This window comes from Streptomyces sp. NPDC058335 (assembly GCF_042723915.1).
GTDB lineage: Bacteria > Actinomycetota > Actinomycetes > Streptomycetales > Streptomycetaceae > Streptomyces.
Genome location: NZ_JBHXHX010000012.1, coordinates 250459 through 294350, shown reverse-complemented (window position 1 = coordinate 294350; position 43892 = coordinate 250459). Strand labels below are relative to the sequence as shown.

General features: G+C 70.3%; 42 protein-coding genes, 1 tRNA gene and 3 pseudogenes (1 of these 46 running past the window's edge). 29 read left to right on the top strand and 17 right to left on the bottom strand.

Annotated features, from left to right (window positions below; translation table 11 throughout):
- From ACFWJX_RS24870 to ACFWJX_RS24855, 4 genes and pseudogenes are all read left to right on the top strand, one after another.
- Positions 1-110, top strand: a pseudogene (locus tag ACFWJX_RS24870) (MerR family transcriptional regulator); the annotation flags it as partial.
- 63 nt (positions 111-173) lie between these two features.
- Complete coding sequence (locus tag ACFWJX_RS24865; protein ID WP_383247081.1) at positions 174-938, top strand: hemolysin III family protein; 765 nt, start codon at positions 174-176, stop codon at positions 936-938.
- A 23-nt stretch (positions 939-961) separates the two neighbouring features.
- On the top strand, positions 962-1246 hold the full coding sequence (locus tag ACFWJX_RS24860; RefSeq protein WP_383247078.1) for a hypothetical protein: 285 nt from the start codon (positions 962-964) through the stop codon (positions 1244-1246).
- A gap of 41 nt (positions 1247-1287) precedes the next feature.
- Positions 1288-1650 (top strand): DUF952 domain-containing protein, encoded by a 363-nt coding sequence (locus ACFWJX_RS24855; RefSeq protein WP_383247075.1) that lies wholly within the window; start codon positions 1288-1290, stop codon positions 1648-1650.
- Positions 1651-1832: 182 nt separating this feature from the next.
- Here the strand turns inward: ACFWJX_RS24855 and ACFWJX_RS24850 are convergent, their stop codons facing one another.
- Complete coding sequence (locus tag ACFWJX_RS24850; RefSeq protein WP_383247071.1) at positions 1833-2234, bottom strand: luciferase family protein; 402 nt, start codon at positions 2232-2234, stop codon at positions 1833-1835.
- 485 nt (positions 2235-2719) lie between these two features.
- Between ACFWJX_RS24850 and ACFWJX_RS24845 the strand changes: the two genes are divergently transcribed.
- Positions 2720-3532 carry a HEAT repeat domain-containing protein gene (locus ACFWJX_RS24845; RefSeq protein WP_383247068.1) on the top strand — a complete coding sequence of 271 codons (813 nt, stop codon included), beginning with the start codon at positions 2720-2722 and terminating at the stop codon, positions 3530-3532.
- A gap of 33 nt (positions 3533-3565) precedes the next feature.
- Here ACFWJX_RS24845 and ACFWJX_RS24840 read toward each other — a convergent pair whose 3' ends face one another.
- On the bottom strand, positions 3566-3946 hold the full coding sequence (locus ACFWJX_RS24840) for a hypothetical protein (protein WP_383247066.1): 381 nt from the start codon (positions 3944-3946) through the stop codon (positions 3566-3568).
- Positions 3947-3957: 11 nt separating this feature from the next.
- A complete protein-coding gene (locus tag ACFWJX_RS24835) occupies positions 3958-4311 on the bottom strand; it encodes an antibiotic biosynthesis monooxygenase family protein (protein WP_383247063.1) in 354 nt (117 codons plus the stop codon).
- Between the two features lie 156 nt (positions 4312-4467).
- Between ACFWJX_RS24835 and ACFWJX_RS24830 the strand changes: the two genes are divergently transcribed.
- From ACFWJX_RS24830 to ACFWJX_RS24820, 3 genes are all read left to right on the top strand, one after another.
- Positions 4468-6045 carry an alpha/beta hydrolase gene (locus tag ACFWJX_RS24830; RefSeq protein ID WP_383247060.1) on the top strand — a complete coding sequence of 526 codons (1578 nt, stop codon included), beginning with the start codon at positions 4468-4470 and terminating at the stop codon, positions 6043-6045.
- A 62-nt stretch (positions 6046-6107) separates the two neighbouring features.
- Complete coding sequence (locus ACFWJX_RS24825; protein ID WP_383247058.1) at positions 6108-6902, top strand: leucine-rich repeat domain-containing protein; 795 nt, start codon at positions 6108-6110, stop codon at positions 6900-6902.
- Positions 6899-7708: a ferritin-like domain-containing protein gene (locus ACFWJX_RS24820; RefSeq protein ID WP_383247055.1), complete on the top strand. Its 810-nt coding sequence runs from the start codon at positions 6899-6901 to the stop codon at positions 7706-7708. The genes ACFWJX_RS24825 and ACFWJX_RS24820 overlap by 4 nt, the downstream gene beginning before the upstream one ends.
- Here the strand turns inward: ACFWJX_RS24820 and ACFWJX_RS24815 are convergent.
- The 3 genes from ACFWJX_RS24815 to ACFWJX_RS24805 form a co-directional block, all read right to left on the bottom strand.
- On the bottom strand, positions 7611-7994 hold the full coding sequence (locus tag ACFWJX_RS24815; RefSeq protein WP_383247052.1) for a MerR family transcriptional regulator: 384 nt from the start codon (positions 7992-7994) through the stop codon (positions 7611-7613). The two genes, ACFWJX_RS24820 and ACFWJX_RS24815, sit on opposite strands and share 98 nt — an antisense overlap.
- Before the next feature lie 270 nt (positions 7995-8264).
- Positions 8265-9818, bottom strand: a complete 1554-nt coding sequence (locus ACFWJX_RS24810) for a DEAD/DEAH box helicase (RefSeq protein WP_383247049.1) — start codon at positions 9816-9818, stop codon at positions 8265-8267.
- Positions 9819-10050: 232 nt separating this feature from the next.
- Complete coding sequence (locus tag ACFWJX_RS24805) at positions 10051-10254, bottom strand: cold-shock protein (protein WP_073493870.1); 204 nt, start codon at positions 10252-10254, stop codon at positions 10051-10053.
- Positions 10255-10790: 536 nt separating this feature from the next.
- On the opposite strand from ACFWJX_RS24805, the gene ACFWJX_RS24800 reads away from it, so the two are divergent.
- Complete coding sequence (locus ACFWJX_RS24800; protein WP_383247046.1) at positions 10791-13031, top strand: MMPL family transporter; 2241 nt, start codon at positions 10791-10793, stop codon at positions 13029-13031.
- A gap of 133 nt (positions 13032-13164) precedes the next feature.
- Entirely contained in the window at positions 13165-14400 is a 1236-nt protein-coding gene (locus tag ACFWJX_RS24795; protein ID WP_383247043.1) for a sensor histidine kinase, read from the top strand.
- A gap of 15 nt (positions 14401-14415) precedes the next feature.
- Here the strand turns inward: ACFWJX_RS24795 and ACFWJX_RS24790 are convergent, their stop codons facing one another.
- From ACFWJX_RS24790 to ACFWJX_RS24780, 3 genes are all read right to left on the bottom strand, one after another.
- Positions 14416-14964 (bottom strand): tellurite resistance TerB family protein, encoded by a 549-nt coding sequence (locus ACFWJX_RS24790; protein ID WP_383247040.1) that lies wholly within the window; start codon positions 14962-14964, stop codon positions 14416-14418.
- Between the two features lie 214 nt (positions 14965-15178).
- Positions 15179-15502 (bottom strand): SCO5918 family protein, encoded by a 324-nt coding sequence (locus tag ACFWJX_RS24785; protein ID WP_383247037.1) that lies wholly within the window; start codon positions 15500-15502, stop codon positions 15179-15181.
- 263 nt (positions 15503-15765) lie between these two features.
- A complete protein-coding gene (locus ACFWJX_RS24780; RefSeq protein ID WP_383247035.1) occupies positions 15766-16305 on the bottom strand; it encodes a DUF5994 family protein in 540 nt (179 codons plus the stop codon).
- 291 nt (positions 16306-16596) lie between these two features.
- On the opposite strand from ACFWJX_RS24780, the gene ACFWJX_RS24775 reads away from it, so the two are divergent.
- Positions 16597-17292, top strand: coding sequence for a hypothetical protein (locus tag ACFWJX_RS24775; protein ID WP_383247033.1), 696 nt, complete (start codon positions 16597-16599; stop codon positions 17290-17292).
- An 11-nt stretch (positions 17293-17303) separates the two neighbouring features.
- On the opposite strand, the gene ACFWJX_RS24770 is transcribed toward ACFWJX_RS24775, so the two are convergent.
- Together ACFWJX_RS24770 and ACFWJX_RS24765 are read right to left on the bottom strand one after the other, a co-directional pair.
- A complete protein-coding gene (locus tag ACFWJX_RS24770) occupies positions 17304-17564 on the bottom strand; it encodes a hypothetical protein (protein ID WP_383247031.1) in 261 nt (86 codons plus the stop codon).
- Between the two features lie 89 nt (positions 17565-17653).
- Positions 17654-18625: an AraC family transcriptional regulator gene (locus tag ACFWJX_RS24765; protein WP_383247028.1), complete on the bottom strand. Its 972-nt coding sequence runs from the start codon at positions 18623-18625 to the stop codon at positions 17654-17656.
- Between the two features lie 82 nt (positions 18626-18707).
- Between ACFWJX_RS24765 and ACFWJX_RS24760 the strand changes: the two genes are divergently transcribed.
- The 7 genes from ACFWJX_RS24760 to ACFWJX_RS24730 all read left to right on the top strand — a co-directional run bounded on the left by ACFWJX_RS24760 (position 18708) and on the right by ACFWJX_RS24730 (position 26148).
- The gene (locus ACFWJX_RS24760; protein WP_383247025.1) at positions 18708-19547 is read left to right on the top strand and encodes an NAD(P)H-binding protein; all 840 of its coding nucleotides are present in this window, start codon (positions 18708-18710) and stop codon (positions 19545-19547) included.
- Positions 19535-20143, top strand: coding sequence for a DUF3105 domain-containing protein (locus tag ACFWJX_RS24755; protein WP_383247022.1), 609 nt, complete (start codon positions 19535-19537; stop codon positions 20141-20143). The genes ACFWJX_RS24760 and ACFWJX_RS24755 overlap by 13 nt, the downstream gene beginning before the upstream one ends.
- A 194-nt stretch (positions 20144-20337) precedes the next feature.
- Positions 20338-21282: an RNA polymerase sigma factor SigJ gene (gene sigJ / locus ACFWJX_RS24750; protein WP_383247019.1), complete on the top strand. Its 945-nt coding sequence runs from the start codon at positions 20338-20340 to the stop codon at positions 21280-21282.
- Positions 21283-21375: 93 nt separating this feature from the next.
- A complete protein-coding gene (locus ACFWJX_RS24745) occupies positions 21376-22590 on the top strand; it encodes an NAD(P)/FAD-dependent oxidoreductase (RefSeq protein WP_383247016.1) in 1215 nt (404 codons plus the stop codon).
- A 96-nt stretch (positions 22591-22686) separates the two neighbouring features.
- Positions 22687-24354, top strand: a complete 1668-nt coding sequence (locus ACFWJX_RS24740; RefSeq protein WP_383247014.1) for a PucR family transcriptional regulator — start codon at positions 22687-22689, stop codon at positions 24352-24354.
- A gap of 213 nt (positions 24355-24567) precedes the next feature.
- The gene (locus ACFWJX_RS24735) at positions 24568-25884 is read left to right on the top strand and encodes a diaminopimelate decarboxylase (RefSeq protein ID WP_383247011.1); all 1317 of its coding nucleotides are present in this window, start codon (positions 24568-24570) and stop codon (positions 25882-25884) included.
- 135 nt (positions 25885-26019) lie between these two features.
- The gene (locus ACFWJX_RS24730) at positions 26020-26148 is read left to right on the top strand and encodes a hypothetical protein (protein ID WP_383247008.1); all 129 of its coding nucleotides are present in this window, start codon (positions 26020-26022) and stop codon (positions 26146-26148) included.
- A gap of 28 nt (positions 26149-26176) precedes the next feature.
- Here the strand turns inward: ACFWJX_RS24730 and ACFWJX_RS24725 are convergent, their stop codons facing one another.
- A complete protein-coding gene (locus tag ACFWJX_RS24725) occupies positions 26177-27712 on the bottom strand; it encodes a PH domain-containing protein (RefSeq protein WP_383247005.1) in 1536 nt (511 codons plus the stop codon).
- 141 nt (positions 27713-27853) lie between these two features.
- Positions 27854-28711, bottom strand: coding sequence for an alpha/beta fold hydrolase (locus ACFWJX_RS24720; RefSeq protein ID WP_383247003.1), 858 nt, complete (start codon positions 28709-28711; stop codon positions 27854-27856).
- A 348-nt stretch (positions 28712-29059) separates the two neighbouring features.
- Here ACFWJX_RS24720 and ACFWJX_RS24715 point away from each other — a divergent pair, with 348 nt between their 5' ends.
- On the top strand, positions 29060-32161 hold the full coding sequence (locus tag ACFWJX_RS24715) for a fibronectin type III domain-containing protein (RefSeq protein WP_383247000.1): 3102 nt from the start codon (positions 29060-29062) through the stop codon (positions 32159-32161).
- Between the two features lie 473 nt (positions 32162-32634).
- Here the strand turns inward: ACFWJX_RS24715 and ACFWJX_RS24710 are convergent.
- Positions 32635-32716, bottom strand: a tRNA-Gly gene (locus ACFWJX_RS24710).
- A gap of 502 nt (positions 32717-33218) precedes the next feature.
- Between ACFWJX_RS24710 and ACFWJX_RS24705 the strand changes: the two genes are divergently transcribed.
- From ACFWJX_RS24705 to ACFWJX_RS24685, 5 genes are all read left to right on the top strand, one after another.
- Positions 33219-33986 (top strand): hypothetical protein, encoded by a 768-nt coding sequence (locus ACFWJX_RS24705; protein WP_383246998.1) that lies wholly within the window; start codon positions 33219-33221, stop codon positions 33984-33986.
- A gap of 649 nt (positions 33987-34635) precedes the next feature.
- A complete protein-coding gene (locus ACFWJX_RS24700) occupies positions 34636-35202 on the top strand; it encodes an HNH endonuclease (RefSeq protein WP_383246995.1) in 567 nt (188 codons plus the stop codon).
- Positions 35203-35216: 14 nt separating this feature from the next.
- Positions 35217-35852 carry a hypothetical protein gene (locus tag ACFWJX_RS24695; protein ID WP_383246992.1) on the top strand — a complete coding sequence of 212 codons (636 nt, stop codon included), beginning with the start codon at positions 35217-35219 and terminating at the stop codon, positions 35850-35852.
- A complete protein-coding gene (locus ACFWJX_RS24690; RefSeq protein WP_383246989.1) occupies positions 35843-36130 on the top strand; it encodes a nucleotidyltransferase domain-containing protein in 288 nt (95 codons plus the stop codon). Before ACFWJX_RS24695 ends, ACFWJX_RS24690 begins: the two co-directional genes overlap by 10 nt.
- A 547-nt stretch (positions 36131-36677) precedes the next feature.
- Positions 36678-38378, top strand: a complete 1701-nt coding sequence (locus ACFWJX_RS24685) for a hypothetical protein (protein ID WP_383246986.1) — start codon at positions 36678-36680, stop codon at positions 38376-38378.
- A 440-nt stretch (positions 38379-38818) separates the two neighbouring features.
- Here ACFWJX_RS24685 and ACFWJX_RS24680 read toward each other — a convergent pair whose 3' ends face one another.
- Complete coding sequence (locus ACFWJX_RS24680) at positions 38819-39916, bottom strand: DUF1152 domain-containing protein (protein ID WP_383246983.1); 1098 nt, start codon at positions 39914-39916, stop codon at positions 38819-38821.
- Between the two features lie 80 nt (positions 39917-39996).
- Here ACFWJX_RS24680 and ACFWJX_RS24675 point away from each other — a divergent pair, with 80 nt between their 5' ends.
- From ACFWJX_RS24675 to ACFWJX_RS24665, 3 genes and pseudogenes are all read left to right on the top strand, one after another.
- Positions 39997-40737: a GntR family transcriptional regulator gene (locus ACFWJX_RS24675; protein WP_383246980.1), complete on the top strand. Its 741-nt coding sequence runs from the start codon at positions 39997-39999 to the stop codon at positions 40735-40737.
- Positions 40738-41013: 276 nt separating this feature from the next.
- Entirely contained in the window at positions 41014-41451 is a 438-nt protein-coding gene (locus tag ACFWJX_RS24670; RefSeq protein ID WP_383246977.1) for an ATP-binding protein, read from the top strand.
- Positions 41452-41546: 95 nt separating this feature from the next.
- Positions 41547-42275, top strand: a pseudogene (locus ACFWJX_RS24665) (GntR family transcriptional regulator).
- Positions 42276-42288: 13 nt separating this feature from the next.
- Here the strand turns inward: ACFWJX_RS24665 and ACFWJX_RS24660 are convergent.
- On the bottom strand, positions 42289-42615 hold the full coding sequence (locus tag ACFWJX_RS24660; protein ID WP_383246974.1) for a hypothetical protein: 327 nt from the start codon (positions 42613-42615) through the stop codon (positions 42289-42291).
- A gap of 163 nt (positions 42616-42778) precedes the next feature.
- Here ACFWJX_RS24660 and ACFWJX_RS24655 point away from each other — a divergent pair, with 163 nt between their 5' ends.
- A complete protein-coding gene (locus tag ACFWJX_RS24655) occupies positions 42779-43129 on the top strand; it encodes a hypothetical protein (protein ID WP_093799046.1) in 351 nt (116 codons plus the stop codon).
- A 67-nt stretch (positions 43130-43196) separates the two neighbouring features.
- Here the strand turns inward: ACFWJX_RS24655 and ACFWJX_RS24650 are convergent, their stop codons facing one another.
- Positions 43197-43349 (bottom strand): hypothetical protein, encoded by a 153-nt coding sequence (locus tag ACFWJX_RS24650; protein ID WP_383246972.1) that lies wholly within the window; start codon positions 43347-43349, stop codon positions 43197-43199.
- Positions 43350-43392: 43 nt separating this feature from the next.
- Between ACFWJX_RS24650 and ACFWJX_RS24645 the strand changes: the two are divergent.
- Positions 43393-43892, top strand: a pseudogene (locus ACFWJX_RS24645) (FtsK/SpoIIIE domain-containing protein); it runs 608 nt beyond the window's last position.

Below are 43892 nucleotides of genomic sequence, written 5' to 3'. Positions count from 1 at the left end.
CCGTCGAGGCCGCCTGCCGCATCATCATCCTCGAGGACCAGCTCGAAGAAGCCCAGCGTCTCAACGCCGAGTACCGCCGCACCGCATCCCGGCACACGGCCGGCATCTGACCCGCCATCGGGGCGGTGACGCACAGGGCCCGCACTCTCCCACCGATTCCAGAATACGAGCGCATGACCGCCGAAGATCCTCAGCCGCCGTCACAGGGACGGGAGTCCCAGTCCCGCCCCGGCACCACAACCGACCCCCTCCGCCCGCCGGCGGCCGATGCGCCCGCCGGCCTGGAGGCCGGGATGGAGCGCGCGGCGGCTGCGCTGAAGCCGAGGCTGCGCGGCTGGCTCCACGCCGGTGTGTTCCCCCTCGCGCTGGTCGGGGGCATCGTCCTGGTCGCCGTCTCACGCTCGACCGCGGCAGTGGTGGCCTGCGCGGTGTACGCCGTGTCGGCCTGTCTCCTGTTCGGCACCAGCGCGGTCTACCACCGCGGAACGTGGGGTCCGCGCGGGGAGGCGGTCCTGCGGCGGCTGGACCACGCGAACATCTTCCTGATCATCGCCGGCACCTACACCCCGCTGGCGGTGCTGCTGCTGCCCGCGGACCGACAACTGGTGCTGTTGGCCCTGGTATGGGCGGGCGCCCTGGTCGGCATCGCCTTCCGCGTCCTGTGGATCGGGGCTCCCCGCTGGCTGTACACCCCGAGCTACATCGCACTCGGCTGGGTGGCCGTCTTCTACCTGCCCGACTTCGCGCGCAGCGGCGGAACCGCGGTCGCCGCACTCGTCATCGCGGGCGGTCTGCTCTACACCGCGGGCGCCGTCGTCTACGGACTCAAGCGCCCCGACCCGTCACCGGCCTGGTTCGGCTTCCACGAGGTCTTCCACGCCCTGACCATCGCCGCCTTCACCGCGCATTACACGGCCATCCTCCTGGCCGCCACCTGACCGCGTTCGGGGTGGTGCCTCAGGTGACGACGGCGGCCCTCGTCGCGTGCGCCCGCTGGTACGCCGAGTACGGTCACTGCGAGTACGAGGACCTGGGCCGCCCCGACCTGGACCAGTGCACGTACGACCAGATCGAGAGCAGCGGCTTCGCACTGTTCGGCCTGATCACGTCGGCCCTGGTCGTGGTGAGCCTGGTCGTGCTGTTCGACGTGGTGAAGCCCCTGAGAGCCGGCCACCCGCTCAGCTACCGCCTTCTGACCCTCCCCGCGGCCCTGCTGCCGTACGTCTACTTCATGACGGCCGCATGACCGGGCGGGCCACCCGACCGGCCGCCGGGTATAACCGAACAGTGATCTACCACCTCGTCCCCAAGGCAGAGTGGGACGCCCGTCCCGACCGCCCCTACGCGCCCGCCTCCCTCGGCGAGGACGGCTTCGTGCACTGTTCGCCCGACGAGGAGACGACGTTGGCCGTCGCCGACGCCTTCTACCGCACGGCCCCGAGACCCCTCCTGGCGGTGCTCCTCGACGAGAACCGCCTGACCGCCCGCTGCGCATGGGAGGCGCCGGCCCCCGCCCCACCCCCCGGTGTCCCCGACTCCGCCCTGTTCCCGCACGTCTTCGGCCCCCTCGACCGCAGCGCGGTCACGCGCGTTCTGGAGGTCCACTGGGACGAGGAGGGCCGGGCGACGGGACTGACGGAGGCCGGCTGACGACCGAGCCCGGGTCCGGCGTCTCGACGCCGAAGTACGCGGTCGTGCCGCCGACCGGCTTCGTGAAGCAGTCGGGCACCAGCATGACTGCCAGTTCCCCCACCCCGATTCCCTTCATGGGGCGGCAAGTTGACCCACCGTCGACAAGGTCACCGCGTCTCCCGCGCCCCCCCGCCCCCGCATCAGCGGTCGTACGGATCGTCCCGCGGCACCAGCGTGACCCGGTGCAGGTTGCACGTGTAGGGGGACGGCGCGGCGGTGCTGACCGGGCCCTGGGACAGGTGGGCCTTGAGGGCGACACTGACCAGGCTCATCAGCAGGTCGACGTCCGTGTCGCAGTCGAGGTGGACGGTGACCCAGCGCGAGCCGGGCACCACCCGCACCGCCGTCGAATCCATCAGGTCGGAGTGGATCCGGCGGATGGCCGGGGCCGTCAGGTGCAGGTCCACGTCCCGGTCGGAGTGGAAGTGGAGGATCTCGCTGTGGGCGGAGCGCAACGCCCGTCCTGCGCCACAACTGGCCTGTCCCGTACTGAGGTCGGGCCAGACTTCCAGTCGCTTCATGGCACGCTCGGCCAGAGTCATGGGGCCATGGTCGCTCGCACACCGCCCGGCTACCAGGGGTTGAGGGAAATGTAACCGGGGCGTGAGGTCGTGATCGCGCACCGTACGTCACCTGTCACGTCTCCGTCATCCCCCGCGCTTTGCTCGACATGCGCACCAGATTCGGACCAACGAACGAACGATCCATATTGCCGCCGTTCCTCCGCCCGCCGTCTCGCCCTCTTCCTGGCCCTCGCCACCGTCCCCGTCCTCGCCGTCCCCACGGCCGCCCGCGCCGAGGGCACGGCCGACGCGGCCGACCCGACCGCCCTCACGCTGCCCGCCCCGGCCAGGTACGTCCCCGTCCAGGACACCGCTACGCCGCCGGGGACACCGGCTACCTCCACCGCCGCGAGAGGACCGACGGCTCCGCCGCGACGTACGGCACAGCGGACCGGTGGGCCTTCGCCGTTCGCCGGGAACGCCGGCGCGCCCGGTGAAGGCCCACAGGCCTACGATCCCCACCCATGGCCATGTTCGTACACCTGACCTCCGCGGCCCACGCCCCCCGCATCCGTCGCTCCGGCATCCGTGCGGCGAGCGAGGGGCAGGGCGGCGCCCGAGGAGTGTTCTGCTTCCCGGTGCTCGCGTCGCACACGCTCACCCACCAGTGGCTGCGGGAGCTGGCTCGTTTCGGCAGCCGGGGCGGGCTGGTGGCCGTGCACGTCCGGCTGGACGACACCCAGGAGGTCCTGGTCGGGCGGTATCCGGACCGGCGGCGGGGCAGGCAGGAGAGCGTCGGCGCCGCGGAGGCCGTACGGCGGATCGCGGCGCTCGACGACCCGCGCGGCTGGGAGGTCTTCGTGCCGCGCGCGATCCGCCCCCGCGAGGTGCACCGGATCCGCAGCGCACCCCAGGTGGCGGGCTGGCGGTACGTCCCCGACGCGCACGGCACCCGCCCCTGCACCTGCCACGGCTGCCGGGTACGCGGCGGATACGGCGCCCGGCGCCTGCGCGAGCGGCTGCCGCACCCCCTGGACGGGCCGCCGCCCCCGGTGCGGACCCTGCTCGCCAGGATCACGCAGGCCGGTGACCCCGGCGACCCGGCCGCCCTGCGCGAGACCCTGCACTGGTTCGGCATGCGCCGCCGCGGCCCGCTGCCCCGGCTGACCCCGCTGGCCGCCCACCCCGACCCCTCCGTGCGGGAGGCGCTGGTGTGGGCGGTCGCGGGCTGGCGTACGCCGGGGGTCGCCGACCTCCTGGACACCCTCGCGGACGATCCGGACGAGGACGTACGGGAGGCGGTGGCGGCGATCCGGGAGGACGGCCCGGAGAACTAGGACACGGCTGCCGGAAGGCGTGTCACCGCACCCTCACTGATCCGAATACCCGATGTCCCCGATCGTCCACGCGCTCACGTCCTCCAGGGCGACCCGGTACATGCCGCCGGTGTCGGGGATGCCGAAGTTGCCCTGAAGGATCCGTGCGACGTGGAAGTGCAGGTGGGTGGGTCCGCCCGCCCGCGGCTCGGGGGGCTTGCCGGTGCCGTCCGGCCGGGTGAACACGGTGGAGAACGCCGCGAGTTGATCGGAGGCTTCGAGGACCTCCGCCACCCGCTGCTTCCACAGCGTCTCCGGTGCCAGCCGGCCTGTGATCACGGCTCCGGGGATCACCACGGTGAGGGACATCCGACTGTTGTGCTCCGACTCGACCCTTGCGGCGATGTCGACGAGCAGGTCATCAGCGTGCGCCATGAGTGAGGAGCCTACTCGGTGGTGGGTCCGCTCTGCCTGGGCGCGGCCTGTTGGACCACATCGAAGGACCACAGCGTGGCGCCCGAAGCGGCCGGTTTCGGCCGTTCGGCGCCCTCGGTACCGCCGCCGCCCCCGCCGCGGTGGGCCGCCTGCCCCTGCCCGGACATCCAGTTCTGGAAGTCCTCCTCGCTGCGCCAGCGCGTGTAGACGAGGTACGTGTCGGTGCCCTCCACCGGGCGCAGCAGCTCGAACCACTCGAACCCGTCCGAGTTCTCGACGGCACCAGCCCGCGCGGCGAACCGCTTCTCCAGCGTCTCGCGCTGTTCCTCGGGAACGGTCAGCACATTGATCTTGACGATGCTCATGCGCCCATTGTCCGCCGTCCGCGGGGACGGCGCTCACCGGCCATGGTCCGGGCTGATCGGCCAAATATCTGATTCATCATCATTTTCCTTGTCACACAACCGAGTTCGAACCAAGCTGTGATCCGTCTGTGCACCCTGATCCCGGAGGGACCGTCCGTGCCGCTGCACCCCCCATTCGCGAGACTGGCCGTCACCGCGCTCGCCGCCGCCGCCCTGTTCGGCCAGTTACTCGCCGGAACGGCGACCGCCGCACCACAGGCCCCGGCCCCGCCCCCTGGACGTACGGTCTGGGAACCCTGTGCGTCCCCGTCCGGCGAGGGCACCTTCGAGTGCGCGACGGTCCAGGTCCCGGTGGACTGGCAGCGCCCCCGCGGCGCCACCCTCGACCTGGCCCTCGCCCGCCACCGCGCCACCGACCCCGCCCGCCGGATCGGCTCGCTGCTGATCAATCCGGGCGGTCCTGGAGGCTCCGGCGTCGGCTTCGCCTTCAGCGCCCCCGACGCCTTCTCGCCGGAGCTGCTGGAACGGTTCGACATCGTCGGCTTCGACCCGCGCGGTGTCGGCCTCAGCAACCCGGTGACGTGCGACAGCGACCGGGTGGCCGACCAGGGCGCCCTCCTCCACCCCGACAGCGCCGCCTCCTTCGCCGCCCTGCGGGCCGCCAACCGCGCCCTCGGCGAGAACTGCCGCGAGCTGACCGGCCCGCTCGTCGACCACATGGACACCACGAGCGTCGTCCGCGACATGGACGCCATCCGCGCCGCCCTCGGCGAGCGCCGGATCAGCTACTACGGCGTCTCCTACGGCACCGGCATCGGCCAGCAGTACGCCGAGCGCTACCCGCACCGCGTCCGCGCCATGACCCTCGACTCCAACATGGACCACAGCCTGGACCGCTGGACCTACCAGAAGACCGAGACGGTCGCGATGGAGGAGTCGTACGGCCAGTTCGCCGACTGGTGCGCCCGTACGCCGTCCTGCGCGCTGCACGGCCGGGACGCCCGCGCCCTGTTCGGCTCACTGCTGGACCGCGCCGCGGCCGGCGAACTGGTCCTGCCGGGCGACCCGCCGTACACGGTCACCCCGCAGGACGTCCAGGGCCTGGCCTTCGGCAACCTGTACGACCCGGCCGGCTGGTTCGTCTTCGCGGAGGACCTGGCCGCCCTGGACGCCTCCGAGCCCGCGGCGGCCCGTTCACTGCGCGAGCACGGCGAGCCGACCGAGTTCGCGTACCTGCCGGTGATGTGCCAGGACTACGACTTCGACGTGCCCTCGTACGCCACCCTCGACCGCTACGAGCGCACCCTCGCCCGTCTCGCTCCCGTCACCCGTCTCAGCTCCCTCGCCTGGACCGACCTGACCGGCTGCCAGAACTGGCCGACGAAGGTCACCAACCCGCCGCACCGGCTCGACGTCGACGGCACCCCGCCGATCCTCGTCACGAACAGCCGCTACGACGTGGCCACCCCGCACTCGTGGGGCTCCAACGCCGCCCGCCAGATCGGCCGCGAGGCCGCGTTCCTCACCTACGACGGTGTCGGCCACGGGGACTACTGGCTGAGCCCCTGCGCCCGAGACGCGATCGACACCTACCTCCTGACGCTCAAGACCCCCCGCAAGGGCGCCCACTGCCCCGCGGTCTGGCCGACCGGCCCCACCGCCCAGCGCCAGCCCTCGTCCGGCGACCTGGTGAACCCGCTCCCGACCCTCATCGGCACCGGCCGACACCGCTGACCACCACCCGGCCGCCCGCGAAATCAGCACATCTGTACGAGCGCTGCCGTTAGGTTGACCCCATGGAACAGGGTGGGGAACCGCGACTCTTCTCGAACCGGTGGGCTGCCGCGGGCGGCCGCGGCGACACCCCCGTGCCGCCGCGCGACACCTGCGCGTGCCTCGGACAGCGCCCCGGCGACCCGCCCGCCGACGTCCGCTTCCACGCGGACCGCCAGGACACCTCCGCGCCCGGCTGGCTGCACCTCCTCGAACTCGTCGACGAGGCCGCCGCCGACGGCCGCGAGGTCTTCTCGCCGCTGACCGAACTCCCCCCGGAGGAACGCCGGCAGATCGTCACCCTCCCCCCGTCCATCGCCCGACTCCGGGCGGTCCGGCACCTGGTGCTCTACGGCAGCAACCTCGTCCGGCTCCCGCCGGAGATCGGCGCCATGGAGAGCCTGGAGGAGTTCGACCCGTACACCTCGTACCGACTGCACTGGGTCCCGTACGAGGTGACCCGCTGCCCGGCCCTGACCCGCAGCACGGTCAGCACCCGCGCGCTGTACGGCAACTTCAAGCACCGGCCGCCGTTCCCCCGGCTCGCGCCGCCGCCGGAGGGCCGTCCGGGCGACCTCCACCCGGGCGCCTGGGGCGCCCAGGCCATCACCGCGTGCAGCGTCTGCGCCGGGCCGGTGGACCTGCCCCGGCTCCACCAGGTGTGGATCTCCCTGCGCGTCGCCACCGACGTCCTCCCCCTCCTTGTCAACGCCTGCTCGCGGAGTTGCGTCGACGCCCTGCCCACCCCGCCCGACGGCTACGTCGCCACCCCGCACCGCGGCGGCCCGGAGGTCGTCCAGCCGGCGGAACGCTGGTGACCGGGCCCGACCGCCACGGTTTCGCGCGGTGGACACGGCGGTTCGAGGACGAGCGCGAGCGCCGGAACGCCCAGGGCGACCCGGACTGGGAGCGCGGCGCGACCCTGCACCCGGCGGTGTGGTCCGGCATCCAGCGCTTCCAGGTCGGCGAGGACGGCGACGGCGCCAGCCTCGTCGCCAAGGCCGACCGGGCCGGAGACCCCGGCTACGCGCACGCGGTCCGCCTGTTCGTCGCCGAGGAGCAGAACCACGCCCGCCTCCTCGCCCGCCTGCTGGCCGCGGGCGGCGTGCCGACCCTGACCGGCCACTGGTCCGACACCGTCTTCGTACGGCTGCGGCGGCTCATGGGGCTGCGCCTGGAGCTGCTCGTGCTGATGATCGCGGAGGTCGTGGCACTGCGGTACTACCGCGCCCTGCGCGACGGCACCGACGACCCGCTGACCTCGGACGTCGCCGGCCGGATCCTCGCCGACGAACAGCGCCACGTCCCCTTCCACTGCGAGCGCCTGCACGCCTCCCTCGCGGAGCTGCCCCGCCCGGTCAGGCGCCCCGTGATGGCGTCGTGGCGTCTGCTCCTGCTCGCGGCGTCGCTGGTCGTCGCCGCCGACCACGGCCCGGGACTGCGCCGGCTCGGCCCAGGACGCCGGCGCTTCGTCGCCGACGTCATGGCCTCCTCCGGCGAGGTGGTCTCCGCGGTGCTCGCGCCGCTCAGCCGGAACCCCGACCCGAACCGGAACTCGAATGAGCACTCGAATACGAAGGCGGAGTCGGCTCGTCGCTCGCCGCACGGCGGTACTCGGCGTTGATCCGCCGGGCCTCCTCGAGCTGGTCCTCCAGGATGACGATGCGGCACGCCGCCTCGATCGGGGTGCCCTTGTCGACCAGCTCGCGGGCGCGGGCGGCGATCCTCAGCTGGTAGCGCGAGTACCGGCGGTGGCCGCCCTCCGACCGGAGCGGGCTGATCAGGCGTGCCTCCCCGATGGCCCGGAGGAAGCCGGGGGTGGTGCCGAGCATCTCGGCCGCCCGGCCCATCGAGTACGCCGGGTAGTCGTCGTCGTCCAGACGACCGCTGAGCGGGTTGTCTGCTGTCATGTCACCTCGTTGATCGCCGCGTAGAAGGGACCCTGCCGCCGTCCGGCACCTGGGCCCCTGAGGAGATTCAACACCGTCCACCGGTAGTGCCGCCGTACCGGTCCGCCGTTACGGGTACCCAGCCCGCCGGACTCCCGCCCCCGAACACCCCTCGCAGGGCATACGGAAGGGCCCCGCCGACAGTTGCCGACGGAGCCCTTCTTCGCAGGTGGGGGGCGGTTTCCCGGCCCTGCCCGCACACGCCCTGGGGCGTGGTGTTTCCGGTTTTTGCTAGGCCGCCGAACCGAAAGCGGACCGACGCTGGGTACGGCCACGCGAGGACGACGCGTCGCCGGTGGACCGGCCGCGCTCGCCACCGCGCTCGCCCCGCTCGCCACCGCCACCGCCGCCACCGCGACCGCGGCGGCCACGGGAGGACGAGCCACCCGAGGACGCGGAGCGCCGCGGGCGCTCGACGACCGGCGCGGTGATCACGACGGGAATTCCGGACGGGGCCTGAGCACCGGTGATACGGGTCAGCTCCTCCTCGCCCGAGCGGACCGAGGTCACCTGCGCGGTGACACCGGCCATGGCCGTCAGACGGCTCATGGCGCGGCGCTGGTCCGGGGTGACGAGGGTGACGACACTGCCGGACTCGCCCGCACGGGCCGTACGGCCGCCGCGGTGCAGGTAGTCCTTGGGGTCAGTCGGCGGATCCACGTTGACGACCAGGTCGAGGCTGTCGACGTGGATGCCGCGCGCGGCCACGTTCGTCGCGACGAGCACGGTCACGTGGCCCGTCTTGAACTGGTCCAGCGTCCGGGTGCGCTGCGGCTGGGACTTGCCACCGTGCAGAGCCGCGGCGCGCACGCCGTTGTTCAGCAGGTGCTTGGTCAGCCGGTCCACCGCGTGCTTGGTGTCCAGGAACATGATCACGCGGCCTTCGCGCGCCGCGATCTCGGTGGTCGTGCGCTGCTTGTCCGTGTCGTGGACGTGCAGGACGTGGTGCTCCATCGTGGTGACCGCGCCGGCCGACGGGTCGACGGAGTGGACGACCGGGTCGGAGAGGTAGCGGCGGACCAGCCGGTCGACGTTGCGGTCCAGGGTGGCCGAGAACAGCATCCGCTGCCCGTCGGGCTTCACCTGGTCGAGCAGCGCGGTGACCTGCGGCATGAAGCCCATGTCGGCCATCTGGTCGGCCTCGTCGAGGACGGTGATGGCGACGTCGTCGAGGCGGCAGTCGCCCCGGTCGATGAGGTCCTTCAGGCGTCCCGGCGTGGCGACGACGACCTCGGCGCCGCCCCGCAGGGCGCTCGCCTGGCGGCCGATCGACATACCGCCGACGACGGTGGCCAGACGCAGCCGCACGGAGCGGGCGTACGGCGTCAGCGCGTCGGTGACCTGCTGGGCCAGCTCGCGGGTCGGTACGAGGACGAGCGCGAGCGGCTGACGCGGCTCGGCGCGCAGGCCCGCCGTACGGGCCAGGACCGCGAGGCCGAACGCGAGGGTCTTGCCGGAGCCGGTGCGGCCACGGCCCAGGACGTCACGGCCGGCCAGGGAGTTCGGCAGCGTCGCGCCCTGGATGGGGAACGGGACGGTCATGCCCTCGCTGGCCAGCGCGGCCGACAGCGGCGCGGGCAGGCCCAGGTCGCCGAACGACTCGACGGCGGGCAGCGGCGGCGTGATCGTCTCCGGCAGCGCGAACTCGCCCTGCTGCGCCATCGGCCGGCGGCCGGAGCCGCCCTGCGAACGACGGGGCGCGGAGGAGCGGCCGGCGGAGGAGCGCTGCGGGGCGCCGCCTCCGGAGCGGCCGTAGGAGCGGGCGCTGGAACGTGCACGATTCATGCAGGGAACCTTCCTTGATGCGGGCGCGTATCAAGGAATTCCCGGAGCACATGAAAGGCGCGGAGAATTGCGAGAACGAGCCGGAGTGGGTGGGGCCGAAACAGGTGGACGGGAAACATGACACCGTCCTGCGGGAAATCAGGTCATCCCGCGCGGCGCCCGGAAAAGCGGCGAGCCGGGGCCCGCACCCCACGGTGCGGGCCCCGGCTGCGACGTTACGCGTCAGGCAGGGTCAGGCGGGAACGATGTTCTCCGCCGTCGGGCCCTTCTGGCCCTGAGCGATGTCGAACGACACCTTCTGGCCTTCCTGGAGCTCACGGAAGCCCTGGGTCGCGATGTTCGAGTAGTGAGCGAAGACGTCGGGACCGCCGCCGTCCTGCTCAATGAAGCCGAAACCCTTTTCGGCGTTGAACCACTTCACGGTGCCACTGGCCATTTTATTCTCCTTCGAGGGACGGTTCGGAGTCACCCTGTGTGCCTCCGGTCGCCGTGATGATCACCCCGACGGAAAAACCTTCTGGCAACCACAACTGCAACTGATGACGACAGTAGCACGGTGCGTTCGGCCGAGTGCGCTCGACTATTTCGCCTGGTGAGCCGCGTGCGGGAATATTCACCGGGTGCTGCGGCAATTTCTCACCTGGCGACCACAGATATTGCTCCACAGGCACTCCCGCATTCCTGCGGGCAGCGTTGACCACAACCCCGTGACCTCCTGCGACGGCTGCCTCGGTCGCCTCCGGGAACGTCCCCGGCGAATGCCCGAATCGCCTCCCACTGCGACGAAGGACACATCGACGGTGGACATGCGTCCGATCTGCGGGCCGTCCCGTAGTCCCACCGGTGGAGTCCGCACCCCTTACGTACTGCGTTCTCCGTAGGCGGGATTGTCGGCAGGCGCACGACGACAGGCAGGAGGCCGGGCGGCGAGTCTGGGCCGACAGTCGGCATCAGATGCGGAGACCTCCTGTCGTGGCAACTTTCCTCTATCGCGTGGGCCGCCTGGCCTTCCGGCGGCGCTGGTACGTCGCCCTGGTCTGGGCGGCGGTCCTCGCCGCCGTCGGGCTGGGCGCCGTCAAGGCCCCCGGCGCCTCCGACGAGCAGTTCTCGATGCCGGGCATCGAGTCCCAGAAGGCGTTCGACCTGATGGAGCAGCGCTTCCCCGGGGCCTCGGCCGACGGCGCCACCGCGCGGGTCGTGTTCGTCGCGCCGGGCGGCCAGAAGGTGACCGCGGCCGAGAACAGGCGGGCCGTCGAGGACGCCGTGGCCGAACTGGCCGACGGACCCCAGGTCGCGAGCGCCGCCGACCCGTTCACGGCACAGGCGGTGAGCGAGGACGGTACGACGGCGTACGCGACCGTCACCTACAAGGTCACCGCGAACGAACTGACCGACGACAGCACGGCCCGCCTGGACCGGGCCCTCCACGACGCCCGCGCCGCCGGGCTGACCGTCGAGGCCGGCGGGGACGCGCTCGAGGAGGCCGGCGGGCCGGGCGGAGTCGCCGAGATCATCGGCGTCTCGATCGCCGCGGTCGTCCTGCTCGTCACCTTCGGTTCGCTGGCCGCGGCCGGGCTGCCCCTGCTGACCGCGCTCATCGGCGTCGGCGTCAGCATGGCCACGATCATGGCGCTCTCCGACGCCCTCGGCCTGTCCACGACGACCGGCACCCTGGCGATGATGCTCGGCCTGGCGGTCGGCATCGACTACGCCCTGTTCGTCGTCTCCCGCTACCGCGAGGAACGTGCGCGCGGCCGTACGCCGGAGGAGGCGACCGGTCTCGCGGTCGGCACGGCCGGGTCCGCCGTCGTCTTCGCGGGCCTCACCGTCGTCATCGCCCTGGCCGGACTCGCCGTCGTCGGCATCCCGATGCTCACCAAGATGGGCCTCGCCGCGGCCGGCGCGGTCGTCGTCGCCGTACTGATCGCGTTGACGCTGGTGCCGGCGTTCCTCGGCTTCTGGCCGAACGCCGTGCTGGCGCGCAAGGCCCGCAGGAGCGGCCGTATCGACGACGGCACCGCGGACAACGGCGGCACCCGCTGGGCCCGGTTCGTGCTGCGCCGCCCGCTGCCCGTGCTGCTGCTCGGCGTGGTGGGCCTGGGCGCCCTCGCGCTGCCGGTGGCGGATCTGCAACTGGGCATGCCGGGCGACGAGGCGAAGGCCACCTCCACCACCCAGCGCCGGGCCTACGACGCGCTCGCCGACGGCTTCGGACCGGGCTTCAACGGGCCTCTGACCGTCGTCGTCGACGGGAAGGGCGACGCCGACCCGAAGGCGGCCACGCAGACCGTCGCCGACCGGATCGGCGCCACCGAAGGCGTCGTGTCCGTCTCCCCGGCCCGCTTCAACGAGGCCGGCGACACCGCCGTCTTCTCGGTCGTGCCGTCCACCGCGCCGACCGACGAGCGGACCAAGGACCTGGTGAATACCATCCGGGGCGAGCGTCCCGGCGTGGAGACCGAGACCGGCGCGACCTTCGAGGTCACCGGCAGCACCGCGCTGAACATCGACATCTCCGACAAGGTCCAGGCCGCGCTGGTCCCGTACCTGATCGTCGTGGTCGGTCTGGCGATCCTGCTGCTGATGGTGGTGTTCCGGTCCCTGCTCGTCCCGCTGAAGGCGGCCTTCGGCTTCCTGCTGTCGGTGCTGGCCTCCCTCGGGGCGGTCGTCGTGGTCTTCCAGCAGGGCCACGGCGCCGGCCTCCTCGGCGTGGAGCAGACCGGCCCGATCATGAGCCTGATGCCGATCTTCCTGGTGGGCATCGTGTTCGGCCTGGCCATGGACTACGAGGTCTTCCTCGTCTCCCGGATGCGCGAGGCCTACGTCCACGGCGAGCGGCCCGCCCAGGCGGTCACGTCCGGCTTCCGGCACAGCGCCCGGGTGGTCGTGGCCGCCGCGCTGATCATGATCGCGGTCTTCGCGGGGTTCATCGGGGAGAAGGACTCCATGATCAAGATGATCGGATTCGGGCTGGCCGGGGCCGTTCTCTTCGACGCCTTCGTCGTCCGGATGGCGATCGTGCCCGCCGTACTCGCCCTGCTCGGTGCCAAGGCCTGGTGGCTGCCGAAGTGGCTGGACCGGATCCTGCCCCGCGTCGACGTGGAGGGCGAGGCGCTCACCCGGCGGTCCGAGCCCGGCGGCCGGGGCCTGGACGGCGGCGGGGACCCGGCCGACGAGTCGGACCCGGCCGGTCTGGAGCCGGCGCGCACCTGAGCGCGGCCTCTCCCGTGCCGGCAGGGACCGTCCGTGGCCGTCCGTGGTGAACGCCACGGGCGGTCCCGTCGCCCGTCGACGGCGGCGGGGGCCACGATGGACCCAGCACCACCGACCGGAGAGCCGATGCCCGATGAGCAGCAGCCTTGAGCGCTACCAGGACCGCCTGGAGAGGTACTCGGACCGCGTCGAGAGCTACGCGGACCGGCACCCCCGCCTCGTCGACCTGGCGGTGCTCCTGGCGCTGATGGGCTGCGCGTTCTTCGGCAGTTCCCTCACCCTGCCCGGCGTCGCCCCGCCCGACCACGGGGAGACCGGCACCGTCCTCCTGGGCGTCTCCTGCCTCGCCCTGCTGAGGTACCGCAGCCATCCGCGCACCGCGGTCGTCGTCTCCGCGGTCTGCACGGTGATCGTGGTCGTGCTCGGCTATCTGCTCACGCCGCTGCTGCTGGCCCCGGTCATGGCGGCGCTCTACTGGCTGGCCACGATCACCGACCCCAGGACGACGCGCGTGTTCGGCGTCACCACGACGGTGGCGGTGATGGCGGCGGCCGTCCTGTCCGACAGCATGCGTGAATTCTCGCTGCTGATCAGGACGATCGGCCCGTTCTTCTGGCTGATGCTGCCGCTCGCCGCCGGCAACATGACCCGGCTGCGGCGCGCCTACCTCCAGGCGGTGCAGGCCCGCGCCGAGCACGCCGAGCGCACGAGGGAGGAGGAGGCCCGGCTGCGCGTCACGGAGGAGCGCATGCGCATCGCCCGCGAGCTGCACGACGTCGTCGCCCACCATCTGGCGCTGGCCAACGCCCAGGCCGGCACCGCCGCCCACCTGGTGCTCACCCGCCCGGAGCAGACCAAGAAGATCCTCACCGACCTGACCGGCACCACGTCCTCCGCGCTGCGCGAGCTGAAGGCCACGCTGGGACTGCTGCGCCAGAACGACGACCCGGCCGCCGATCCGCTGGAACCGGCCCCGGGCCTGGCCCGGCTGCCCGAGCTGGTCGCGTCGTGCGAGTCGGCGGGGCTCACCGTCACGGTCACCACCGAGGGGGAGCCCCGGCCGCTGTCACCCGGGGCGGATCTGACCGCGTTCCGGATCGTGCAGGAGGCGCTCACCAACGTGACCAAGCACGCGGGCAGTCAGTCCGCGCGCGTGCGGCTGGTGTACTCCGGGTCCCGGCTGGTGATCACGGTCAGCGACGACGGCCCGGCCACCGCCCCGCCGTCCGCGACCCCGCCGGGCCGCGGCTTCGGCGTCCTGGGGATGCGCGAACGCGCCCACTCCATCGGCGGCGAACTCCGCCTGGGCCCCCGCCCGGAGGGCGGCTTCGAGGTCACGACGGCCCTGCCGCTGATCCCCGAAGCCTGACCGTGCGTCCGGTCCCTACAGGCCGAACTCGTGTGCCGACAGGCCGAGGACCGAGCAGGCCTCGCGCAGGACCTGCTCCTCGGCCGGCGAGACGTATCCGTCCGCACCCGCGATGACGAACCCGGTCTGGATGACGGCTCTGGCCTCCGTCGGCTTCTTCGCGGCCTTGGCGATCTCCTGGAGAACCTCGGCCTTGCCCTGGGGGAAGTCGAACGCCAGCCGGTCGACGTGCTTGTTGAAGCGCTGGCGCAGCTGCTCGGACGGGAAGTTCTGGAGGACGTCGTTGTTCAGGATGAGCGACTCCACGTGCTGTCGCTCGGTCGGGTCGACGTTCCCGTCGGCGGCGGCGACCAGCGCGCACATGGCCATGCTGGCGTCGCGGTAGGCGCCGCTCTTCAACTCCGTCTTGAGGGAGGTGAGCTGGGTCTTGAGCGTGCCCACCAGCTGGGCGCGCGAGGCGCCCGACCCTCCCGAGGCCGACCGCCCCTGCCCGCCGGTGCCTCGCGCTCCCTGTGCCTGCTGGAGCCCTTTGGCCTGGTCCTTGATCCGATCCCACATCGCCACGCGCGCCATCCTCGGCTTCAGCCCTGTCGTTCCGGTCGGACGCGCGCGGAGCACGCGTCATCCTGCCAACGGCCGCCGGACCGGCGAAGTTCCACGGTGGCCGGGCCGACACGTGGTGCTGTGCTCAGGAGTCGGGGCGCAGGGGTCGCGGCCAGGGCTCAGGATGCCGGCGCGGCCGTGGGGCACGACGCCGGCATGGTGATGCCGTCCGCTGCTACGCGTCCCGCGGGTCGGGGCCGCCGAGCATCTCCGACGCGGACTGCATGGGGCTGAGGGAGCTGGCGCTCACGGGCGCGGCCTCCTCGGGCAGGCCGTGGCAGGTGAAGCCGAGGCGGCGCATGGCCCGGACGACCTCGCCGCTGCTGAAGTCACGGCGGTCCTGCCGGGTGACGACCTCGCCGACCTGCTTGACCGGGTAGCGGCGGCGGCCGATGGTGACGGACTCACCGGTGATCAGCTCGGGCGTGACGCCCGCCATCGAGGCCAGGACCCCGCTCTTGGTCAGGTCGAACGGGTACCGGGCGATGACACAGCGCATGTTGCCTCACAGAGCGAAGAGAAGGGACTGACCCGGGGAGACGGGAAGCAGGGGGACCAGGGAGAACAGGGGGAGGGACGAGCGGTGGGGGAGTGGTGGGTACGTGCCGCGCCCCCGGAAACACCGGAATACAGCGAACTGGGACCCACACCCCAAGGTGCGGGCCCCAGTTGCGAAAGTGCGGGTCGGTGCCGGTACCGGGCGGTGACGGCAACTGAAATCGACAGTAGCACGGGCCGATCGGGCCCGGCCGGTCAAAGATTTCACTCACTCGGACGGTCGCCCGGACCTCGGACGAGACCGCCGGCCCATGCGGACATGAGCGGCCCGGCCGCTTCCTCCGTGGTGTCGGGCGGTACGACCTGGAGATCCCGGCGGCCTTGGCCGGGGGCCATCAGGACGACGGTGTCCGGCGCGTGCGCCGCCGTGGACCTCCGCAGTCGTACCACCTGGTTGCACACGAGCATGCGGCCCGGCGCCCCGGCCCACGTCGTGCCGTTGACCATGACGCTGACGATGTCTCCCCACGCGCGCGGCAGTCCGGCGAGCAGCTCGGGAAGCTCGGCGAGGAGGTCGTTGGAGCGTGGCCACCAGATCCCGTCGACGCGGAGCGGCACGGGGCTGTCGGGCGCGAGGCGCAGCCTGAGGAGGCGGCCGGACGCCTGCGGGCGCAGGGCGGACCGGACCCGCGCGGAACGAAGCGGAGGGGAGGAGGGAAGAGAGGAGGAAAGGAGAGGAGAAGGAAGCGGGGGAGCGGGGAGGAGCCGATCCGCAGGAAGGGTGTGGTCGGTGGGCGCGTTCATGTCGCGTTCCCTGTCCTCGGTCCGCCGAGCGGTGGTCCGATGCAGTGGTGCACCGGGAACGACACCGGCGCGGAGGCGGCGTACGGAGAACTCCCGATACCCCACGGTACGCCACCAGGGGCGCCCGGAGCCGGAGAATCGAACGCAGGTTCGGTAAGCGGGCGGCGGATGCGGGCTGGAGTACCGTGAAAGAGCCGGGAGTATCTCGCGCACCGGCCGCCCGCCGCTGCCGTTCCCGGTGACCGACGACGCCGGACCGGATCCGTCCGTGCCCGGAGCAGGGCTCGCCCCATGACCGTGAACGTGCCCGGCCGGCCGACGACCCCGGAGCCCGCGCGGCCCGGTGTCCACCGGTGGCCCCCCGACCCCCTACCCGACCGCAGGCCGGGCCCGACACGGCGGGACCAGGACCCGTCCCCCTGGGATGCCGACCGCGTCCGCGCGCTGAGCCGCAGTCAGGTCGAGGACCGGCTACGGGAGCTGGGCGATCTCTACGCGGACACCTCCGGCGGCAAGCCGTGGGCGAGGGAGCGGGACCGGGACGCGTTCCTGCGAGGGCTCGCCGGCGACGTACGACGGCCGGGGTTCGCGCTGCTGATCGCCGAGACCACCGTGCTCACCGCCTGCGCCTACGGCTTTCCGGTGGACGACCACGGGGCCTGGTGGCGGGGCCTGAGCCCGCACGGGCAGGTGCCGGCGGACCTGCGCCGCCTCGCCGCCTCCGGGCGCCTCTTCGCCATCTCCCGGATCGTCGTCCAGCCCGCCGTGCGCACGCGCCACCAGGGCCGCGAGTGGAATCTCGCCCGGCGGCTCCAGCGGCGGCTGCTCGGCGACCACGACGCGAGCGCCGGGGTCACGCTGGTGAGCCGTACCGACGCCGAGACGCTGAAGGCGATGCTGGCCTGGGGATGGCGGTACGTCGAGGGCGACGCCGGTCACGAGCCGCTGCCCGCCGCGCCCTGGCACGTGCTGATCCTCGAACCCTGAGGAGAGGCGCCTCACACCTCGTCCGTGTGCGCCGGGCCCTCCGGGGAGGATTCGCTCGCCGACAGCCAGGACCGGGCGGGCCCGGCGGCCTGCGCGGTGTCGATGGTGAGATGCAGCCGGGTGCCGCCCTCGGCACCGGCCGGATAACTGCGCTGCTCGGCCGAGGCGAAGCAGCGGCGCAGCACCTCGGCGACACGGCGCGCGGTGTCCGGCGTCGCCGCGACGACACGGACCTCGGCGAACCCCTCCGACGGCAACGGCTCCTGATCCACCCGGACCTCCCGTACGTGTGTGCCGGCGCGCTTGACGACGTACGGCCCGCTCCGCGAAGCCTATGCCGCGGCGCGCCCTCCTCGCCGCCTCACGCACCGTCGCGCGTACGGGTCTCCCGCAAGCGGAACTCGCTGGGGCTGATGCCGTGTTCCCGCTTGAACGCGGCGCTGAGGGCGAAGGCACCCGCGAAGCCGACCCGGTCCGCCACCACCGCGAGGGTCGGTTCGGGGTCCCGCAGCAGTTCGGCGGCGAGCGCGAGGCGGCGTTCACGCAGGTAGGTCATCGGCGGCTGCCCGACGAGGGCGGTGAAGCGCCGGGCCAGGTTCGCCCGGGACACGCCGGTCCTCGCCGCCAGGGCCGGGAGCGTCCACGGGTGGCCGGGTTCGGCGTGCAGCAGGCGCAGGGCCGCGCCGACCACGGGGTCGCCGAGCGCCCGGTACCAGGCGGGGACCTGCGCGCCGGGGCGCGTGAACCAGGCGCGCAGGGCGGTGATGAGCATCAGGTCCATCGTCCGGTCCAGCAGGATCTGCTGCCCCGGCTCCTCGCGGGTGATCTCCTGGAAGGTCGCACGGCTGACCGGGCAGGTGCCGACGCCCGCCTCGACGACCGCCAGCGGCGGCAGCGTGGCGAGCAACCGGCCGGGCGTGCCGCTGTCCAGGGTGTACAGGCAGCTGACCATGAGGGTGCCGTCGGCGTCTTCGGCGTCCCAGGAGCCGTCCATGCTCGGGGCGGCCAGTTCCTCGCCCGCCACGGTCGTGCAGTGGCCTCCGGCCCGGATCACCACATCGGGTTCGGTGCCGGGGTCGTCCCCCGTCACGTACGGCGCTCCGCCGGACAGCACCGCGACGTCGCCGGGCCCGATCCGGACCGGACGGCCGCCCTCGGGGGTGACCCAGGCCGAGCCGCGCAGCAGGGCCGAGAGGGCCAGCGGCGAGCCGTGCTCGAAGCGGGCCGCCCAGGCGCCGGTCAGGTCGGCCCGGTGGAGGACCGCGCCGCTGGTCCGGACCCCCGTCAGGAGGTCCGTCAGCGGATCCGTGCTGGTCAGGCCCGTGGGGTCCATGCCGGTCAGCGTAGACGAACGGGTATGGAGACGAGTCGGCACAGCATGGGCGGGGCGGTCCGCGGATGGTTCCGTTGAGTCCATGAACGACGAGATGATCCTGGTGACAGGCGCTACGGGCAAGACCGGCCGCCGCGTGACGCGGCTGCTTCGGGAGCGGGGTGTGGCGGTCCGCGCGGCCTCCCGTTCCGGTACGCCTTCCTTCGACTGGGGCGACCGCGGCACCTGGGAGGCCGCGCTGCGCGGTGTGACGCGGATGTACCTGGTGGTCCCCGACCTCGGCAGCGCGCGGGCCGCCGAGGATGTCGCCGCGTTCGCCCGGCAGGCCGCGGCCGCCGGGGCGCGGCACGCGGTGCTGCTGTCCACGCCCTCCGACGCCTGGGGACCCGCCCAGGAGCATGTCCTGGCCGCCGAGCGGGCGTTGGAGCACGCGGGCCTGGAGTGGACCGTGCTGCGGGTGCGGTGGTTCTTCCAGAACTTCAGCGAGGACTTCCTGTACGACCCGGTGATGAGCGGTGAGGTACGGCTGCCGGCCGGCGACGGCAAGGAGGCGTTCGTCGACGCCGAGGACATCGCCGAGGTGGCCGTGGCCGCCCTCACCGAGGCGGGGCACGCCGGTTGGCACTACGAGGTGAGCGGCCCCAGGCTGATGACGTTCGGCGACACGGTCGCGGAGATCGCCCGCGCCACCGGCCGCGACCTCCGCTACGTCCCGCTGACCCCGGAGGCGTACGCGCAGGAGCAGCGCGCGATGGGCGTGCCCGAGGAGTGGGTGCAGATGCTGACCGGCCTGTACGGCCACGTCCGCTCGGGCGGCCTGGCCTCGCTGGGCGACGGCGTCCGGCGGGCACTGGGCCGGGAGCCGCGGGACTTCGCCGGGTACGCCGACGCGACGGCCGCTGAGGGCGTGTGGAAGGCCTGAACGCCCTTGCCCGGGACCCCGCGACCGGGGAGCGCCGACGTCGCCTCTTCCTCCTGACCCTCGGCGCGATCGTCGTGGCCTGGCTCGTCGGACAGTGGGCGTACGGCGCCCACCAGGAACGTGCGCGGGAGGCCGCGGGGGCCGCAAAGCACGTGTCCGGTGAAAGGGTCTGGGAGGCCGGCGCACTCTCCTACGGCCACGTCGGGAAAGGCGTCGTCTATCCCGTGACCCCGCCCGTCGGCGGCGACCACGACAAGGCGTGGATGACCTGCGACGGCACCGTCTACACGGAGCCGGTCCGCGACGAGAACGCCGTGCACTCCCTGGAACACGGCGCCGTCTGGATCACGTACAACACCACGGCCACGCCCGCCGACATCAAGGCACTCGCCGCCAGGGTGGCCCGGACCCCCTACACCCTGATGAGCCCCGTCCCCCGGCAGCCCGGCACGGTCACGCTGACCGCGTGGGGCCACCAACTCGCCGTCGGCACGGCCGCCGACGCGCGCGTCGAGCAGTTCATCACCGCCTACGTGCAGGGCCCGCAGACCCCGGAACCGGGCGCGCCCTGCACGGGCGGCCGCGCGGCGCCGTGAGACCAATCCCGCGCTTCCGGGCCCGAATGCGAAATCGCAGTTCTGTCCCCTGGTTCCCCGCCCTGGGGACAGAACTCCTCGTACGCCGCCCACCTGATGCCCGCGATGCGGGCCCTGGAGACCAAGGACTTCCCGCTGCTGGTCCACATGGGCTGACGGCCACCTCGTGGTCCGGGAGAGTTAGGATCCGGGCCATGGCCCTGACCGTGAACGACGTGGAACGGTTCGAGGCCTCCAGGCGCCGCCTGGAGGTCATCGCCTATCGGCTCCTCGGCTCGGCGAGCGAGGCCGAGGACGCCGTACAGGAGACGTTCCTGCGCTGGCAGGCCGCCGACGTCGACCGTATCGAGGTCCCCGAGGCCTGGCTGACGAAGGTCCTCACCAACCTGTGTCTCAACCAGCTGACCTCGGCCCGCGCCCGGCGCGAGACCTACGTCGGTCAGTGGCTCCCCGAGCCGCTGCTCGACGGGGACCCGATGCTCGGCCCCGCCGACACCGTCGAACAGCGCGAATCGGTGTCGTACGCGGTCCTCACGCTGCTGGAGCGGCTCTCCCCCAACGAGCGGGCGGTGTACGTGCTGAAGGAGGCCTTCGGCTACCCGCACCGGGAGATCGCCGAGATCCTCGACCTCACCGAGGCCGCCAGCCAGCAGTTGTTCCACCGGGCCAAGAAGCACGTCGCGGAGGGCAAGGCCCGCACCGAGATCGACGAGGCCGCCGCCCGGCGGATCGTCGACGAGTTCCTCGCCGCCGCGACCAGCGGCCGGACCGAGCCGCTCGTGCGGCTGCTCACCCAGGACGCCGTCGCGATCGGCGACGGCGGCGGGAAGGTCCCGGCCCGCGCCAAGGCGTTCGAGGGCGCGCTCGCGGTCGCGAAGCTCATGCGCGGCTTGTTCAAACCCGGCAAGGCCAAGCGCGACCTGGTCGGCGGCTCGCCCGGGATGTACGTCACGGCCGCCAACGGCGAACCCGCCCTCGTGGCCGTCCTCGACGGCCGCGTCATCGGCGTCATGTGCCTGGAGATCACCCCCGAGGGCATCGCCGCGTTCCGCAACCAGGTCAACCCCGACAAGCTCGAACGCGCGACGCGGCTCTGGGCGGCCACCGACCACGGCGAGCCGCTCCTCACCCCGTTTTGATCGCGATGTGAGCTGCTTCACATCGCGTTCCTGTCAGGAAACGCGGGGCCGCCCGGTTCAAGTGGCGAACCCGCCCAAGACAGGAGCATGGAGATGCAGCAGCGCATCATCGTCCTCGGAGCCGGATACGCCGGAGCCATCGCCGCCGGGCGCCTCGCCAAGCGGCTGCACCGCGAAGACGTCACCATCACCCTCGTCAACGCCGAGCCCGACTTCGTCGAGCGCGTGCGGATGCACCAGCTCGCGGTCGGCCAGGACCTCAGGCCCCGTCCCCTCGGCGAGATGTTCGCGGGCACCGGCGTACGGCTGAAGCTCGCGAAGGTCACCGCCGTGGACGTCGACCGCAGGACGGTGTCCGTCACCGGCACCGACGCCGGCCCCAACGGCGTGGAGGAACTGGAGTACGACACCCTCGTGTACGCCCTCGGCAGCGGCTGGAACCCCCAGGGCGTCCCCGGCACCGCCGAGCACGCCCACGAGATCGCCGGCCGACCCGGAGCACTCCGGCTGCGCGAACGCCTGGCCCGCCTGGCCGCCGGACAGCCCGTGGTCGTGGTCGGCGGCGGCCTCACCGGCCTGGAGGCCGCGACCGAGATCGCCGAGGCCCGCCCCGACCTCGACGTGGCCCTCGCCGCCCGCGGCGCCCTCGGCGACTGGCTGTCGCCCAAGGGCCGCCGGCACCTGCGGAAGGTCGTCGACGGCCTCGGCATCAGCGTGCACGAGCACACCGCCGTCACCGGCGTCGCCGCCGACCACGTCACCACCGCCGACGGCGGCACCGTCCCGGCCGCGGTCACCGTGTGGACCACCGGCTTCGCCGTCCACCCGATCGCGCGGGCCACCACCCTGGAGGTCACCGACACCGGCCAGATTGTCGTCGACCGGACCATGCGCTCGGTCTCCCACCCGGACGTGTACGCCATCGGTGACGCGGCCAGGGTGACGGGCCCCGCCGACAAGCCCCTGCGCATGTCCTGCGCCTCGGGCGTCCCCACCGCCTGGCAGGCCGCCGACGCCATCGCGGCCCGCCTGACCGGCGGCAAGATCCCGGAGGTGCCGCTGCGCTACTTCAACCAGTGCATCTCCCTGGGCCGCAGGCAGGGCCTGATCCAGTACGTCACCGCCGACGACCGAGCCGTCCGGGCGGCCCTGACCGGACGCACCGCCGCCCTCTACAAGGAACTCGTCTGCAAGGGCGCGGCCTGGGGAGTGGCCAACCCCACCATGCTCCTGCCGACCCGCCGCCGCCGCGTCGTACCCGAGCGGCCCGAGGCGTCGGCGGCGACCACGGCGGAGGCGGCGGCCTGAACCGTGCGTCCCGCGAGCCCGTTCCCCTGACCCGCTCCCGTGACTGCTCCTACACTCACCGTCACACGCCGTGCCGACGGGAAGAGGGGGGGCCGGATGGCGCTGAACGTCATGGCCGGGCCGGGGGACGACGCCGTACCGGGGCCGACGCTGGAGAGACTGCTGTCGGTCATGGGTGCCGGTGCGCTGGAGCTGTGCGTGGCTCCGGGCGGCCTTGCGGTCGTGGTCGAGGGGATCACGGTCCTGGACCCCCTGGAGCCGGCGCTGTCGCGGGGGCAGCTGCTGCTGGCGGTGGGCGTCGACCCGCAGTCGGCCGCCGCCCTCGACGTCGTACGCGATGCCGCCCGAGCGGGCGCGGCCGCCGTGGTCCTGGGGCAGGGCAGGTCCGGGCGGCCCCCGGACGCGCTGCGGACGGCCGCCGAGGCCGCCGGTACCGCGCTGCTGTTCCGTACGGCATGGTTCGGCTGGACCGAGCTGGTCGGCGCGCTGCGGGCGGGCCTGGTCCTGGCCGGGGCCCCCGCGGATCCGGCCGCGTCCGCCGTGCCGCTGGGCGACCTGAACGGCCTGGCCGACGCGGTCGCGGTCCTGGTCGGCGGCGCGGTGACGATCGAGGATCTGGAGTCCCGGGTCCTGGCGTACTCGTCCACGAAGGAGGACGTGGACGAGCTGCGCCGCCTGACGATCCTCGGCCGCCGGGTGCCGGAGTGGCGGGTCTCCGCCATGCGCGAGGCAGGCTTCTTCCGCGCCTTGTGGGGTTCCGGGGACGTCATCCACCGGCCGGCCCACGGGGACAATCCCGAACGCCTCGTGGTGGCCGTCCGCGCGGGCGGCGAGGTCCTGGGATCGATCTGGGTGGCGGCCGCGGGCACCGACCTCCCGCCGCACGCCTCCGACACCCTGCGGTCGGCGGCACGGGTGGCCGCCGCGCACCTGCTGCACCACCGGTCCCACCGCACGGACGCCCGGCTGACCGAGGACGCGGCCCGCGCGCTCCTCGACGGACGGGGCTCCGCCGCCGTACTGACCGAACGCACCGGGATACCTGCCCACGGGCACTGCGCCGTCCTGGCGGTACGCCCCGGAGCCGCCCGCAGGGGGGACTCCGGAGCGGGGGAAACGGCCGGCAAGCTGTGCGCCCTGCTGGCGGTGTGCTGCGGCGCGTACGACGTCACACCGGTCGTCCTGCCGGTCGACCGGGGTGCCCTGATCCTGCTGGGCGCGCTGCACGAGGACCCGCGGCGGGCCGTCGAACAGGTCTCCCAGCTCGGTACGTCACTGGTCCGGCAGGTCGCCGACACGTTCGGGCCGGACGCGAGGATCGGCCTGGGAACGGTGGTCGACACCCTGACCGACCTGCCCGAGTCCCGCCGGTCGGCGGACCTGGCACTGAGGGCCCTCCTCTCGCCGGGAGAGCACCGTGCCGTCGCCTTCGCGAGCGAGGTGGCCGAGACGATCGCCCTGAACGAGGTGCTGGACACACTGACGGGGACGGAGCCGGCACCGGACACGCCCGTGGCGCGGCTCGTGGCGTACGACGCCGGGCACGGCGGGGGCACGATGGTGGAGACCCTGCGCGCGTACCTCGACCACTTCGGTCATGTGCCGGACACCGCACGGGCGTTGGGCGTGCACGCGAACAGCCTGCGGCACCGGATCAGCCGGCTCACCGAGGTCTCCGGGCTCGACCTGCGCAGCCCCGACGCCCGACTCCTCGCCCAGCTCCAACTGCGCCTGCTGGAGCGCGGCGGCGGCCGGGAGGCGTGATCCTTCGGGTGCCGCCACGATGAAGGGGCGGTTCCTTCGTGCCCGCGCACGACGACGACCGCCCCACCCCGCGGTTTCGCTCCACGGCGAGAACCGCGGGCCGGAACACCGGAACTCCCGACGAAGACACCCGCCCCGCCCCGGAGGGAGTCTGGTGGTCCGCCGCACGGCAACCGTGCGCGGTCGAGACCCAAGGCTCCGGGAAGGTGCGCGATGAGTTTTTCCACGCAGGCCGAGGACAAGGCCGACCGGCGTGAACGGATACTGCGAGCAGCCGTGCGGCAGGGACTCCTGGACCCGGAGTCGGCGCTGCTGGCCGGGTTCGTCGACCTCGACGGCGTCGACGAGACCATCACCTCCCTGCGGACCGCGTTCCCCGGCTCCCTCCAGGTCCTGCACGCCTTCGCCGCCAAGGCGAACTGCCTGGTCCCCGTCCTCGAAGAACTGCGCCGCAACGGCATGGGCTGTGAGGTCGCCAGCGCCGGCGAGCTGGCCCAGGCCCTGGAGGCCGGCTTCGACCCGGGGGACATCGTGTTCGACTCCCCGGCCAAGACCCGGGCGGAACTCGTCCAGGCACTGAGCCTGGGGGTCACCGTGAACGCGGACAGCTTCGAGGAACTCGAGCGCATCGACGACATCCTGGCGACCCGCCCCTCCGGTTCGCGGATCGGCGTACGCGTCAACCCGCAGGTCGGCGGCGGCTCGATCAGCGCCATGAGCACGGCCACGGCGACCTCGAAGTTCGGCATCCCCCTGGAGGACGAAGGCAACCGTGAGCGCCTGCTCCAGGCGTACCGGGACCGTCCCTGGCTCACCTGGGTGCACACGCACGTCGGCTCGCAGGGCTGCCCCCTGGACCTGATCGCGGGGGGCATCGCGAAGGCGGTCGGCCTCGCCGAGGAGATCAACGCCCGCCTCGGCCGCCGGCAGGTCACCGGCATCGACATCGGGGGAGGTCTGCCGGTCAACTTCGACAGCGACGAGACGACCCCCGGCTTCGACACCTACGTGGACCGTCTGCGCGAGCACGCGCCCGCCCTGTTCTCCGGCGACTACGAGATCGTCACCGAGTTCGGCCGCTCCGTCCTGGCAAAGAACGGCTTCATGGCCGCGTACGTCGAGTACACCAAGACCGTCGGCGGCCGCCCCATCGCGATCACCCACGCCGGAGCCCAGGTCGCCACCCGAACCGTGTTCGCCCCCGACGCCTGGCCCCTGCGGATCGAGGCCTACGACCCCGGCGGCAACGCCAAGAACAGCCCACCCGTGGCCCAGGACATCGCGGGCCCGTGCTGCTTCGCCGGTGACCTGCTGGCCCGCGACCGCACGCTGCCCCTCCTCGACACCGGTGACCTCGTCGTCGTACCGGACACCGGGGCGTACTACTTCTCCACGCCCTTCCACTACAACAGCCTGCCCGAGCCCGCCGTGCACGGCGTCCGCGTCGAAGCCGACGGGCAGGTCACCTTCCGCCCGCTCCGCCCCGCCCAGGCCGCCCACCCGCTCGCCCCGGCCCTCGCGGGGCGATGACCCCCTCTCCGAAGAAAGGCAGGTGCAGCAGCCATGAGATTACGGCGCACCCGGTCGGGGTGCCCCACGGAGCCGCCCCGGCGGGAAGCCGTCGGACGGCGGCTGTCCGCCACGGCCGCACGCTGCCGCCGGGCGATGTGCGACATCACACGCTGGCTCTCCCGCCGCCGCCGCATCGCGGCCGACCAGTTCCTCCGGGGGGCGTGCTACGGCGCCGGAACGGCGGTGGTCGGCCTGCTGGCGGTGTGGCTACAGACCCGCTGACGACCGCCGCCGCCGGTCATCCGGCCGGTCATCCGGCCGGCCGTCCGGCTCCGGCGGCTTCCAACGCGCCGAGGATGCCGGTCAGGTCGGCGGGAGCGGCCGCGAGGCGGACCGGACGGCCCCCGTCGTCGAGTTCGGCGATGTGCCAGCTCCGCGGCACCGTCTCGTCGTCGCCGCCACGCAGCCGTCGTACGGCCTTGACGGTGAGCCGCTCCACCGGGATCCGTTTCGCCGCGAACCGTCCCGGACCGGGATGGGGTGTCACGGCGGGTGGGCCGGCGCCGAGGACGATGTGCGTGCCGAACCCGTACGGGTTGTAGTCGGTGGACTCCAGGAAACGTGCGGCCAGGAACACCTCCTCGTCGGGGAACTCCCGCTCTGCCGCCGCGTCCTGGGGCGTACGGATACGGGTCGCGCGCCACGCCTGGGTGAAGAGGCCGAGCGAGCCGAGCGAGCCCGCGGCCACCCAGGCGAGGGTGACGGGAGCGGCCGGCGGGGTCATGGGGTGGAGATAGCAGAGCGGCAGCAGCCACAGGGCCGTGCCGACGAGCGCGCCGGCGAACGGGAGCGCCGACGGAAGGATCTCGTCGTCGGGCAACCGGCGCCCACGTCGGTGCAGCAGCACGCGGGAGCCGGGATACCCCGCGGCGAGGGCGAGCGCGGCCGCGAGGACGGCCGGTTCGCCGACGGTGGTGAAGTGCTCGCGCCACACGTGGTGTTGTCCGACCACCTCTCTCACCTGGTGTCGCCAGACGGTGAGTTCGACGCGGTCGCCGGGCCGGAAGCCCTCGGCGCCCTCCTGCGAGACCGCGAGCCGTTCCAGCGGCCGGCCGTCGGCGAAGTACAGCCAACTCCTCTGCTTGCCCCTGCCGACCTCGGTCCGCGCGACCACGGCCGACTGGGTGGTCAGACAGTCCCCGCGTTCCGCGGCGGGTGTCGCTGCGGCGCAGGGGACAGCCGAGGCCCGCGCCCGCCCCTCCGACTCGGCGGTCGGCACGAACGATGCGGCCAGGCCCGCGCCCGCGAGCAGCAGCGCGCACAGGACGAGTGACACGGCCGAGCCCCGCCCGGCGGTGCGGTACGAGATGACGGGGACGTGGTCCGACTCCGGTCCTCCGTGACGGCGGTGCAGCGCGCGGAGGGCGCCGAGCTGCGCGTCGAAGTCCGGCCGGTCGTCGGAGGACACGCTGAACGGCAGCGGCAGCCGCCGGGTGCGCCCGTCGCGCAGCACCACGCCGACACGACGGATCACCTGCCCGTGGCGTCCGTACTGGAGGTACACGCGCACGTCGGCGATGTCGCCCCACGGCAGGCTCCGGCGGCGCAGCAGCGTCCGGGAGTACACGCCGTACGCGTCGGCGCTCACCAGGACCCCGGCCGCGTACAGGCCCACGAAGCCCACCAGCGCCACCAGCAGCCCTCCGAACACCCACGGGTCCACGAGCCGGCCCCAGTAGGCCACGCGCACCAGGGCCACGCCCGCCCCGACCGCCCCCAGCCCCACGAGGACCCACAGGGGCCGCGTCTGAAGGGGACGGCAGATCACTTCCCGCCCATCGGTCATGCCCGGATCGTCCCAGCAGCCGTGCCGCCCCGACTTGTACGGAGTCCGGCAGCACTCCGGCCCTCTACGCTGCCGGGTCGGTACGCGCGCCGGGTAAGGGGAGTTCAGGACCGCAGGGCATCCCCCCGACCGACGCCGCGCTCAACCGTTCCGCCGGACCGGCTCAGCCCCGGTCCCGATCAGGAAGTCCCGCAGCACTGCGGCGAGTTGCTCCGGCTGGTCCTCGGGCACGAGGGTGGAGGAGCCGGCGATCTCGACCAGCCGGCCCTTCGGATACAACTCCGCCAGCCGGGGCCCGTGTTCACGTGGCATCAACCGGTCCTCGGTCGCCCAGACGACCAGCACGGGACGGTCGAAGTCACGGAGACGCTCGCTCCAGGCCAGCAAGGTCCTACGTCCGGGCGCCGAGGTGGCGAACTTGGCGAAGTCCCGGCGGACGGCCCTGCTCCGGGTCGCGGGAGCGAACCAGTCGTCCATGATCTCGTCCGGAATCCCGCGCAGGCTCATCCCGCCGTATCCGTTGCGGTTGTTCCGGAACGCGGGGATGCGCATCAGCCGCGTCAGAAGCCGTACGCCACCGGGAATCCTGCACACGGCGGCCGCCGCCTTGGCCGGGCCCGGGGGAAAGTTGTCGAACGCCTCGCAGGCCACCAGCACCATCCGCCCGACCCTGTGGCCCTGTTCCTCCGACACCAGGAACTGGCCCCCGCCCCAGTCATTGAGGACGAGGGTCACGTCCTCCAGTCCGAGCCGCTCGATGAACTCGCCCAGCAGCCGTGCGACACCGCGGTGGGACAGGTCGGCGTCCGGGTTCATCGGCCGGCGATGACCGCCGAGGGGCAGCGTGGGCAGGACACAGCGATACCCCTCCAGCAGCGGTACGACCTTGCGCCACTGCGTCTCGTTCATCGGCAGACCGTGCCCGAACACCAGCACCGGCCCGGCACCGCCGGTGTCCTGGTAGTCGATCGGCCCGGACGACAGTGCGATCTCCGGCATCGTGCCCCCATTCGCTGGATCCTGGAGGGCAACTCTCCTCCGCGCCGGCCGTCACCGCCATGCCCCTCGCCGCGGGCACGTGCGGTGGATCGGGCTGCTCGGGGCGGACGGGGACGAGCCGGTTCCCCGGTGGGCGGCGGCGATGATCTCCGCGCTGACGGAGACGGGCGTGTGCTCGGGGGTGCGTGCGCGGACGAGCCTTTCGGTACACGTTCCGCATGATTTCGCCCGCGAACGTCTGTTCGCATGCCATCATCGCGGAACAGAGATTGATCACCCGGTGGACCACCCGAGCCGTGCTGCCACAGGTGGGTGGTGTGCCGGGCCTGAGGAAGGATGAAGCCCCAGATGGGCAGACCCGTTCCCCCGCAATCCCGTGTCAGGGCGCCGTACCGGCTGCTGTGGCCGGTCACCGCCGCTGCCGGAGCCGCGCTCGTCGCCGGTACCGTGCAGCCCCCGGCGCAGGCCCGGCCGGACGCGGCGCCGGTCGCGTCCGTGACCTGCTCCGCCGGGGTGTGGAAGGCCGACTACTACCCCAACACCACGCTCACCGGCACACCCCGCAAGTCACTGTGCGACAGCTCCGTCAACGAGAGCTGGGGCAGGGGCCATCCCGCCGGGATATCCCTGCCCAACGACCGCTTCGGCGTCCGCTGGACGATGCGCCGCAACTTCGGCGGTGGCGGCCCCTTCCTGCTGAAGACCGCGGCCCAGGACGGCGTCCGGGTCTGGATCGACGGCAAGCGCCACGTCAACCTGTGGCGCGACTACACCTCCACCCAGCGCGCGAGCGTCAAGGTGACCGTGCCCGCCGGGACGCACACCGTGCGGGTCGACTACGTGGCCGTCACGGGCTCGGCCGACGTCGCCGTCAGCCTTGCCCCGACCACTCCGGACAAGACCGCCCCGTTGGCTCCCGCCTCCGTGAAGGCGGCGCGCGGTGACGGCCGGGCCACCGTCAGCTGGGCCCGCAACGCCGAGGCCGACCTGGCCGGTTACCGGGTCTACCGCTCCACCAGCACCCCCGTGGCGATCGACACCGCCCACCGGATCAGTGGCTCCGGCCTGCTGACCGGCAGCGCGTTCACCTCGACCGGGCTGCGCAACGGCACCAGGTACTGGTTCGCCGTCACCGCCGTGGACCGCGCCGGCAACCAGTCCCGCGCCTCCGCCAACGTCTCGGCCGTACCGGCCGACACCACCCCGCCGAAGGTTCCGGACATCCTGGGGGCCGACGGCTACGGCGACAACGACCTCAACGGCAACGGCGTGGCCGACCCCGACGACGACCTGGGCGAGAACCACCTGAGCTGGGGCCCGAGTTGGGACGACGACTACACCACCCAGGACGCCTTCGCCGGCTACCACGTCTACCGCGCCACCGCCCCCGCCGGCCCCTGGACCAGAATCAGGAGCGCCGACGCCCGAGTGGTCCAGGACAACGCCTACGCCGACAAGGACGCGCCGATCGGCGTCACCGCGTACTACCGGGTGACGGCCGTCGACACCGCGGGCAACGAGTCGGCCCCGGCCACCACCGAGGCCGGTGAGTACGCCCGGACCGTCGCCTCCGCGCTCCGCCCCGACACCGGGCTGTACCCGCCGCGGCAGCCCACCGGCCTCACGGGCGAGCTGAACGACGGCAACGCCGCGCTGGACTGGGCGGACAACCCGGTCGGCAGCCCCGTACACGGCCTGACCGCCGGCTACCAGGTGCAGTCCGCCACATCGGCGTCCGGCCCCTGGACCCTGCGCGTCGGCGAGGAGGCACCCCTCACCTCCTCGCAGTTCACCGACACGGCCCTGCCCGTGGGCGGCACCCGTCACTACCGGGTGCGCGCCGTCGGCAAGGCCGTCGACGCCGACACACCGCGCGCGTACTCGGCCTGGACCGAGCCGGTCGCCGTCAGCCGCCCGCTGCCGCCGGACACCACCGGGCCCGCCGCGCCCGCCGCACCCGAGGTCACCGCACCCGACGGCGGCACCACCGCCACCCTGACCTGGACCACCAACGGCTGGCCCGGCTACGACCAGGACTTCGCCGGGTACCAGATCACCCGCGGCGACAGCCCCGACGGCCCGTTCACCGACGCCGGAAGCCCCCGCACACCCCAGTGCGCCGCCGTGCCCGGCACCGAGGAGCAGGTCCGCTGCACCCTCACCGACGGGCCGATCGCCGCCGACGCCACCCCGTACTACCGGGTCGTCGCGGTCGACCAGTTGGGCAACCGCTCCTCTGGCACCGTGGTCCAGCTGAAGCGGCCGGCCCCGCCGGCGCCCAAGCCGTCCACACCCACCGGACTGACCGCCACCCGCGTCGACAGCGGCATCCTCCTCGACTGGGACGACTCCCCGGCATCGGAGGTCTACCTCTACTACCTGTACCGCACGACCTACGGCAGCCCGTGTGCGAGCGCCGACACCTTCCACACGGCCGACTCCTACTACGTCGACACCAGCCCGTGGCGCATGGCCCGTTACTGCCTGACGGTGCGCAACTTCGTGGGCGGCTACAGCGACCCGATCTGGATCGACGTCTCCGACGAGCCCGCCCCCGCCCCACAGACGCCCGAGATGCCGACCGCCACGGGTACCACCGACGGCATCCGGCTGACCTGGCCGGGCAACGACCCTGCCGCCGCCCGCTACGAGATCTGGCGCCGCACCGAGACGGATCCCGAGTACATCAGGACCGCCGACATCCCCGCGACGGCCTCCCCGGACTGGACCGACACCGGTGCACCGGCCGGAGTGCCCTCCTGCTACCGGACCGTCGCCGTCAACGCGACGGGAGCTCGCTCGGGCCTCTCCGAGGACACCTGCGCGGTGCGCCCGTACCCGGAGGGCGCCGAGCGCCCCGACCGGCCCGCGGAACTGGCCGCGCGGCAGGACGGCGACCACGCGGTGCTGTCCTGGCAGCCCGTGCCCGGCGCGACCGGCTACGTGGTCTACCGGTACTGGGGTGACGCCGCCAACCCGGGCACCCGGGTCCAGGACCAGCCCGTGACGGGCACCACCCTCACGGACACCGCCGCCCCCTCCCCCTCCGCCAACGCCTACTACGCGGTCGTGGCCGTCGACGCCGCCGGCGTGCGCTCCGAGGCCGCGGTGCTGCCGTGGATGGGCGACGGATACGGCGCCTCCATGACCCTGGCCGCCGGCGGCTCCACGGACGGTGTGCTGCTCACCTGGAAGTGGTCCTGCCAGAACGACTGGTGCCCGGCACCCTCCTCGGTCGCGATCCAGCGCTGGAACCCGGCCACCCAGGTGTGGGACGAGCTGACCTCGACCCTGCCCGGCACGGCCGTGTCCTACCTGGACACCACCGCACCGTCCGGGACCACTTCCCACTACCAGGTCCAGGTCTACGGCCAGGACGGCGACACCCCAGGCCAGATGGGCTACGGAGCGGTCCCCGGCACTCGCCCGGCACCCCCCACCGCCAACTGAAGCCCCACCCCCGCACCGCCCGGCCACCCGTCACCCCGACGGGCGGCCGGGCTTGGGCCTTGTCGGCCTCGCTCCACTTCCACGGCCAAGCCATACGATGCGCGCCTCGCCGGCGCCCCCGGCCGCCGCTGCAAGTGGCGGCCGCCCGGCCGACTCCCCCCGCCCGACAGCCACCGGGGTGCTTCTGCGAGACCTACCACCAGGGCTCCTGGTACGACTCCGGGTCCGAGTACTTCACCCCGGCCACCAACGGCAGCTCGCCGTGACCACGGAGGCGCCGGGCGGCTCCGCCCTCGGGGCCCGCACGCGCGCGTGTACATCGACGGTGCCGCCGGCGTAGGACCAGCGCCATGTGTCCGCAACAGTCGCGGTGGTCAGGTAGCCCGGGGGTGGGTTCGTTCTCCCGCCGGCACGCGGCTAGTGATCGCAGAGCACAGCAAAAAGGCCCGGGTCGATGACCTGGGCCTTCTCCATGGAGCGGGTGACGAGAATCGAACTCGCGCTCTCAGCTTGGGAAGCTGGGGTGCTCCAAGGCTCGTTGCCACACTCACCTGCGATGACAGATCGCGGGACCCTGACGGCTCGTCGAGTCAGTCCCCGGTATTCCCCGTGGTTCCCCGGACGATCTGGCACGCGTCTGGCACGGTCCCTCCTCCGGACTGCGGGTGGGACGGTCACTGTTGAGTTACTCACCTGCCCGTCGGATGCCCCTCACGAGCCAAGCGACGTGTGAGGAAACTACATCTTCGAACTTGCGCAACAACATGGGAATATGGGTAGTTCTTCCAATCCATCCGCGTTGAACCGAGCGCCGGCGACCAGTGGTTCGACTAGGCCGTCGGGGCCCGGGACGCGCAGCAAAGCGAAGGGACGCCTGCCCGTGCAGTCTTCAGGGCCGACGAGCAACGCACGGACTGCTGGACCTGTGTCGACCAGCGTGGTGCGAGCTGCCATCGCTGTGTGCCGCGATGCTCTGCATTGGCGCGACGATCTACGTGGCATCCTCTTGGCAGCGGGAGTCCCTCGCCAACTCTATGAACGGTACGACCAACTCGGGATGAGCAAAGCGAAGATGGCGCGGGCCATCTTCGACGAGTTGCACGAGCAAGGTTCGGCTGGGTACGTGGTTCAGCGCAAGATCATTGAAGAGCTTTGCAGCATGCGGAGGCCGCACGCAGATGCTCCGGACCAGAAGGCTGGTTCGGAAGCGCTGACCGAGTTGAAGCGAGCGGCCCAAGACCACAAGATCCTTGTCGACCCGGAGGTTGCAGCCGCAGCTGCCCGCCGAGCTGCCGACAAGAGAAGGGTCCAAGTACTTCAAGAGCGTCAGCAGCTCCTAGGAGAGCTGCGGCCCAAGTTCCTGAACCTCGTACGGCAAGACGCTGGCGAGGCAGCCCAACGGCGCGGATACGAGCTTGAGAAGCTTCTGGCGCAGCTCTTCCGAGCTTACGACCTCGACTATCGTCCGTCTTACCGCACTATCCACGAGCAGCTCGACGGTTCGTTTCACTTTCGAGGCTTCACCTACCTCGTCGAGGCGCGTTGGCGGACGGCCCAGCCGGACTTGGGTGACCTGCTCGACTTCAAGGGAAAGGTCGACGGCAAGCTCGACAGCACCCGCGGCGCCTTCGTCTCGATGTCGGGGTACGACACCGAGGTTCTTGACCACTTCGTGCGCAACTCTCGAGGCAGTCGGAACAACATCATCATGTTCACGGGGCGCGACATATCTCAGCTGTTTGAGGGACGCATCGGCTTGGTGGACGCACTAACCAAGAAAGTGGACGCAGCCGAGCAGGAGGGCCGGGCTCTATGCGAACTGTAATGGGGGCGAAGCTTCAAAAGGCAGAAAGAGAAGAACGCACCCCTGCCACGCTGACATTCGCTTTAAGAGTTCGATCCGGGCCCGCTCCGGCTGGGGCCGTCGATTGGCGTGACGGCCGGACACGGGCTCCCGCGTATGCCCCCGTCCGGCGTCGTTCATGTCAGCCGTGGATGTCAGCGACCTTCTGATCCGTAGTTCTATGTGGATCGGTCAACTACGGGCATACAGGTCACGCATTGGGTCGGAACAGGTGTCACCAACCGATATTGGCCGCTGGGGTGCTGTACTTCCCAACTGTAGGGCGGAGGTCTGTGAACTCGGCTTCTCGGTCGCGCTGGCTGCTGTGCCTCGTGCTGTGTAGCGCCACGTCGCCAGTGATCGAGTCTCACGCCGTCGAAGCACTGCATCCGCGTCGGCTGATGCTCACTCAACATCGCGATGTGCCCAAATCCCGTTCCGAGGGTCTTGGCCAGTGGGACAATGGCACCTGGTACGGCTGTTCCTGGAGGTTGCAAGTATGGCAGCAAGCTCGAGAAATCGGGTAAAGCTCTCCCAGTCCGCAAAAGACATACTTTGGTCAGAATCTGGTGGCCATTGTCAAAATCCGGGATGTCGAGTTGATCTACACGCATTTATAGACCAAGTGCACGTGGCCGAGCTTGCACACATCATTCCAGCAAGTACTAAGGGGCCGCGTGCAACAGAGGGTGCGGACCTCACAGAGTCAGAGCGTGCTGATCCAACGAACATTCTCGTGCTGTGTCCTACATGCCATACCATGATTGATAAAGGCTTTAGTCACTACCCGGCAGGGGTATTGCGTCGCTGGAAAGAGCGGAGCCAACGAGCGCGTGCCGTCGCTTTCGGGACGCCGCAGTTCACGTCGAGGACTGAAGCGCGGGCGGCTGTAGAACCCCTTTTGGGTGCCAACCGCGCAGTTTTTCAGCTATACGGCCCACTCGACGACGTATTCGATGACACTCGCGCCGATCAGTGGAGTCGGCATGTGGTGGATACGGTCATCCCAAACAATAGGGCCTTGCTGCACCTCCTCCAATCGAATCGCGACTTGCTGACAGTCGCCGAGAAGACAACTCTCGATATCTTTGCCATACATGCCCAGCAGCTTGAGGAGCGCCACCTGGAGGGAAACTGGACTCCAGGGTCCACGCGATTTCCCGAGGAGATGAACTCGATTATGAAGGGTGACGTATGAGTGTCCGATCTTGGGTGATCAAGCAGCTCAAGGACTCCGGGGAAAACGTCCAGGCTGTCGGCGAATGCGGTGTGAGGGTGGCGCGTGTAGGCCGGCCAGATGCTACGGGATACTGTGTGGAGCCGGACAGCTTGCCATTTACCGTGCCCATGCTTGAAGAGGCGCTTGGAGATCTACCCGAAGCGGGAATGGTAATCGTGACCAGGCGCCCGGTTGAGCCTGATGTTCATTCGAGAGCACTGGAACTCGGTGTTTGTGTGGATACTTTTGGTGGCTTCAACCGCGCGATCACATTTTTGGACGATATCTCAGATTACATCCACCCTGAAGAGGCTTATTTCAGGAAGCGCATGGTTTCAACAAGGGCTGTGGTCTCCGTGAGTCGTCGAGGTCACCGGGCATGGGAGCTGCAGCGAATCAATGGGCTCCGATCGTTGATCGTGGTGACCCATGACCGCTATGAGCTGACCGATGAAGGATTCTCCGGTATTCTTGATCAGTATCCAAGCCTCGACATTGATGCGCTAGTTATCACTAACCCTTCAGCGCAAGGCTTCGGGAAGCGCGTGGTTACTAGCGCTCGCGAAGCCAATGTTCCCCTGTTTAAATTGGACGACTTCGCCAGTAGGATCCGCGATAGATGGACCTGAGGCGACGTTGGCCAGTCCTCGATGAGCTATGCAAGTGCGCCGTTGGCTTCCCTGACATGGAGATCTGGGCGTTCGGATCGATGCTGCGGTCGGAGCGACCACGCGACTTGGATGTCCTGATCATCTACAGCTGCCGAGAGGATGTGGCTGGTATCCGAGAAATGGGCTTTTGGGAACTCTCATTGCCGCCCGTGGAAATCATTGCTATGACCCGGGATGAGGAATCTCACTACGACTTCATAAAGATAACTAACGCTAGGCGACTGATTCCAGCTTGAGTCCTCGGCGGCTGGCAACCGTTCGGGTTGTCGCCCAAGATCGCTCTCCTGTCTGCTGGCGGGGAGTCGGTCTTCGTGGACGGATGGGAGGTGTACGAGGACGACGCCAAGACCGAGGCCGGCGCGCGCACTGGGCTCCGATGCGGTTCAAGCCCTGAAGCGGCGCTGCGTTCAGCAGGACAAGCACCGCAGGGAGTGGGGGAGCGCCTGGATAGAGATCGGCCGCGTCGTCACCCAGGGAAAACGGCGAGATGCTGCCCCCGCCAACGTCACACCTGCTTCAGGAGAGAGGCTGGGGCGCCTGGGCAGTGACCTGCGACTTCACTGGCCGAGCTGCGATAGCTCGTACGTACGTTCAGCCCACGAGGGTGCTTACCCCTACGGCTGCCAACGGAAAATTACTTAAGGGCGCACCGATTCTGGTCTTACCATCGAACCTGAAGTCCTCGATGCCGTTCGAGGCCCAGTGTTGGGGCTGGAAGCCAGGGGGGAAGAATTAGTGAATCCAGATGGTTCCATTCGGATTAGATGGTGGCTTCCTGACGGCTTGAGTAAAGAGGTTTTGAAAGCCCTCAAGCCGACCCTAAAGAAATTTGAGGGCGTCGATCTAACGTGTGCCGGTTGCGAAAACGACATCGAGATCCATCATGATGTCCTTCTGGCAGTGCAATTGATCAAGCAAGATGGCGGATTGGGGATATTCCTTACACACCCAACATGCGCCGCCCCGCGCGTGAGATTCGATCCGGCTGACGTTCCCTTTGCGCAAGGTTCGAATACGGGCCAGATTCACCACCTGACGGGATTGAGGCCCTCCGGTGAACCAGTAATGCTGATTGATATTGCCGCGTTCGTGCATAGCCTCCCCCCACGGCATAGAAACGCCGAATCAGCCACCAAACTATATGCAGAAGCCCATGGATTCGAACTCTCAAAAAACTCCACTCCGTCGCACCTTCTGATTTCTCATCGCCAGGATTCGAGAATGACGGTAATTGGCGATCGAGCATTCATCTCGCGCAGCGGGTTCGGAATTGTTGACGAGGTGGATTTGTCGTCAGCTAACTCGCACTGGAAAAAGGCAGTCGCCAGAACGGGAATTGTTGAATTTATTGCAGGGGTGGGCTTGCTGAGGTTCGGCCCTCCGGACTTCGGAGAAAGATACTCTGCGCTCGCACACGGGCGAGTTCGCGCCACGACGCTTGACGCGTCCAGTGCAATCGCACCGCTAGAGAACCCGGACGAAGCGGTCTACAAGGTGTTACAGATTGCCCCGGGAATGGATCCAACAGTCTTCATGCTTGACTCAGATGTGATCGTCGGTATCGAACGTTGGTTCTACGGTGCAGGTAGACCGCATACCTCAACGATGCGGCGACAGTTGGAAGGATTGCTGACGCTCCGCACCCTTATCGGACCGATGCGCGTCGACTTCACTCTTGGGGTAGCAGAGAATTGCTGGGGGCGGTTTACTGCTCCGGTGAACCACCACAGGGCAAGGAAGATAATCCGAGCGGTCAATACCGTGCTTAGCCTGGATTCAGAAGCACTGATGGACCTAATGAATCACGACGGAGTGCCAGCGCAGGCAGTTCGAGCCACGGATGCCTTCTCCGTCGGCATGCCCGAGAAGGAGTCTCAACTTCAGACGCTCTCGTACGTGCTCGCGCTAAACCTTCAGCTGCTGTACCGCAAGTCCCGTGGAGCTAACGCACAGCGCAAGCTAAGGCTTCTGTCTGACTATGTAGACGCGTTGGACAGAGATCTCGGCTTTGTGGGCATGTACGAATTTCAAATTGCCTGTGACTTCCTATTCTCCGGCGGCAATACAACCGGATACGCGGAACTGCTCCTCAAGCCAGGAAAAGAGAAGCGAGTTTTGGAGAATAGTTGGGGCGCCGCATGGGATCTCACACATATGAGACGAGCCGATCTCGCACTCCAAGGAATCCACTGGGATATCCCTGAAGTCGCAGCACTGGTCTCGGGAGATCGAGCTCTTCGGATGCTACGAGACAGGCTAACGGTGCAGCAGCCGGTAGTGGTCGATGGAGTTTCAACCCTTCAAATGAAATTGACGCCTCCAAAATTCAAGAGCGATGCCGAAGGTGCGAGGTTCAGGGAAATTCTCGATCACGTTCACGATATCGTTGGCCGCAATTTGCAGGTAACGCGAGAACAGAATATAGAAAAGGCAAAGGGTGTAATTCCTAGACTGGAGTCTCGATTGCTTGCGGCGCCTAGCTGACCCTTCCGGTGGCAAAGGGGGGGCGCTCATGAACACGCACGGGCCCCTTGTTCCCATCCCGTCCGCCGTCGACCCACACGTTTGTGGAGCGGGCGTGGTTCAGGGGCGTCAAGGTGGAGCGCGCCACTGTACGAACGACCTTGACGCCCCTGGGCCGCGTCTGCTCGGCTTTGCCTGGGTCGACGGTGGACGGGATGGGAGCCCACCACGCTCACCACGATGTGCCCGCGGCCGGGAACGGCGCCTCCTCCCACCCGGTGCCGGCCGATCCCCCGCCGGAGGCATCGTTCTTGACCTGCGGGGAGCATCCCGCCCTTGTCCGCATGCACGCAGCGCGCCGCCGGGCGCGGCCAGCCGGGGCGCAGACAGGAGGCAGGCCGCGCCGCAGAGGCGGCGCGCGCCCGCGCCGTGCGCGGGCCTTGAACCAGTAAAGAAGGTTGTTACTCAGTACCGGTAGGGATGCGCCACAGTGGGGCTGCGAACTGTTCCGGTCGGCTGTTGATGAGGAGTCGGCGCAGGTCATCACGCTGTGAGCCGTTGAGGTTCAGGACCTCTGTGAGGTGGCGGAACGTCGTGTGGGTGACTCCGCGGCTTCGGGCCTGTGCCTCGAACTGGGCGAGTTGGGGTAGCACCGACTCGGCGTCGAGCTTCACCGGACGCTGTTCCTTGAGCCAGAGGGCCTTGTTGCGCTCGTAGTCGATTTCGGAGAAGCCGCAGATTTCGCGGCTCAGTGTCTCTGCCTCGTCCAGGGTGGTGGTCGACATGAGGGCGCGGGCCAACTCGTTCCGGCTGACTGCCTCGTCCAGGTCGACCTCGTGGAGCGTCGGGCTTTCGTCGGTGAGGGGGATGGGCAGGCCGGCGTCTCGGACTTCACAGGTGCCGCGTACGCCTCGGGCTGCTGCTGCGAGCATCCCTGTCGCCTCTGAGGGGTGCCACTCCAGGACCTGGCTGATCGGCTCCGTGTCAGTCGCGGTGAAGGTATGGACGAGCGGGCCGAGTACGCCTCGCAGGTCCTCGTGCGACAGCTCGCCGTCCAGGCCGGGGCCTGCGACCAACAGACGTACGGGGGCGTTCATCTGGCAGCACGCTGCCAGTGTCAGGGAGTCGGCGAGTGGGCTTTTCAGCGTCGGTTCATCGCCCCGGGCCAGCAAGTCGCCACCGATGTCGAGGAGATCGATCGACGTCGGCCTGAGGTGGGTGACCAGGTCTTCGACCTGGCGCGTGAGGCCTTCGGCGCCGTGCCGCGGGTCGATCAGCGCGATGGTGTGCGGGAGTTCCGCTGCGAGTCGGGGGAGTGTGGAACCTGCCGGTGCGATCGGACGGGCCTCCGCCGGCACCTTCCAGACGGCCGGGGTGAGCGGTTCGAGGCCGGTGAAGTCGTCGGTTCCTCGGGGGCCCGGTACCGGGTCGATCAGCAAGCGGTCCCACGCGTACGTGAGGATCACCGCTTGGTCGCCGTCCCCGTACAGGGCGGTGTGAAGCATTGCGGCGGCGACAGCGTCGCCCCCTCCTCCTGCTGCGACGATCAACCGCGTCATGGGCCCAAGACTACGGGTGGGCCCTTGACCACTCGCCCTATAGTGGCCAGAGGCTATAGCCACTTGGACGAGGAGGGGGCATGCCCCAGATCGAGGAAGCTCAGCCGAAGTATCTCCAGATCGCGCACTTCATCCGCGATCAGATCCTTCGGGGCGACCTGCGGCCCGGGGACGAGGTTCCCTCGGAACGGCAGCTGGCGGCTGACTGGAAGGTGTCCCGGCCCACGGCTGCGCGGTCGTTGGAGGCCCTGAGTCATCAAGGGCTCGTCGAGAAGCGGCAGGGGTCCGGCACGTACGTGCGGAGCCTCGAAGTGAACCGGCGTGCCCGCGAGTTGTACGGGCGTGCTCGGCAGACCGGCAAGATCTACACGCCCGGTGAGTACGCGGTGATCACGTCGGCCGGATGGCTGGATGCGCCGGACCACGTTGCTGAGGCGTTGGGCCTGGTGAAGGACCGTCGCGCCGTGCACCGTCGGCGGGTCACCAACAACCAGGACGGGCCCATCACGCTGTCCACTTCGTGGTTTGCGCCGGACGTCGGGCGGAAGGCGCCCAAGCTTCTGGAGCCGGAACGGATCCAGGAGGGCACCCTGATGTACGTCGAGAACATGACGGGACGGCAGGGGAGTTACGCGGAAGACCGCATGTGCGCCCGGCAGGCGACCGACGAGGAGGCGGCAGACCTACAGCTCGATCCGGGATCGGCCGTGCTGATCGTGCATCACGTCGTCTTCGACCTCCAGGACCGGCCGTTGGAGTTCGCCGAAGCCACCTACCCGCCGCAGCGCTGGGCGTTCGAACAGGGATACCCGCTTACCTGACGGTGCGTCACTTCAGCGAACTGCTTGCGCGCCCCAGGTGGCTAATGCCACTATCCAGTAAGTGGCTAAGGCCACTTGATGGGAAGGGGGCACGGAGTGACGAGTCAGCAGCGGCGTCAGGGAGCGCACTTACCTTGTCGGGGTTGCCGGGGACGAGGCTGGAGGCGTGTCAGCTCGCGTACGTCCCTGGCGCTCGCCGCCGCTGCCGACCGCGCCCGCGCCACATCTAAGCGGCGCTGCCTCGACTGCGACGGCAGCGGCAAGGAGTGAGGGCGGATGGCGTACACGATCGACCGCTACCCCTGCGAGGAGTCGCCGCGTCTCGGTGCGATGACCCTGCAGTCGGCCCCGGAGTCCGTACCCCGGGCCCGGCGATGGTTCCGCAAGTTCATCGCCCCGTACAACCCGGCCTGTTCGGTCGACGACTGCGTGCTGATGATCTCGGAACTGGTGACCAATGCCATCCGGTACGGACGGGCGGATGAACCGTGGCTCGTGCGGGTGGAGTGGTTCCGTGAGGAGAGCTCGCTTCGGGTCGACGTCCACAACCCCGGCTTTCCCGCGAACGTGAGGCTTCGGCGCCCGGACGCCAACGACGCGCACGGGCGCGGGCTGCTGCTCGTCGACTCGATCGCCGCATCGTGGCACTCGGGGCCCAGTCGCTTCGGCGGGACGGTGGTCTCCTTCGTGGTCGCCGATGCCTGGCCGTCGTGAGGAGGGGAACACCTTCCGTTGGTACTGCGCCGGCGGATTCGTCGCTAGTCTGGTTGACCAGTTGACTTGGCCAATCTGGACAGGCGGCGGCGTTCATGGCGTATGAAGTGGAGGCACCGAAGTACGTCCGCCTCGCTCAGACCATTCAGCAGCGCATCGAAGACGGCACGTACCCGCCCGGTACCCGGGTGCCCAGTGAGAACCAACTGGTGCAGTCCTTCGGGATGTCCCGCCCGACCGTCGTCCGGGCGCTGGAGCTGCTGAAGCGTGACGGCTGGCTGGAGTCCCGGCAGGGGTACGGCACGATCGTGCGCGGGCGCCCGGCGGGCGTCGAGCAGAAAGACCGCCGGGGGAGCGAAGCGCTCGCTCGTGACGAATCCCGGACCGCAGGGCGGCTCGTCGAGGTCGGTCGTGTCTCCGTTCCGGCGCGCGTCGCCTCCGCGCTCGGGCTGCCGAAGCGTGCGAAGGTCCTCATGCGCCGGTTTCTGGTCGAGGAGGACGGCGAACCCGTCGAGTTGATCTCGTCCTACTTCCCCGCCGGCCTGGTCGAGGGCACCGAGTTGGAGAGCGCCGACCCCTTGAGCGGCGGTACCCGGGCTCACCTTGAGTCGCGGAAGAAGGTCCGCTTCGACCACGTGACGGAACGGGTCTCGGCTCGACTGCCCTAGCGCGAGGAAGCGGAGCTTCTGGGGCTTCCGGAGGGTGTGCCCGTCCTCAGCGTCCTGGTCATCGCGTGCGACGCCTCCGGGCAGGCGTTGCAAGTCTCTGACGTGCTGCTTCCTGCCGATCGGCAGGAGCTGGAAGATACCTACCGCCTGAACTGAGCCTGATCAGGGACTAACCGCCCTCCCGGCCGGGAAGCGGCGCGCCTCGGAGGAATGCTCGGTAGGCGTCCGCGGCGGCATCCTCCACAGCGGGGCCCGCCGGTCCGTACCGCGTGTCACGCCGGTCGCGCTTCGGCCCGGAGATCCAGAACGCCTCATCGGTTCCGACGTCGTAGAAGTTGGCGTCGAACATGCCGATGCCCGTCGCGCGCCGCAGCGTCCGTCCGTGGAAGTAGGCGGTCTTCCAGCTCTTGGAGAAGTCCACCCACCCGATCCACGAGGGTCCGCGGTCGGTGTCGTAGCCCGTCTTGAGCTGTACGAACATGATTCGGCGAGGCATGACCCCAGCTTGGCCGGTCACGCTCCTCCAGCAAACCGAGTTTGTAGATCAGCCCGACGGCCAATCTCTCTAGCTTAACAAGTCAACTTGGCATCTCTAACTTCGAACTTGCTAAGTCAACTTGTCAGGTGGCGAGTTGATCGACTCAGAAGGAGAAATCTCTGTGCGTGTGATCCGCGTTGACGCCTCGACCGCCACGATCCTGCTCACCGAAGCGCCGGCGCCGAAGGTGCGCGACCGACAGACCGGTGAGATCGCCAAGGACGCCGTGAGCGGTGAGGCGCTGATGACCATCGGCGTCGTCTACATCGACGAGGGGGAGTCGTCGCTGATCCAGGTCACCATCCCCGAGAGCGGTGTGACGGACGGCCTGACCGTCGGCGCCCCGGTCTCCCTCCCCGGTCTCGTCGCCCGGCCCTGGCAGAGCGTGTTCAACGGGCGGGAGCGGCACGGCATCGCCTACCGCGCCACGGCCGTCATGCCCGGCGCGTTCCAGATGGCTCAGGCGGGCTGATCGACGTGACCGACCTGGTGACGTTGGCCGAGCTGGGCGGACCACTCGCTGCGATAGGCGGCGCAGCCTACGCCCGGCACGCCCACCCGGCGGCGTACTGGTCCACGGTCGGGCTGCCGCTCTCGGTGGCCCGGCTGGTGGCCTCGTACTCCTCGACCATGGATGCGTGCGAGCTGACCGTCGAGCCGTCCCGCTGGCGGGCGCTGGCTGTTCGGGCCACCACTCGGCGGGAGGTCCGACCGGTTCCCCCGCGCCGCGGAGTGATCCGGCCCAACTCGACGGGCCTCCGCGTACGGCTGCGGCTCGCCCCCGGGCAGGAACCCGGCGGACGTGGCCGCCTCGGCCGAACGGCTGCGGCACGCCTGGGGCGTTCACGCCGTGTATGTGCGGGACGTCAAGCCCGGTGTGGTCGAACTCCGGCTCGTCGGCTACGACGTCTTACGCAAGGTGCGGATGCCGCGCCGCGTCGGCGGCGGGCTTCTGCGAGTGCCGGTGGCCCTGCGGGAGGACGCGACCGCGTTCGTCCGCGACTACCGCGCCGTACCGCACGAACTCGTCCTCGGCGCCACGCTGTCCGGCAAGTCCATGTACCTGCGCCACCTCATCACCAACCTCGCGGAGCAGCCCGTTGCCCTGGTCGGCATCGACTGCAAGCGCGGTGTCGAGTTGGCGCCCTTCGCCCCGCGGCTCTCCGCGCTGGCGACCGACTCGGACGAAGCGGCCGAGTTGCTGCCGGACCTGGTCAAGGAAATGGAGGATCGAT

What these genes read in the sequence shown, in the direction of transcription:
- ACFWJX_RS24805 (WP_073493870.1), bottom strand. Translation starts at nt 10,254, where the DNA reads ATGGCCAGTGGCACCGTGAAGTGGTTCAACGCCGAAAAGGGTTTCGGC.
- ACFWJX_RS24840 (WP_383247066.1), bottom strand. Translation starts at nt 3,946, where the DNA reads ATGGCGCACGCTGATGACCTGCTCGTCGACATCGCCGCAAGGGTCGAG.
- ACFWJX_RS24720 (WP_383247003.1), bottom strand. Translation starts at nt 28,711, where the DNA reads ATGCCGGAGATCGCACTGTCGTCCGGGCCGATCGACTACCAGGACACC.
- ACFWJX_RS24725 (WP_383247005.1), bottom strand. Translation starts at nt 27,712, where the DNA reads ATGACCGATGGGCGGGAAGTGATCTGCCGTCCCCTTCAGACGCGGCCC.
- ACFWJX_RS24795 (WP_383247043.1), top strand. Translation starts at nt 13,165, where the DNA reads ATGAGCAGCAGCCTTGAGCGCTACCAGGACCGCCTGGAGAGGTACTCG.
- ACFWJX_RS24815 (WP_383247052.1), bottom strand. Translation starts at nt 7,994, where the DNA reads ATGACAGCAGACAACCCGCTCAGCGGTCGTCTGGACGACGACGACTAC.
- ACFWJX_RS24765 (WP_383247028.1), bottom strand. Translation starts at nt 18,625, where the DNA reads ATGGACCCCACGGGCCTGACCAGCACGGATCCGCTGACGGACCTCCTG.
- ACFWJX_RS24835 (WP_383247063.1), bottom strand. Translation starts at nt 4,311, where the DNA reads ATGAGCATCGTCAAGATCAATGTGCTGACCGTTCCCGAGGAACAGCGC.
- ACFWJX_RS24730 (WP_383247008.1), top strand. Translation starts at nt 26,020, where the DNA reads ATGTGCGACATCACACGCTGGCTCTCCCGCCGCCGCCGCATCGCGGCC.
- ACFWJX_RS24670 (WP_383246977.1), top strand. Translation starts at nt 41,014, where the DNA reads ATGGCGTACACGATCGACCGCTACCCCTGCGAGGAGTCGCCGCGTCTC.
- ACFWJX_RS24775 (WP_383247033.1), top strand. Translation starts at nt 16,597, where the DNA reads ATGACCGTGAACGTGCCCGGCCGGCCGACGACCCCGGAGCCCGCGCGG.
- ACFWJX_RS24690 (WP_383246989.1), top strand. Translation starts at nt 35,843, where the DNA reads ATGGACCTGAGGCGACGTTGGCCAGTCCTCGATGAGCTATGCAAGTGC.
- ACFWJX_RS24745 (WP_383247016.1), top strand. Translation starts at nt 21,376, where the DNA reads ATGCAGCAGCGCATCATCGTCCTCGGAGCCGGATACGCCGGAGCCATC.
- ACFWJX_RS24845 (WP_383247068.1), top strand. Translation starts at nt 2,720, where the DNA reads ATGGCCATGTTCGTACACCTGACCTCCGCGGCCCACGCCCCCCGCATC.
- ACFWJX_RS24760 (WP_383247025.1), top strand. Translation starts at nt 18,708, where the DNA reads ATGAACGACGAGATGATCCTGGTGACAGGCGCTACGGGCAAGACCGGC.
- ACFWJX_RS24865 (WP_383247081.1), top strand. Translation starts at nt 174, where the DNA reads ATGACCGCCGAAGATCCTCAGCCGCCGTCACAGGGACGGGAGTCCCAG.
- ACFWJX_RS24705 (WP_383246998.1), top strand. Translation starts at nt 33,219, where the DNA reads ATGAGCAAAGCGAAGATGGCGCGGGCCATCTTCGACGAGTTGCACGAG.
- ACFWJX_RS24735 (WP_383247011.1), top strand. Translation starts at nt 24,568, where the DNA reads ATGAGTTTTTCCACGCAGGCCGAGGACAAGGCCGACCGGCGTGAACGG.
- ACFWJX_RS24675 (WP_383246980.1), top strand. Translation starts at nt 39,997, where the DNA reads ATGCCCCAGATCGAGGAAGCTCAGCCGAAGTATCTCCAGATCGCGCAC.
- ACFWJX_RS24715 (WP_383247000.1), top strand. Translation starts at nt 29,060, where the DNA reads ATGGGCAGACCCGTTCCCCCGCAATCCCGTGTCAGGGCGCCGTACCGG.
- ACFWJX_RS24740 (WP_383247014.1), top strand. Translation starts at nt 22,687, where the DNA reads ATGGCGCTGAACGTCATGGCCGGGCCGGGGGACGACGCCGTACCGGGG.
- ACFWJX_RS24850 (WP_383247071.1), bottom strand. Translation starts at nt 2,234, where the DNA reads ATGACTCTGGCCGAGCGTGCCATGAAGCGACTGGAAGTCTGGCCCGAC.
- sigJ (WP_383247019.1), top strand. Translation starts at nt 20,338, where the DNA reads ATGGCCCTGACCGTGAACGACGTGGAACGGTTCGAGGCCTCCAGGCGC.
- ACFWJX_RS24825 (WP_383247058.1), top strand. Translation starts at nt 6,108, where the DNA reads ATGGAACAGGGTGGGGAACCGCGACTCTTCTCGAACCGGTGGGCTGCC.
- ACFWJX_RS24810 (WP_383247049.1), bottom strand. Translation starts at nt 9,818, where the DNA reads ATGAATCGTGCACGTTCCAGCGCCCGCTCCTACGGCCGCTCCGGAGGC.
- ACFWJX_RS24680 (WP_383246983.1), bottom strand. Translation starts at nt 39,916, where the DNA reads ATGACGCGGTTGATCGTCGCAGCAGGAGGAGGGGGCGACGCTGTCGCC.
- ACFWJX_RS24785 (WP_383247037.1), bottom strand. Translation starts at nt 15,502, where the DNA reads ATGCGCTGTGTCATCGCCCGGTACCCGTTCGACCTGACCAAGAGCGGG.
- ACFWJX_RS24780 (WP_383247035.1), bottom strand. Translation starts at nt 16,305, where the DNA reads ATGAACGCGCCCACCGACCACACCCTTCCTGCGGATCGGCTCCTCCCC.
- ACFWJX_RS24660 (WP_383246974.1), bottom strand. Translation starts at nt 42,615, where the DNA reads ATGCCTCGCCGAATCATGTTCGTACAGCTCAAGACGGGCTACGACACC.